A 57,671-nucleotide genomic window follows, 5' to 3' on the forward strand; every position below is an offset into this window, starting at 1 on the left:
CTCAAAGCAATCTCATTGATAGCTATCTTGACAAGCTAGGAGATGCCTAATGGATAAAAAGACACAAGCTCTTGTTGAGCAATATGCGAAAAGTCTCGTAGAAATCGCTATTGAAAAAAACAGTTTAGCTGAACTTCAATCAGAAACAGAAGCTTTGTTGTCTGTTTTTGAAGAGACAAACTTAGCTAAGTTTTTATCAAGTTTAGTCGTTTCACGTGATGAAAAAGTAAAACTTGTTAGGTTACTCCAAGAGTCTAGTTCAGTATACATGAACAATTTTCTTGAGGTAATTTTACAAAACGAACGAGAAGCGTTCCTAAAAGATATTTTAGAAGGTGTTCAAAAAGATTTTGTTATTGCAACTAATCAACACGACATTGTTGTGACAACGGCAGTAGCTTTAACAGATGAACAAAAAGAACATATTCTAGCTTTGGTTGCTGAAAAATTCGGTGTTAAAGCTGGAAAACTCGTTGAAAACATTGACGAATCAATCCTTGGTGGATTTATCATTAATGTTAACAATAAAGTAATCGACACAAGCATTCGTCGTCAATTACAAACATTTAAAATGAATTTGAAATAGAAAGTGGTGTGACTTTTGGCAATTAATGCACAAGAAATTAGCGCTTTAATTAAAAAGCAAATTGAAAACTTCCAGCCAAATTTTGACGTCACAGAAACTGGTGTAGTCACTTATATCGGTGATGGTATTGCCCGTGCTCATGGACTTGATAATGCCATGAGTGGAGAACTTCTCGAATTTTCAAATGGTGCCTTCGGTATGGCTCAAAACCTTGAGTCTAATGACATTGGTATCATTATTCTTGGAGATTTTTCTACAATTCGTGAAGGTGATGAAGTTAAACGTACTGGTAAAATCATGGAAGTGCCAGTAGGTGAAGCTCTTATTGGTCGTGTCGTAAACCCACTTGGTCAACCAGTGGATGGTCTTGGAGATATCAAGACAACTGCAACTCGTCCAGTTGAAACACCTGCACCAGGCGTTATGCAACGTAAATCAGTTTCTGAACCACTCCAAACTGGTCTTAAAGCGATTGATGCTTTGGTCCCAATTGGACGTGGTCAACGTGAGTTAATCATCGGTGACCGTCAAACAGGTAAAACATCTGTTGCGATTGATGCAATTTTGAACCAAAAAGGACAAGATATGATTTGTATCTATGTTGCTATTGGTCAAAAAGAATCAACTGTTCGTACACAAGTTGAAACACTTCGTAAATACGGAGCTCTTGATTATACAATCGTTGTGACAGCCTCAGCTTCACAACCTTCTCCATTACTTTACATCGCTCCTTATGCTGGTGTGGCAATGGCAGAAGAATTTATGTATAATGGAAAACACGTTTTGATTGTTTATGATGATTTATCAAAACAAGCGGTAGCTTATCGTGAACTCTCACTTCTTCTTCGTCGTCCACCAGGACGTGAGGCTTACCCAGGTGATGTTTTCTATCTTCACAGCCGCTTACTTGAACGTTCAGCTAAAGTTTCTGATGCACTTGGTGGTGGTTCTATCACAGCCCTTCCATTTATTGAAACACAAGCTGGTGATATTTCAGCTTACATAGCAACAAACGTGATTTCTATCACTGACGGACAAATCTTCTTGCAAGAAAATCTTTTTAACTCAGGTATTCGTCCTGCGATTGATGCTGGTTCTTCAGTATCACGTGTTGGTGGTTCAGCACAAATCAAAGCAATGAAGAAAGTTGCTGGTACCCTTCGTCTTGACTTAGCTTCTTACCGTGAACTTGAAGCCTTTACACAATTCGGTTCTGATTTGGATGCAGCAACACAAGCTAAACTTAATCGTGGACGTCGTACAGTTGAAGTGCTTAAACAACCTGTTCACAAACCACTTCCTGTTGAAAAACAAGTTGTGATTCTTTATGCACTTACCCATGGTTTCTTGGATGATGTACCAGTTAATGACATTTTAGCATTTGAAGAAGCTTTGTATGATTACTTTGATGCACATTACGAATCAATCTTTGAAACTATCCGTACAACCAAAGATTTACCAGAAGAATCTGTCTTAGATGCAGCTATTAAAGCCTTTAAAGAGCAGTCAGAATTCAAATAAGAGGGAGGTGGCATATGGCAGGCTCTCTTAGTGAAATCAAAGGGAAAATTATTTCAACTCAGAAAACAAGTCATATTACTGGTGCTATGCAAATGGTATCAGCTGCAAAATTGACTAAATCTGAGCAAGCAGCACAAAATTTCCAAATCTATGCTTCAAAAATTCGTCAAATTACTACGGATTTATTGAAATCAGAACTTATTAATGGTTCAACAAATCCAATGTTAGCCGCACGTCCAGTTAAAAAGACAGGTTACATTGTGATTACATCTGATAAAGGACTTGTTGGTGGGTATAATTCTAAAATCTTGAAAGCTATGATGGATCTTATTCAAGAATATCATGCTGAAGATGATAATTATGCTATTATTGCCATCGGTGGTATCGGAGCAGATTTCTTTAAAGCACGTGGTATGAATGTTGTATTTGAATTGCGTGGTTTGGAAGATCAGCCATCATTTGAACAAGTCGGCAATATCATTTCAAAATCTGTTGAAATGTATAAAAACGAATTGTTTGATGAATTATATGTATGTTACAATCACCATGTGAACAGCTTGACAAGTCAAGTTCGTGTCCAACAAATGCTTCCAATTGCTGAATTAGATGCTGATGAAGCGGCAGAAGAAGGGACAACTGGTTTTGAGTTAGAACCAAGTCGTGAATTGATTTTGGAACAACTCTTACCACAATATGCTGAAAGTCTCATTTATGGTGCCATTATTGATGCGAAAACCGCTGAACATGCAGCTGGTATGACAGCTATGCAGACAGCGACTGATAATGCTAAAAACATTATCGCTGACTTAACGACACAATATAACCGTGCTCGTCAAGCAACCATCACAAATGAAATTATTGAAATTGTAGCAGGTGCTAACGCACTAGAATAAAGGTGAGTATTTAATTCGCTCACGAAAACGGGATTGTATTCCTAAAAAATCTAAAAGGAGAAAAACATGAGCTCAGGCAAAATTGCTCAGGTTGTTGGTCCAGTTGTTGACGTTGCGTTTGCAGCTGGGGAAAAATTACCTGAGATTAATAATGCATTGATTGTTTATAAAGATGGCGATAAATCTCAAAAAATCGTTCTCGAAGTTGCTCTTGAACTTGGTGACGGTCTTGTACGTACTATCGCTATGGAATCAACTGATGGGCTTACACGTGGATTAGAAGTTTTTGATACTGGTCGTGCGATTAGTGTGCCAGTTGGTAAAGAAACTTTGGGTCGTGTGTTCAATGTTCTTGGGGAAACTATTGACCTTGATGAACCATTTGCTGAAGACGCACCACGTGAACCAATCCACAAAGAAGCACCAGCTTTTGATGAATTATCAACATCATCAGAAATCCTTGAAACAGGTATCAAAGTTATTGACCTTCTTGCCCCTTACCTAAAAGGTGGTAAAGTCGGACTTTTCGGTGGTGCCGGTGTTGGTAAAACCGTTCTTATCCAAGAATTGATTCATAACATTGCCCAAGAACACGGTGGTATTTCAGTATTTACTGGTGTTGGGGAACGTACACGTGAAGGTAATGACCTTTACTGGGAAATGAAAGAATCTGGCGTTATCGAAAAAACAGCCATGGTCTTTGGTCAAATGAATGAACCACCTGGAGCACGTATGCGTGTTGCCCTTACTGGTTTGACTATCGCTGAATATTTCCGTGATGTTGAGGGACAAGACGTGCTTCTCTTCATTGATAACATCTTCCGTTTTACTCAAGCAGGTTCTGAAGTATCAGCCCTTCTTGGTCGTATGCCGTCAGCCGTTGGTTACCAACCTACATTGGCAACTGAAATGGGTCAATTGCAAGAACGTATCACATCAACTAAAAAAGGTTCTGTTACATCAATCCAAGCCATCTATGTGCCAGCCGATGACTACACTGACCCAGCGCCAGCAACAGCATTCGCTCACTTGGATTCAACAACTAACCTTGAACGTAAGTTGACTCAAATGGGTATTTACCCAGCCGTTGACCCTCTTGCTTCAAGCTCACGTGCCCTTTCACCAGAAATTGTTGGTCAAGAACACTATGAAGTGGCAACAGAAGTACAACATGTCCTTCAACGTTACCGTGAATTGCAAGATATCATTGCAATCCTTGGTATGGATGAATTGTCTGACGAAGAAAAAACATTGGTTGGACGTGCACGTCGTATCCAATTCTTCTTGTCACAAAACTTCAACGTTGCTGAACAATTTACAGGTATGCCTGGTTCATATGTACCAGTTTCTGAAACTGTTCGTGGCTTCAAAGAAATTTTGGAAGGTAAATACGATGATCTTCCAGAAGATGCTTTCCGTAACGTAGGTCCAATCGAGGATGTAGTTGAAAAAGCTAAGAAAATGAATTACTAATGAGGTGATACCATGATATATATGACTGTTCAGGTAGTAACACCAGATGGTATCTGCTATGATCACCATGCTAATTTTATTTCAGTAAAAACACCAGATGGTGAAATGGGGATTTTGCCAGAACACATTAACCTCATTAATCCGCTTACTATCCACGAAATGAAAATTCGTCGTATTGATGATGATAATCACGTGGATTGGGTGGCTATCAACGGTGGTATTATGGAAGTGAAAGACAATCTCGTGACAATTGTTGCAGACTCTGCAGAACGTGAACGTGATATTGATGTTAGCCGTGCAGAACATGCTAAGATTCGTGCAGAACGCAAATTAGAACAAGTTCAAAGTACTCACAATATTGACGAAGTACGCCGTGCACAAGTTGCGCTTCGTCGCGCTTTGAACCGTATCAGTGTTGGTAAGAAATAATCCTAAAAAGTCAGCTTTGCTGGCTTTTTTTGTTGTGAGAAGCAAATTTTGCTATAATAAGGTTATGGAAATTTTAAATAGTACTGTGACCATTTTGTGTCATTTGATGTTCATTGCGATGACACATCAATTGCTTCGTCAGTTGTTTGATTGGTCTAAAATCATTAAAAATTCAGCGGAAAACATTGGACGACTAAAAGTATTTATCTTGTTTTTAAGCATTGCTATTGGTTATCTCGTCAGTCATTTTTTCCTAGAAATCATTACAATGAGTCAAACTCTTTTCTTGAGTTTTCAATAAAAGCAATAATTTGTAAACTATGATATAATTTTAGGTATTATAATATAAGAATGGAGTTCATTTTGGATAAAATTATTATTGAAGGTGGTAATACACGTTTGCAAGGAGAAGTAGTGATTGAAGGAGCTAAAAATGCTGTTCTTCCACTCTTGGCTGCAACGATTTTACCTGAGGAAGGAAAGACAATTTTAACCAATGTTCCAATCCTTTCAGATGTTTTTACGATGAATAATGTTGTCCGTGGGTTGAATATTCAAGTTGATTTTGATGAAGCTAACAATAAAATTGAAGTGGATGCTTCTGGTGATATTTTGGATATTGCTCCTTACGAATATGTTAGTAAGATGCGTGCTTCAATCGTTGTTCTAGGACCAATTTTAGCACGTAATGGACATGCCAAGGTTTCAATGCCTGGTGGTTGTACGATTGGTAGCCGCCCAATTGACCTTCACCTTAAAGGTTTGGAGGCAATGGGAGCTAAGATTACGCAATCTGGTGGTGATATTACGGCAACTGTTGATGGTAAGCTTAAAGGGACAACTATCTACATGGATTTCCCATCTGTTGGGGCAACGCAAAACTTGATGATGGCGGCGACATTAGCAGATGGTGTTACGATTATTGAAAATGTGGCACGTGAGCCAGAAATCGTTGATTTGGCAATGCTACTCAATAAAATGGGAGCTAATGTTAGAGGTGCTGGTACAGAAATTTTGACTATCACTGGTGTTGATAGCCTTCATGGGGCAGAACATGATGTGGTTCAAGACCGTATTGAGGCTGGTACTTTTATGGTGGCAGCAGCCATGACAACAGGAAATGTTCTTATCAAAGATGCTATCTGGGAACATAACCGTCCATTGATTTCAAAATTGATTGAAATGGGGGTTACTGTTGTTGATGAGGAAGATGGTATTCGTGTGATTGCTGATACATCAACATTGCGACCTGTAATGGTTAAAACACTTCCACATCCTGGTTTTCCAACAGATATGCAAGCGCAGTTTACAGCCTTGATGGCAGTCGTAGATGGCAAATCAACGATGATTGAAACTGTTTTTGAGAATCGTTTCCAACATTTGGAAGAAATGCGCCGTATGGGCTTGCAATCGGAAATTTTGCGAGATACGGCTATAATTCACGGTGGTAAAGAACTCCAAGGAGCACCTGTGATGTCAACGGACCTTCGTGCGAGTGCAGCTCTGATTTTGACAGGAATGGTTGCTAAAGGAACAACGACTGTCGGAAAATTGGTTCACCTTGACCGTGGGTATTATAAATTCCATGAAAAATTGGCTAAACTCGGTGCAAATATTAAACGTGTAAGTGAGGCTTAAAAATGACAAGTGGCTGGAAATATGTAACCAAACAACTTGTTTTAATTTTGGTAATTGCTCTTTTGTGTTGTTTATTTTTGGCAATTGGTTTGATGATTGGCTATGGCATCATTGGTGAAGGCAAAAATCCATTTGCAATTTTATCTTTGGATAAATGGCAATCGATTATTGGAAAATTTACTGGAAATTAATAAGGTTTATTTTAGTGATTGTCTTAGGAACAATTATTATTTAGAAGTGGGATAATCGGCTTTATGATTTGAAATAAAGTAACGGTTTTTCCGCTTTTTTGATGAAAGGAAATTATGGCAAAGAAATCAAAATTGTTTAAACAGACAAAATCCCTGATGTCTTTGGTGATTTTGTTAGTTGGTATTGGTACTGGTTGGGTGACGATATCAGATTCGACTGACCCGCTAAATCAAGTCGTTTCGTTAATTACTGGTGACTCCTCTTCTGAAATAACGTCAAATCAATCAAGTTCAGATTTGGCAACGCCAACACAATCTTTAGCAGAGACGGTATTAACAGATAGTGTCAAAGAGCAGTTAGGGGCAAATATAGAATGGAATGGTGCGGGAGCCTATATTATCAATGATAATCAAACATCCCTAAATGCAAAAGTTTCAAGTCAACCTTACGCCAACAACAAAACGAAAACGGTGCAAGGTCAGACTGTTCCAACGGTTGCTAATGCTTTGCTAAGTAAGTCAACTCGTCAATACAAAAGTCGTGAGGAAACAGGAAATGGGTCGACCTCTTGGACGCCTGCGGGTTGGCATCAAGTTCAAGACCTTTCAGGGACTTATAGCCATGCGGTAGACCGTGGGCATTTGCTTGGCTATGCTTTGGTTGGTGGTCTAAAAGGCTTTGATGCGTCAACAAGCAACCCTGACAATGTGGCAACACAGACGGCTTGGGCGAACGAGGCAAATTCGGAAAGTTCAACTGGTCAAAATTACTATGAATCCCTTGTCCGCAAAGCTCTTGACCAGAAAAAACGAGTTCGTTATCGTGTCACCTTGATTTATGACGGTGATAATCTCTTAGCAAGCGGAACGCATTTGGAAGCCAAATCATCTGACGGTAGTCTAGAATTTAACGTCTTTGTTCCAAATGTGCAAAGCGGACTGACATTTGATTATTATTCAGGTCAAGTTAGTGTGAATTGAGTGCTTTGAATAACTTTTTGGTATGCTATAATAGTGTTATTATTTTGTGATTATTGAAAGAAATTGGTATGATTAAAACAGAACGCTTATCCATTCGTTTTATTGCAGAAGATGATTGGAACGCTTTGAAGGATATTTGGGTGGATTTTAGTCAGTCACCGTACGCACAATATGATGCACCGCATACGATTGATGATATTTAGGTAAAAGCTAAAGCTAAACAATGGGCAGAATTTTCACCAAAAGGGGAGCATTTATTCTATGCTGTTTGTTATCAAGATAAAATGATAGGAACCATTGACTTCCATAAGATTGATGCTGGATACGAGTGTGGTTACTGTTTCCATAGTGATTATCATGGAAAAGGTTACGCTAGAGAGAGTTTAGTGGCTGTGCTGTCAACACTTTTAGGTGATGGTAGTGATACTTGCATTGCAAGGACAGTATTAAAAAATCTTCCATCAGTTAAACTTTAAGGACAATTGGGTTTGAGAAAATTGGTGAAGAAAGTGTCTCATTTTATACTGATGCCCAAGGAAACAATATTTCTTTTGATGGTGGCATATTTGCTTATCATTTGGAAAAATAATGTGTCAACAGTCACTAGTTAGAGATTTTTAACTCTAACATAAATCAAGCTAGGGATTTCCTTGTCAAATGGCTAAAAATTTGCTAGAATGGGTTATAAATTGAATAGTGTCTTATGAGACTAGTAACCTTATGGCAGTTTAGCAGGGAATGGAAGCCGTGACTGGAAGCTTCCTAGATGAAAGTTTGGTGAATTCACTCATGTTAAAGACGATAAATTAAGGTCTGCTAGTCAGATAAAAAACGGATGGTACCGCGTGTTAACGCTCCGCTATTGGAGTGTGGCACGCTTTTTTCGTTTAAAAACATTAGGGTTTTACCCAAGGAAGGAATTTTAATGGATTTACAAGCGCAGTTAGAGGAATTAAAATCATCTACGCAAGCTAAATTGGCTGAAATGCGTGGAAACAATGCAAAAGAACTTCAAGAATTACGTGTTCAAGTTCTTGGTAAAAAAGGATCATTGACAGAACTATTGAAAGGTTTGAAAGATCTTTCTAAAGAAATGCGTCCAGTTGTTGGAAAACAAGTCAATGAAGTCCGTGATGTTTTGACAAAAGCTTTCGAAGAACAAGCTAAAATTGTTGAAGCAGCTAAAATTCAAGCACAACTAGAATCAGAAAGTTTGGATGTAACACTTCCAGGACGTCAAGTTAATCTGGGTAACCGTCATGTTTTGACACAAACAAGTGAAGAAATCGAAGATATCTTCCTTGGTATGGGATTCCAAGTTGTTGATGGTTATGAAGTGGAATCTGACTATTATAACTTTGAACGTATGAATTTGCCAAAAGACCATCCAGCGCGTGATATGCAAGATACGTTCTACATTACTGAAGAAATCTTGCTTCGTACACACACAAGTCCTGTGCAAGCACGTACACTTGATAAACATGATTTTTCTAAAGGTCCTTTGAAAATGATTTCACCAGGGCGTGTTTTCCGTCGTGACACAGATGATGCGACTCACAGCCACCAATTCCACCAGATCGAAGGTCTTGTTGTTGGGGAAAACATTTCTATGGGTGACCTAAAAGGAACGCTTGAAATGATTATCAAGAAAATGTTTGGTGAAGACCGTAAAATTCGTCTTCGTCCATCATACTTCCCATTTACTGAACCGTCAGTAGAAGTTGACGTCTCATGCTTCAAATGTGGTGGTAAAGGATGTAACGTATGTAAGAAAACTGGTTGGATTGAAATCCTTGGTGCTGGTATGGTACACCCTCGCGTTTTGGAAATGTCTGGTGTTGATTCTGAAAAATACTCTGGCTTTGCTTTTGGTCTTGGTCAAGAACGTATCGCAATGCTTCGCTATGGTATCAATGATATCCGTGGTTTCTATCAAGGTGATGTCCGTTTCTCAGAACAATTTAAATAAAGCGAGATAACAGAAAAACGATTGGAGGAAAAGATATGTCAGAAATAAAAGTTGAGAAAGTGACATTGGATAAATTAAGTATCTTGCAAGAACTTAGTATTCAGACTTTTCGTGAAACCTTTGCTTTTGATAATGTCGAAGAAGAACTTCAACAGTTTTTCGATGATAGTTACACTTTAGAACAACTCGAAAAAGAGGTGACTGACCCAGAATCTGATGTTCGTTTTGTCTTGGTTGATGGGCGTGAGGTTGGCTTTATGAAAGTCAATTGGGGCGCTGCACAGACCGAACACGAACTAGAAAATGCCTTTGAAATTCAACGCATTTACATTCTTAACGAGTGTCAAGGATTAGGCTTAGGTAAGAAATTATTTGAGCTAGCGCTTGATATGGCAAAAGAAGGAGGCTTTGATTGGGCTTGGTTAGGTGTCTGGGAACATAATGTTAAGGCACAAGGGTTCTATCGAAAATATGGTTTTGAAAAATTTTCAGAACACTCTTTTAAAGTTGGCGATAAAGTAGATACAGATTGGCTTTTGAGAAAAGCCTTGAAAGAATAACAGTAGAAAGGGATAAAGAAGCTTGCCTGTCAAACGTATTTTGACTGCGAAAAGCTTTTAACACATTATTTATGTTAGTAAGTTATAAATGGTTAAAAGAGCTTGTTGATGTTGATGTAACAACACATGAGCTTTCTGAAAAAATGTCAACAACAGGGATTGAAGTCGAAGGTGTTTCAACACCGTCTGAAGGCTTGACAAAACTAGTTGTTGGTCACGTTGTATCTTGTGAAGATGTTCCAGAAACACATTTGCACCTTTGTCAAGTGGATACTGGTGATGAAGAGTTGCGTCAAATTGTCTGCGGTGCTCCAAATGTGACTGCTGGGATCAACGTTATCGTGGCTGTTCCAGGTGCACGTATTGCTGATAACTACAAAATCAAAAAAGGTAAAATCCGTGGCATGGAATCACTTGGGATGATTTGCTCACTCCAAGAACTTGGTTTGCCAGATTCTATTATTCCGAAAGAATTTTCAGACGGTATCCAAATTTTGCCAGAAGATGCTAAACCAGGTGATAGTATTTTCCCATATCTTGATTTAGACGATGAAATCATTGAATTGTCAATCACGCCAAACCGTGCAGATGCTCTTTCTATGCGTGGTGTTGCTCACGAAGTGGCTGCCATTTACGGTAAAGAAGTTCATTTCCCAGAAAAAGAACTTAAAGAAGTTTCTAAAGCAGCAAAAGACGTTATCGACGTTGCTATCGAGTCTGATAAAGTCTTGACTTACAAAGCACGCGTGGTTGAAAATGTGACTGTTAAACCAAGTCCACAATGGTTGCAAAATCTTTTGATGAACGCTGGTATCCGCCCAATCAATAACGTTGTTGACGTGACAAACTATGTCTTGTTGTACTTTGGTCAACCAATGCATGCCTTTGATTTGAATAAATTTGAAGATAACAAAATCATTGCTCGCAATGCGCGTGCTGGTGAGAAATTAGTTACTCTTGACGGCGAAGAACGTGAATTGATTGCTGAAGATCTTGTTATCACAGTTGCTGACAAACCAGTTGCACTTGCAGGTGTTATGGGTGGTCAAGCTACTGAAATTGATGACAATTCTAAAAACGTTGTGCTTGAAGCAGCAGTCTTTGACGGAACATCAATTCGTAAAACAAGCGATCGTTTGAACCTTCGTTCTGAAAGTTCATCACGTTTTGAAAAAGGTATCAACTATGCAACTGTTGCCGAAGCTCTTGATTTTGCAGCTGCAATGCTTAAAGAATTAGCTGACGGTGATGTTCTTGCTGGTCGTGTTGAAGCTGGTTCAGTTCCAACTGAAGATGTTGAAGTATCAACAACACTTGATTATGTTAACGTTCGTTTGGGAACAGAATTGACTTACGCTGACATTGAAGATGTCTTTGCCAAACTTGGCTTTGGTTTGTCAGGAAATGCAGATAAATTTACAGTTTCTGTGCCACGTCGTCGTTGGGATATTGCTATCCAAGCTGATTTGGTTGAAGAAATTGCACGTATTTATGGTTATGATAACCTCCCAACTACACTTCCAGAAGCTGCAGGTACAGCAGGTGAATTGACAGCAACACAAAAATTACGTCGTAAAATGCGTTCAATCGCTGAGGGTGCTGGTTTGACTGAAATCATCTCATACACTTTGACAACACCTGAAAAAGCAACTGAATTTACATTGCAACCAAGCCACTTGACAGAATTGATGTGGCCAATGTCAGTAGAACGCTCAGTTCTTCGCCAAAATGTTGTTTCTGGTATGCTTGATACTGTGGCTTACAACGTTGCTCGTAAAAATAGCAACTTGGCAATCTACGAAATCGGTAAAGTTTTTGAACAAAAAGGTAATCCAAAAGAAGAATTGCCAAACGAAGTCAACATATTTGCCTTTGCGATTTCTGGATTGGTTGCTGAAAAAGATTTCCAAACAAAAGCAACGCCAGTTGATTTCTTCTATGCGAAAGGTATCGTTGAAGCTATCTTTGCTAAACTTGATTTAACAGTTGATTATGTAGCTGAAAAAGGTTTTGCTAGCATGCACCCAGGTCGTACAGCAAGCATTTACTTGGACGGTCAACTAGTTGGTTTTGTTGGACAAGTTCACCCACAAACTGCTAAAAACTACAACGTTCCAGAAACTTACGTAGCTGAATTGAATTTGGATATCATTGAAGCGGCACTTCACGCTGACAAAGCGTTTGTTGAAATCACAAAATTCCCTGCTGTTTCTCGTGACATTGCTTTGCTATTACCAGCAGCAACAACTCATAAAGAAATCTTAGCAGCGATTGAATCAGCTAAAGTGAAACATTTGACTGACATCAAACTCTTTGACGTTTATGCTGGAGCAAATATCGCTGAAGGTATGAAATCAATGGCTTACAGCCTTACATTCCAAAATCCGAATGACAACTTAACTGACGAAGAAGTTGCTAAATACATGGATAAAATCACTAAAGTCCTTGTTGACCAACTCGGCGCAGAAGTTCGTTAATTTCCAAACTCATTAGGCTATTTTGGGTAATATAGATGACTCCCACCATTACGAAAGTAGTGGTGGGATTTTTGATGATTGTTGAGAGCTTATAAACACTTTGAAATCTGGTATAATAGGAGTAACGATTTGCTTAATGAAGGTATGTTATGAAATTACTATACACAGATATTCAGTATGATATGACTGAGATTTTAGTTGGAGAGGCAGTAGCGCAGGCAGATGCTGGTAAGCGTGTTTTTTACATTGCTCCCAATTCTTTATCTTTTGAAAAAGAAAGAGCAGTTTTGGAGTTGTTACCAGAAGAAGCTTCTTTTGCGATTACGGTAACACGTTTTGCTCAAATGGCTCGTTATTTTGTGTTAAATGAAGTGCAGGTCAAGGAAAGCATTGATGACAATGGCTTGGCTATGATTTTTTACCGTGCTTTGTCACATTTTTCAGATACAGATTTGAAAGTTTTTGGGCGTTTGAAGCAGGATACGAATTTTATCAAGCAGTTGGTTGATTTGTACAAAGAATTAAAAACGGCTAACATGACTGTGCTTGATTTGACAGAACTGCATTCAGCGGAGAAACAGGAAGATTTGGTGAAAATCTTTTTAGCGGTTAATGATATTTTGCTTGTCAATCAGTATGATAATCAGAGCAAGATTGCTTATTTTGCAAAGCAGGTTGAGGCAGGACATTTGGATGCTATGCTTGAAAATGTGAGCCTTGTCATTGACGGTTTTACACGCTTTTCAGCAGAAGAAGAGTATCTAGTAAGCTTGCTTGAAGAAAAATGTGCGCAAGTGATTATCGGAACTTACAGTAGTCAAAAGGCGTATAGAGCGGCATTTTCGACGGGAAATGTTTACCAAGCGAGTTTAGATTTCTTGCGTGGTTTAGCAGCTAAATTCCATGTGCAACCGCAGTATGTTGAAAGTTCTCAGAAATATCACGAGGCTTTTTCAAAATTATCGAAATTATTCGAAGCAAAGCACGACTTTACGAGTTCAGATGTGACGCTGACGGCTGATGATAAAAAACATTACGCTATTTGGGATGTCATTAATCAGAAAGAAGAGGTCGAGCATGTGGCGAAAGCTATTCGACATAAGCTTTATCAAGGGTATCGTTACAAGGATATTTTAGTGCTCTTAGGTGATGTGGACAGCTATCGTTTGCAAATTGGCAAGATTTTTGACAAATATGACATTCCTTATTATTTTGGAAAAGCGGAGTCAATGAGTGACCATCCTTTGGTGCATTTTATTGATTCGTTGGAGCGTGTGAAGCGTTATCGTTTTCGTACCGAAGATGTCGTTAATCTGTTAAAAACAGGGCTTTATGGAAATTTCAAGCAAGAAGATTTAGACCTTTTTGAGCAATATTTGATTTATGCTGATATTAAGGGACAAAGCAAATTTGCTAAGGAATTCACGATTGTTTATAAAGGAAAAAAACATTTAGCCTTTGTTAATCGCATGCGCGAGCAAATCATGACGCCTTTACTTGCTTTATTTAAGGCGCAAAAGCAACATGGCTCTAGTTTGCTTGAGAAATTAATGACATTTTTACACGCCATTCATTTACCTGATAATCTAGAAGGCATGGTAGCGACTTTTTCAGAAAATGAACAAGAAAAGCATGAGCAAGTTTGGCGGACATTTACAGGTATTTTAACGCAATTTCAAACGATTTTTGGGCAAGAAAAGTTATCGTTGGATGACTGTTTATCCTTGATTCGCAGCGGAATGTTAGCTGCGCAGTACCGTGTGGTGCCTGCAACGGTTGATGTTGTTTCGGTCAAATCTTATGATTTGGTTGAACCGCACACCAATAAATTTGTCTTTGCTTTGGGCATGACGCAGGCACATTTTCCAAAAATTGCGCAAAATAGTAGTCTGATTTCAGATGAAGAACGTGCCCAAATTAACGAATCAACTGATGATAATCAACGTTTTGATATTGTTAGTCGCGAAAATATCAAGAAAAATCATTTTGCTGCCCTATCGTTGTTCAACTCGGCGACAGAAGAATTGGTGCTTAGTCTGCCACAAATTGCCAACGAAGCCGAAGATACGGAATCTTCTTACTTAACCGAATTGGCTAGCTTTGGTGTGCCAGTTCTTGCTAAAGGTTGTAATCGTTTGTCAACGGATGCCGAGGACATTGGCAATTATAAGGCTTTATTGTCGCGCGTGATTGAAGTCAATCGTTTGGCGATTGAAGAAGAGCGTGAACTTAGCAAGGAAGAGCAAACTTTCTGGTCAGTTGCTGTTCGTTATCTTCGAAAAAAATTGGCAGCAGAAGGTATTGAATTGCCGCTGATTAAGGATAATATGCAAACTAAGACGGTCTCTGCCGACGTGATTGAGGCACGTTTTCCAAGCGATGAGCCGATTTCGTTATCATCATCTGCAGTTACTACCTTCTACAATAATCAGTATAAATATTTTTTGCAATATGTTCTTGGCTTGCAAGAGGTTGAGACGATTCACCCAGATGCCAGAAATCATGGTACCTACCTGCACCGTGTTTTTGAATTGGTCATGAAAGATGATTCAAACCATTCTTTTGATAGCAAACTTGATAAAGCTATTCAAACAACGAATTTGGAAGACGATTTCAAATTTGTTTACAAAGAAGATGAAGAAAGTCGTTATTCTTTGACTGTCTTGGAAGATATTGCTAGAAGTACGGCAACGATTTTACGTGATGATGCTCAGATTCAAGTTGAAAGTGAAGAAGAAACGTTTGACTTAATGATTGCAAATAGCGTTCGTATCAGAGGAATTATTGACCGTGTTGACCGCTTATCAGACGGCAGTCTTGGCATTGTGGATTACAAATCAAGTCGCAATACTTTTGATATTCAGAAATTCTACAATGGTTTAAGTCCGCAATTGGTGACTTACGTGCAAGCTTTGCGTGATAAAAAAGGCTTGAGCGAGTCGGAGCATATTTTTGGCGCTATGTATTTGCATATGCAAGAGCCAAAAGTTGATTTGTCATCGGTGGCTACGACAGAGAAAATTTTAGAAAATTTGGCTAAAGAGTTGACTTATCGTGGTCTATTCTTGGAAGATGAAAAAGCGTATTTAGCCAATGGTCGCTATCATCTGAATGATTCGCTTTACAGTCAAGAAGAACTTGATATTTTGCTAGCTTATAATCAAAACTTATATCTGAAAGCGGCAGAGCAGATTAAGAAGGGGCATTTCTTGATTAATCCTTATAGTGAGGACGGCAAATCAGTTCAAGGAGACCAATTGAAGGCAATCACACGATTTGAGGCTGACCGCCATATGCCTTATGCTCGCAAATGGTATAAATTACCAAGAAAAGATAGACGTCAAGGCTTTTTGAGCCTAATGCAAGAAGAGGAGGAAACAGATGATCTTTAAACCATTTCTAACGTCAGAAGACATTTCTTCTCTACAAATCCAAGAAGCGCAGTCATCCAAAAAACAAAAACGTACGCCAGAACAAATCGAAGCTATTTATAGTTATGGCAATAATATTTTGGTGTCTGCATCGGCTGGTTCTGGGAAAACCTTTGTCATGGTTGAACGCATTATTGATAAAATTTTGCGTGGTGTGACGATTGACCAGCTATTCATTTCAACCTTCACAGTCAAGGCTGCTGGGGAATTAAAAGAGCGTATTGAGAAGAAAATTAGCCAAGCTCTGCAAGAAACGACTGACAATGATTTGAAAAATTATCTCAATGAGCAGATGCTGGGCTTACAGACAGCTGATATTGGAACCATGGATGCTTTTACGCAGAAATTGGTCAATCAATACGGCTACACGCTAGGAATCTCACCAACTTTTCGTATTATGACGGATAAAAGTGAGCAAGATATTTTGAAAAATGAAGTCTTTTTTGACCTTTTTTCTGATTACATGACAGGAAGTGATGCTGAGCTTTTTCGTCAATTAATGCGGAATTTTTCTGGTAATCGTAAGGATAGCACCGCTTTTAGAGGCATTGTTTATAAAATTTATGATTTTAGTCAAGCAACCGATAATCCACAGAAGTGGTTGGCAGAAGTATTTTTAAAAGGTGCTAAAACTTATACCGATTTTTCAGCAATTCCTGACCAAGAAGTCAAGGATTTTCTGACTTGCTTGCATGATACGGCTGACCAGTTGCAAGATGTGACTGATTTAGAAGACTACAAGCAAAAAACAGCCAAAGGAACACTTACCGCCAATTATAAAAAGCATTTGAATATCATCGAGCATTTGCGTGAATGGGCACAGCATTTTGAAACTCTTTATGGTCGTGACGGTCTTGGACGTTTGGCGACAGATGTGGCGAAATTGCTTCCAGCTGGTCCTGCTGTGACAGTTGCAGGAACGAAATATCCCGTCTTTAAAACCTTACAGGAGCGTTTGACTGGTTTGAAACATTTGGAAACCATTTTTAAATACCAGCCAGAGAGCCTTCCGTTGCTAGAGCTATTGCAGAAATTTATGCAAGATTTTTCAGAGCAATATTTGCAAGCGAAAATCCAAGAAAATGCTTTTGAATTTTCGGATATTGCCCATTTTGCCATTCAGATTTTGGAAGAAAACGCTGATATTCGTGAGCTTTATCAGAATAAGTATCACGAAGTTATGGTCGATGAGTACCAAGATAATAACCACACGCAAGAACGCATGTTGGAGTTGTTGTCGAATGGTCATAATCGATTTATGGTGGGGGATATCAAGCAATCCATTTACCGCTTCCGTCAAGCCGACCCACAGATTTTTAACCAAAAATTTAAAGATTTTCAAGAACATCCTGACCATGGAAAATTAATTTTGTTAAAAGAGAATTTCCGTAGTCAGTCAGAAGTTTTAGATGCGACAAACAGTATTTTTACGCATTTAATGGACGAAGCTGTTGGTGAGATTTTGTATGATGACACACATCAATTGGTCGCTGGAAGCCCTGCTCAAAAGGAAAGTTACCCAGAAAATAAAACGCAAGTGCTTATCTACGATATTGATAACAATAGTGACTTGCCAAGTGATGCCGAAGAAGGACAAATTAACCCTAACGAAGTCAAGTTAGTGGCTAAAGAAATCATTCGTTTGCACAATGAGGAACACGTTGCTTTCGAGGATATTACCTTGTTAGTCTCATCACGCACGCGTAACGACGGTATTTTACAAACCTTTGAACACTATGGTATTCCTTTGGTGACTGACGGTGGTGAGCAAAATTACCTTAAATCAGTCGAAGTCATGGTTATGCTTGACACGCTCCGCGCCCTTGATAATCCGCTCAATGACTATGCCTTAGTAGCGCTCATGCGTTCACCGATGTTTTCATTCAATGAAGATGAGCTGGCACGCCTTGCGCTACAAACAACAGAAGATGACCATAGAGCTAATTTGTATCAAAAATTAGAGCATGCTTTAGCTGGCAAAGGAAGTCATAATGAATTGATAACAATCGCTTTACATGATAAATTGGCTGATTTTATGGCTTGTTTTGTTGCTTGGCGTGACTTTGCCAAATGGCATGCGCTTTATGACTTGATTTGGAAAATTTACAACGACAGATTTTACTATGATTACGTGGGCAATTTACCACGTGCTGAGCAACGTCAAGCAAATTTATATGCTTTAGCTCTTCGTGCCCATAATTTTGAACGAACTGGTTTTAAAGGACTCTCACGTTTTATTCGCATGATTGATAAGGTGTTAGAAAGTGAGAATGACCTTGCGGACGTTGAGGTGGCTCTGCCTAAAAATGCGGTGAACTTGATGACTATTCATAAAAGTAAAGGGCTTGAGTTCAAGTATGTTTTCATTTTGAATATTGACAAGAAATTTAGTATTCAGGATTTGATGTCACCCTTGATTTTATCACGTCAAAATGGTGCAGGTATCAAGTATCTAGCTGATATGAAAGAAGAGTTGGAAACGGACGTTTTTCCAACAGTCAAGGTTAGCATGGATACCTTGCCTTACCAGATCAATAAGCGTGAATTGCGCTTAGCTACGCTTTCAGAACAAATGCGATTGTTTTACGTTGCCATGACCCGCGCAGAAAAGAAATTGTATTTGATCGGAAAAGCAAGCTCTGAAAAGTTAGTGGATAAATATAGTGGTAAATCAGAAAACAATCATTTGCCAGTGGCAGAACGTGAGAATTTCATGACTTTTCAAGATTGGGTATTAGCCATTCATGAAGCTTATAGCAAGGAGACCTTGCCTTTTGCAGTTGATTTTGTCACGGACGAAGATTTGACAGATGATAAGATTGGTAAAATTGAAGCCACTTCTGTGATAACGCCAGATGATTTGTCAGATAACCGCCAGTCTGAAAATATCACGGAAGCCTTGGATAGATTGGAAGCTGTCGAAAAGTTAAATGCGAAGTACCATGCAGCCATCAATTTGCCAAGTTTGAGAACGCCAAGTCAGGTCAAAAAACTCTATGAGCCAGTCATGGATACTGATGGTGTTGACATGATGACAAAACCCTATCAAGCACAACCAACATTTGAATTGCCAGATTTTTCGAAGAAAGCCAAAATCGAAGCGACAGCCATTGGTTCGGCAATGCATGAACTTATGCAACGTATTCCTCTATCAAAACAGGTGACGATAGCCGATATTACCGTGGCTTTAGCCCAAGTTTCGGCAGAAGATGAGGTGAAAGCAAGTATTCGTTTGGAAAATGTTCTAGCCTTTTTTGAAAATTCAGAGCTTGGTCAGTTGATTCAGCAACATACAGACAAGATTTATCGCGAAGCACCTTTTGCCATGTTAAAAGAGGACCCTGACAGTAAGGAAAAATTCGTTGTCCGTGGGATTGTCGATGGTTACCTTGTCTTAGATGACCGCATCGTACTCTTTGATTACAAGACTGATAAATACAAAAATAGCGAGGAAATCAAGGAACGCTATCAAGGACAAATGGCTTTATATGCAGAAGCTCTCAGCAAGTCTTATGATAGAAAAAACGTTGATAAATACCTCGTTTTGCTTGGTGGCGAACAGCTAGAAGTTGTTAAACTATAAAACATCATATTGTTTAAAAATAACCCTCTGAGACAAGGAAATCTCAGAGGGTTATTAGTTATAAATAAAATTATTTTTGAATTCAGAGAATATTATTTCCAGAATTTAGCAGCGATATCTTGTCCTTGTTTGATTTTAGCCCATTGTTGTGGAATAGCTAGTTCATTTCCAGAATCACATGAGGCAAAGCCGCATTGGTGAGAAAGAAAAAGACGTTCTTTAGGGATGATGTTGCTTGCTTCTTCTAAAAGTTTTAGAGCGCGTTCTTCATCATCAAGGTCAGTTGTTTTACTTGAAAGTAGCCCAAGAACTACTTCAGCATCTTTATCTTTCAAACTTTCAAGAGCTTTAAGGTCACCAGAGACTTCGCTGTCCCATTCAAGGAAGAAGCGGTCGTAGTGTTGGTCTTTTAAGAATTTTGTGGCGATAGCTTCATAAGTGCCACCAGCAGCAGAACGACTTTCGTAATTTCCACGGCAGTTATGTGTCCAAACTTTTAGCCCAAGTTCATGTCCATAGTCAGCAACTTCGTTGTTAATAGCGATGAATTCATCTGCCAAGTCTGCTAAACCACCATTTCCTTCTGCAAAAAAACTAGCAGGATTAGATTCGTCAAAAAGTTCCCAGAGACAATCGTCAAATTGGATGATTTCTCCACCAGCTTCTTTGTATTCTGTTAAAAATTCCTTGTAAGCGTTAATAAGACCAGCTTTTAGTTCTTCATTTGTCTTGTAAACTTGATTTTCCCCAGCCAATCCGTCAAAAATCGCCAATTCAGTGTAAGCATGCGCAGGTCCCCAAATGGTTAATTTGGTAGCTATATCGCTAGCTTCTTGTTTAACGAGTTTAAAAATATCAAGAAAATGATGATTTTTACCAGAAAGTGGTTCAGTGATACGAATGCCAATGTCTTTGCGTGTTTCGAATTGACCACCGTCATGGTCTTGAAAAGTGTAACCATGGTCAGCAATATAGCGTTCGATACCTTTTAGTCCCCAGACAAAATCAAGGTGCCACATTGATTTTGAATATTCACCGTCAGTGATAATATCAATACCGTTTGCCTTTTCTTCAGCAATTATTTTTTTGATGTCAGCTGTTTCGGTTTCTTGATAGCCGTCAAAAGCATCATAGAAAGGGTAAACAATATCATCACGATGTTCAATCGCTGTTTTATATTCACGTAAGTCTGCTGGTCGCAAAAGCGAACCAACGAGTTGAAATTTTGAATTAGCCATTTCAAATACCTCTTTATCCTTCTGTGTTCATTGTATAAAAGCTTTGCCATTTTGAAAAATAGTTATTTTTATGGGGTTATATATAGTTACAAACTATAACGAAAAAAGTATGTATTTGTCTGAAAATTTGGTAAAATAGGAAAAACTGACAAAAATTTTTGGTGGGGATTAAAGGACATATAACATAAATACAGCGAGGTAAAACCAATGCGTGACAATCACTTACACACACATTTTTCTTATGATTCGGATGCTCGATTCGAAGATTACTTAGAGCATTATGACGGCGACATTGTGACAACAGAGCACTACGATTTATCAAATCCTTATACGAAACAAGATAACATTCCTGATTATGACGTTTATTCTAAGGAAATAGCTGAGCTGAATGCCAAATATGGTAATCGCATCAAGCGTGGCATTGAAATTGGTTATTATGAGCCACGCGAGGCAGATATTACAGCTTTCTTGGCAAATAAAGATTATGATTTGAAACTATTGTCAGTTCACCACAATGGTATTAATGATTATCTAGATGATGAAGTGATTGACATGGATAAAAATGCTATTATTCAAGAATATCTCGACAAATTGGAACATGCTATTGGTCGTGTAGAGGCAGACGTTTTAGCTCATTTTGATTATGGTTTTCGACTTTTTGAGGTTTCTGTGGCAGAATTACAATCCTATGAAGAACAGCTCCGCCGCATTTTCCAAAAAATGATTGATTTTGATTTGGCATTTGAGTTAAATAGTAAATCAATGTACCTCTATCATCACGAGAACCTTTATCGCTATGCTTTAGGCTTGGTAAGAGAATTAGGGGGACATAAGTATTCCATTGGCTCAGACGGGCACAAATTGGAGCATTTTCGCTTAGCTTTTGACAAAATCCAAGCATTGCTAGACGAATGTGATATCAAAGAATGGGAGATTTTGTAAAGAATACAAAAAACGCTATGAGCAATCTAACTCATAGCGTTTTTTATACTTTTTTAGCAATTAGTGAGAAACACGTTTGCGGGCTGCTTTTTTACGGTTTTCTTGAATGAAAGCAGCTTTTTCTTCTTCAGGATCAATAATATTTTTCTTAATCGCAAAAATAGCGCCAGCAACAGTAGCGGCAGTAGCTACAACTCCAGTAGCAAGTCCTTTAGCAAATGCAAATTTTTTAGCCATAATAATTCTCCTCCTTACTGATAAGAACAGCGGGCAAAATCGATAATACACATTATTAGCAACGGAACGCAAGCTTCTTGTCCAGTCGCCTTTGTGTTATAATAATGGTAACGAAAAATGACTTAAAATTCAAGTGAAAACGTTATTTTTATTAAAAAATAGGGCTTAGGACGGATATAAAGACGAGATGTCAGAAAAAATAAAATTAATTGCAGTAGTTGGTCCAACGGCAGTTGGAAAAACAGCTTTGGGAATTGAGTTGGCACAACAATTTAATGGTGAAATCATCAGCGGCGATAGCCAACAAGTTTATCGTCATTTGGACATTGGAACGGCTAAGGCAACTCCTGAAGAACAGGCGGCAGCTCCGCATCATTTAATCGATGTGCGTGATGTTGATGCCAATTATTCTGTTTACGATTTTGTGGTGGAAGCCAGTCAAGCGATTACGGAGATTGCCAGTCGTGGCAAAGTACCTATTATCGTTGGTGGCACAGGCTTGTATTTGCAGAGCTTGCTTGAAGGGTATCACCTAGGCGGCGAGGTTGACCAAGAAAAAGTCTTGGCTTATCGCAAAACCTTGGAACAATTGTCAGATGAGGTTTTATTTGGAAAAATAGCAGAGCTGAGAAAAGAGATTCCAGAGATAAACCGTCGCCGTGCCATTCGTGTCTTGGAACTAGCCAAGTTTGGGCAAAATCTTGAAAACAAAGAAACGAATTACGAGGCGCTTCTCATTGGGTTAAATGATGACCGTCAGGTGCTTTATGACCATATCAATCACCGTGTTGACCTGATGCTTGAAAAGGGTATTTTGGATGAAGCTAAATGGCTTTATGATAATCACCGTAATGCTCAAGCAGCGCGAGCGATTGGTTATAAAGAGCTTTTTCCATATTTTACAGGCGACGCTTCTTTGGAAGACTGTGTCGAAAAACTCAAGCAGAACACGCGCCGTTTCGCCAAGCGACAATTGACGTGGTTCAGAAATCGCATGGCTGTCAATTTTTATACTGTTTCAGAAGCTGATTTTAAAGAAACTGTTATTCAAGACGTTAACGAATTTTTAAAGTAGTGTAACCCTATGTAAGGAGTTTCATTTGTCATAGAAATTATAATGAAATGTCAGAAGAGAGTAACAGGGTCTCTGACACTTTTTAGAACTTTTTATGTTATAATGATAGTTACGGATTAAAGAGAAAGGGGTGAGCAGATGATTGAAACAAGCAAACGTCAGGAGCGTGTTATTTTACTAGGTGTTGAGTTGCCAGAGACGGAAAATTTTGAGATGTCAATGGAAGAATTAGCTTCTCTAGCTAAGACGGCAGGGGCAGAAGTTGTCTCTTCTTATCGTCAAAAGCGTGAAAAATACGACAGTAAGTCTTTGATTGGTTCGGGCAAATTAGCCGAGATTAAAGCGATTGTGGAAGCTGATGAGATTGACACCGTTATTGTCAATGACCGCCTTACTCCTCGGCAAAATGTCAACTTGGAAGTTGAACTTGGTGTCAAAGTGATTGACCGTATGCAGTTAATTCTGGATATTTTTGCCATGCGGGCACGTAGTCATGAGGGAAAATTGCAAGTTCATCTCGCTCAGCTCAAATACATGTTGCCACGTCTTGTTGGACAAGGGGTTATGTTGAGTCGACAAGCTGGTGGTATCGGTAGCCGTGGTCCTGGTGAAAGTCAATTAGAACTTAATCGCCGCTCAATTCGTCATCAAATTTCAGATATTGAACGTCAACTAAAGGTTGTGGAAAAAAATCGTGAAACAGGTCGTGATAAACGCACCGAATCACAAGTGTTTAAAATCGGTTTAATTGGTTACACCAATGCTGGTAAATCAACGATTATGAACATTTTAACCAATGATAAACAGTATGAAGCTGATGAATTGTTTGCAACCTTGGTTGCAACAACCAAACAAATTTATTTACAAAATCAATTTCAGGTGACGCTGACGGATACTGTTGGATTTATCCAAAATTTACCGACAGAGCTGGTTGCTGCGTTTAAGTCAACTTTGGAAGAAAGTCGTAACGTTGACCTTTTGTTGCACGTTATTGATGCCAGCGACCCAAATCATGCGGAGCATGAAAAAGTGGTTTTGAATTTGTTAAAAGAGCTGGACATGCTAGATATTCCGCGCTTAGCTGTTTATAACAAAATGGATGTTGCGGAGCATTTGGTGGCAACAACTTTCCCAAATGTGTGTATTTCTGCGCGTGATAAGGACGCTCGCACACTCTTACGCCGTTTGCTTATCAATGAAATTCGTGAGATTTTTGAGCCATTTAGCATTCGTGTTCACCAAAGTCAGGCTTACAAATTGTATGAGTTAAATAAAATTGCTTTGCTAGACCATTATGACTTTGCTCAAGAATACGAAACTATTACTGGCTACATCAATCCTAAAAATAAATGGAGACTAGAAGAATTTTATGACTGATTATATAAGCTTGGCTTTAAAATACGGTGGTTTTACATCACTCGATAAAGTTTATTTACAAAATACCTTGGAGCAGTTGACGGATGAGCAAAAACTCAGTTTTATCACACCACCACCAAGTGTTATCAATGCTTATTTTGCGGAAATGTATCAAAAACAATCTCCAGAAGCCGCAACAGATTATTATTTTGAATTATCTAAAGAATTGCATTTGTTAAATGCTAACCCATCTTTTGATGAATACAAGCCCTTTATTCGCTTGAATTTATCAGGAAAATCATATGGTTTTACCTATGAAAATGACAAAGAAGTAGCGCGTGTTTTTTCTGAAAAGAATGAGGCACTAGCTGCAGATGTTTTGTTTGAATTGGCACAGCTTTTCCCACAATACAAGGTTTATGTGGAAGAAGGACACGTAAAAATGTCAAAAATTGATTTTGATGAAGAGGTCCTTGAGGACCTAACGCCACAAGAAAGTCTGCTCAGCCATGTTTCAAAATTAAAAGGAAATGTGGTTAAGCTACAAAGTTTTAATCGTGATGAATTAGTAGAATTACTAGCTCACTACAAAGGACAAGTTTATTATACCTTTGACCAACGTGAATTCATCGCTTATGTAAAAGTACAGTAGAGGAAAGGAGATAAAAACTTCGGTTTTTATCATTATAGAATGGAATTACAATTTTTGGGAACAGGAGCAGGTCAGCCATCAAAGTCACGTAATGTGTCAAGTTTGGTTTTGAAGCTACTTGATGAAATCAATGAGGTCTGGATGTTTGACTGTGGCGAAGGCACACAGCGTCAGATTTTAGAAACAACAATCAAACCGCGTAAAGTTAAGCGCATTTTTATCACGCATTTGCATGGAGACCATATTTTTGGTTTGCCTGGATTTTTGGCTAGCCGAGCTTTTCAAGCAAACGAGGAACAAACAGACCTTGATGTTTACGGTCCTATTGGTATTCGTTCGTATATTTTAAATAGCTTGCGCTTGTCAGGAGCACGCTTGCCATATCGCATTCATTTCCATGAATTTGACGAGAATAGCCTTGGTAAGGTTATGGAAACTGATAAATTTGTGGTTTACGCGGAAAAACTTGATCATACGATTTTCTGTATTGGTTATCGTGTGATGCAAAAAGATTTAGAAGGAACGCTTGATGCTGAGGCTCTGAAGGCTGCTGGTGTGCCTTTCGGACCGCTTTTTGGCAAAATCAAGAGTGGGCAAGATGTTATCCTAGAAGACGGAAAAAAAATCATTGCTAAGGATTACATTTCAGCACCGAAAAAAGGAAAAATTATTACTATTTTAGGTGACACACGTAAGACAGATGCTAGTGTTCGTCTTGGTTTAGGAGCTGATATTTTAGTTCACGAATCAACTTATGGCAAAGGTGATGAAAAAATTGCGCGTAAACATGGTCATTCAACGAACATGCAAGCCGCGCAAATTGCCAAAGAGGCGTCAGCTAAAACGCTTTTGCTTAACCACATTAGTCCTCGTTTTCTCGGACGTGAGTGCAAACAAGTCGAAAATGATGCCAAAACAGTCTTTGAAAACACGCACCTTGTTAAAGATTTGGAAGAAATTAGCTTATGAGAATTATAGCCATTACAGGGGCAACAGGTGGTATTGCTCAAGAAATCATCAAACTCATCCCAAAAGACGATTATGTGATTACCTTGGGACGTGATTTAAAGAAATTAAAAATACATTATGGCAATCGTCCAAACACAGCTTGCTTTGCCCTTGATATGTCAAGCGATGTAGCGATTGCTGAAACGGTTGAAAAAATCAATGCTATCCATGGACGCATTGATATTTTTATCAATAATGCTGGGTATGGAGATTTTAGTGATTTCGATACTTATACCACGGCGCAAATTCGTGACATGTTTGATGTTAATACCTTTGCAACAATGACGTTTTCACGTTTAGTGGGGCAAAAGATGAAAAAGGCAGAGAAAGGTCATATTATCAATATTGCTAGCATTGCAGGCTTGATTGCTTCTGCCAAATCTTCTGTTTATTCTGCAACAAAATTTGCTGTGATTGGTTTTTCAAATGCTTTGCGACTAGAATTAGCTGATAGCAATGTTTACGTGACGACTGTCAACCCTGGACCGATTGCAACGAAATTTTTTGATAAAGCAGACCCGTCAGGAGACTATCTTAAAAGTGTTGGGCGGTTTGTTTTACAGCCAGAATACGTTGCAAAACGCACCGTTGCCATTTTTGGCAAGAATAAGCGTGAGCTAAATATGCCTTGGTCGCTTGCGGCAGCTCACAAAGCTTACACACTTTTCCCAAGAATCGCAGATTTTCTAGCTCGAAAAGTATTTAATTACAAATAAAACAAGCGTCGTTTCAACTCTACATAAGAAGTGAGAAGTGAATGATAACAAGTAAATACAATTGGAAAAATATTGAAAAAGAGCCAGATAATGGCTTTTTTGAACTGACAAAAAAAGAAAAGCTAACAGAATTAGCTAGTCAGATTCTTTATAGCCGAGGTGTTGATACGGCAGAAAAAATGAATCAATTTTTATCAACGGATTTGTCACAATTGCATGATCCTTACCTTTTACATGACATGGATAAAGCGGTTGTGCGTATTCGCCAAGCCATTGAGAACTACGAGCAAATTTTGGTTTATGGTGATTATGATGCTGACGGAATGACTAGTGCCAGTATTATGAAAGAAGCCCTTGAAATGTTAGGCGCTGAAGCTCAAGTTTATCTGCCAAATCGTTTCACAGACGGATACGGTCCCAATGAATCGGTCTATAAATATTTCATTGAGCAGCAAAACGTTTCTTTGATTATCACGGTGGACAATGGCGTAGCAGGGCACGAAGCGATTGCCTACGCACAAAGTCAGGGGGTAGATGTTATTGTGACAGACCACCACAGTTTGCCAGTAGAGCTACCAGAAGCATTTGCGATTGTGCACCCAGAACACCCAAAAGCTGATTATCCGTTCAAATATCTGGCTGGCTGTGGCGTTGCTTTCAAAGTCGCTTGTGCTTTGCTAGAATCTATTCCGACAGAAATGCTTGATCTGGTGGCAATTGGAACAATTGCTGATATGGTGAGTTTGACTGATGAAAACCGTATTATGGTTAAAGTCGGACTTGAAATTCTGAAACAAACCGAACGCATTGGTCTGATTGAATTGATGAAAGTCTCAGACGTGGATATGGCAGATGTCAATGAAGAAACGGTTGGTTTCAAAATTGCTCCGCAGCTAAATGCACTTGGTCGCCTAGATGATCCAAATCCTGCTGTCGAATTATTGACTGGCTTTGATGATGAAGAAGCGCATAACATTGCCAAGATGATTAATGCTAAAAACGAAGAACGCAAGGAAATTGTTCAGAAAATCTTCGATGAAGCCATGAGCATGGTTGATTTGGAAAAGCCAGTGCAAGTATTGGCTAAAGAAGGCTGGCACCCAGGCGTTTTAGGAATTGTCGCAGGGCGTATTTCAGAACAAATCGCGCAGCCAGTGATTGTTTTAAATATCGAAGATGGGCTTGCTAAAGGTTCAGCCAGAAGTATTGAGACCATTAATATTTTCCATGCTCTTGATGAGCACCGTGACTTATTTGAAGCCTTTGGTGGACATGCTGGTGCTGCTGGAATGACCTTGGTGACTGAAAATCTTGATAAATTATTACAAGTTTTGTGTGATTATATTGCTGAAAATGATATTGACTTATCACAGAAAAAAGAGCTTGTTATTGATGAGGTTCTGGAGCTATCAGAGATTGACCTTGATACCGTGCAAAGTCTTGAAAAATTGGCACCATTTGGCATGGACAATCCAAAACCAGTTTTTGAAATTAAAGATTTTGTGGTGAAACAAGCACGCACTATGGGGCAAAATGGTGCGCATTTAAAATTAAAAATTGCCCAAGGCACAACGGCAATTGATCTTGTTGCCTTTAATCAAGGACATCTGGCGCAGGAATTTCAACAAGCACAAAATCTTTGCCTTGCAACGACCTTATCGATTAATAAGTGGAATGGTCAAATGACTGTACAATTAATGTTGGAAGATGCGCATGTTGAGGGTGTTCAGTTGATTGATATTCGCTCCAAAACGGCTAGCCTTCCAGAACGTGTTCCAGTATTGGCTGAAGACAGCACGGCAAATGAAGTTGTGGTGTTAGACATTCCTGATAAGGCTGAAGAATTGAAATCACTCTTTGTCGGTCGTCATTTTGAAGCCGTTTATTTTAAAAATCATATTAAACGTGCTTATTATCTGACAGGCTATGGCACGCGTGACCAATTTGCTAAGCTTTATAAAACTATTTATCAATTCCCAGAATTTGATGTCCGCTACAAGTTGAAAGATTTGAGTCAATACCTTAACATCCCTGATATTTTGCTCATTAAAATGATTCAGATTTTTGATGAATTAGATTTTGTAACTATCACAGATGGTGTTATGGTCGTCAACAAAGATGCCCAGAAACGTAGTATTTCAGAAAGCCAAATCTACCAAGACCTCAAACAACAAGTTGAATTTCAAGAGCTAATGGCACTCGGAACCCCACAAGAAATTTACGATTGGCTGACTGATGAAGATGACTAAAAATAATCTCCTTGGAATATTATAGTTCCAAGGAGATTATTAATTTGTTATTTCAAACTAAATCGAATATTAAGTTTTGTTAATAAAAATGTTAGTTTGATATTTATTTTAAGCTTTGTTTAAGGCATAATAGAAAGCGTAACTATTTGGGAAAAGGAGATAAAAAATGGTCAGTGGATTCATCTGATAAAATTACTAACTATGGTTATTCTGGTTTGCAAAAATCAATGTCAGGACATTCCTTCTATTAAAAATAGTGATTCATTAAAAACAGTTACGATAGGCGCAATCTTATGGTGGCTGTTTTTTTATTTTCCTAGGTCTCAAGGCTGATTTTTAATGTGTAAGCCGTTTTATTTAGTTTTGTTTAAGTAAAACGCCGTATGCTACTTACTATAATCTTTAAAAGCAATGAAAGGAAAGAGCGAAGTTCTCTTGGTAAAGTAATATGCCTAATAATTTTGATCGAGCTCCTGGTGGACCTGGTGGTTTTGATGGACCTCGTTCCCTCATCGCCCACCTTAAGGTTATCGAAGAGGCGGATTTGGTCTTGGGAGTATTTTGCTAGCAGGTTCGGCAGCGGCTGCAGCAGGGGCTTTGATTGGTAAAGCTTTACAAAATCAAACGCAAAATACCACTAGAAAGACAAAAGACGTTACTAATGATGATGACGGTTTTGTTTGGTAAATGACTAAAAAAGTAAGAATATCATATCGTTAATTATGTATCATACAAAAAAATTCACCTAGACTCATAAAAGAGCTAGGTGAATCTTTTTTAATTTCGGTTTTTCAAGCCGTCTTTTGGTGTGGTAAATGGGATACTGTCAGAAACTTGGGTGTTTGTGATACCCAATTCTGCCAAGATTTCAAGGAATGGTTTGACATAGGTATCTTCTGGATAATTATGTTTGACATCAATGGTGAATTTACCGCTGGTACAAATCATATTAATTGAAAGTCCGATTGTTCCTGCGCTGTAAAGGTGAATACTATTAATATATTGCTCGTTTTCGTTGAGAATGAATTGTCCAATGTAGCTAATGGTGTAAGTGTTGAGTTGAATATTTTCCATGAAAGCTAATAGTTTTTGTTTCTCTTCAAATGACGGCGCTTCATCTAGTTTATTATAAAGTCCGATGATACCATTAGCCTCTTTGTTAAAGAAATCAATGTCTTTTTGTTGATTGAGATAAGTCCGATAGTTGGTAGTAATTTCCTTAAACGTTTTGCTTGTATCGTTTTTGGTATATGGTAGAATCATTGATTTGACAGTATTTTTAAAGGTATTTTCATAACCAAGTGCTGCACGCATATCGGTGGCAATGTTAGCATTGATTGGTTTGTCAAAATCTGGGAAAAGTTTGGCAATGGCTTGACACCGCGACCGTCGCAAAGAGCATGGTGAAAAGCAAAATAAGCAGAATTTTTATGATAAGTGACTTCTACCAAATGTTCATTAGTGCGCAGGCTGCCAAGTTTTCCAAGGTTTTTGGTGAGATGTGCAACCATGGCGACAGGACTTTGTACGATGTAAAAGTCACCGTCTAGCTCAATCAAACGTGTATTAATGTATAGAAAACGCATTAAGGTATAACGAATCGCTTCGGTCAAATCGCTATCAGAGACACGTTCTTTAAAACGAACCTCAAAAATTTTGCTATCCATGCCTTGGTTCATATCAAGATAAGATTGTCCTGAACGTACCTTATCCAAGCTATCATCAGTGGTTGACCCTGATTGGTTGATAAGATGCTCTTTATGCATACGTCCTAATTGATTGGCAGTTTGTTTTAATTGTTTAAACATATTGACACCTCCTATTTGGCATTATTATAAAATATTATGATAATGAAAAAACCGACAAGTTCTTGCTGAACTGTCGGTTTTTGAGAGTATAAATTTATAAATTAGTTTCTTGCTGATTAAGATTTTTATCTAAACAGTGTAATGATAGAAAAAAGTGCTAGTGGCAAATAAATAATAATGAGTGTTAACCACGAATTTACATCAACTGTTCCGGATGTAATCGTTGGCTGAAAATCGATTAAAGCGTGAATTAGGGTGGGTAGCCAAAGTGAATTAGCAGTTATGCGGACAATAGCAAAGACTAAACCTATCACTGTTGCATAGAACACTTGTTGTAAAACAGCTTGGACTGGTCTATGTATGATATTGACCAAATGCAGTAGCCCAAATATTGCTGAGGAGATTAGTGATGTTAATATTAATTTAAAACGATTATTTTGGAAAAGATTTAAAATGCCGGAGAAAAATAATCTTCGCACTAAAAATTCTTCAAATCTTCCCGCCAATAATGCAACCAGCAGAGAAGGTAGAAAGAGTCCAAACCCGCCCGATAAGACTCCTTGAATATTATCTCCAATATTTAAAGCTACTATTAAAAAGGCAATAAAAAGTAAAATTAAGATTGTTAGCCAAATTTTAGACATTCTTGATAGTTTAATAGACTTGTTAAATAACTTTTCAGATTTGATAAAGTAATAACAAACACCAGCTAAATTAACGCTAAGCAAAAATCTTAGAGAAACGTCAACAACTGTAGCTTCCGTGCTTATATTTTGTAGAAAATTAGAATTTATGATGAACACTATAAAAACGACTGTTCCAACTGTCAATTATAAAATGCCATTACTTTTTTTCATTGAATCTATAATCAAGTTTAGAATCCTCTATTTTAAGTATTGCATAATTAATACAATAATATTGTTGCATACTATTTTAGTCAACAAATTGTATAAAATCAGATAATTAGTTAGCCAAATAATTGAATTAAAAAAGATTAGAATTATAATAAAAATATAAAGAACATTGGATATCAAGACCTTGTTCGTTTTGATATAGATTGCTAGCTTGGTCTTGTTGGCTTTCTTATTAGAAGGAGATAGCTCTATGTGTACAGCTATAACTTATCATACTAAAGATAATTACTTTGGTCGAAATCTTGACTTAGACTTTTCTTATCATGAAGAGGTCACGATTTTCCCTAGAAATTACCCTCTTTCGTTTAAATATGAGACAAAGCAAGATAATCATTTAGCTATTATTGGAATGGCAACAGTTGCAGATGATTATCCTCTGTTTTATGATGCTACAAATGAAAAAGGTTGAGTATGGCAGGATTAAATTTCCCAGAAAACGCTGATTTTAAACCAGCGAAAGAAGGTAAAACAAATGTTGCTTCTTTTGAATTTATTCTTTAGGTATTATCACAATGTGAAACCTTAGCAGAAGTACGTAGCTTATGTCAAAATTTGAACTTAACCAATGATGCTTTTAGTAAAAACTTTCCTGTATCACCTTTACATTGGATGCTTTCAGATAACAAAGAATCGATTGTTGTTGAACCTGTGAAGGGAAAAGTAACTATTTATGATAATCCAACTGGTGTTTTAACTAATAAGCCAACTTTTGATAAACAGTTATTTAATCTTAACAATTTCCATCATTTATCTCCAAAAGTATCTGATAATAAATTTTCAGATGCCTTAAATTTAGATATTTACAGTCGTGGCATGGGAGGATTAGGACTTCCAGGTGATTTGTCATCAATGTCTCGTTTTGTTAAAGTAGCATTTACAAAATTAAATGCAGTAGCTGATAGTTCTGAAGCTAGCAGTGTTAATCAATTCTTCCATATTTTAAAATCTGTTGAACAACAAAAAGGCTTATGTTATGTTGATGAAAGCGATGGATATGAATACACTATTTATAGTTCTTGTATGAACGCTGATAAGGAGATTTATTACTACACAACTTATGAAAATTCACAAGTAACAGCAGTTGATATGCATCAAGAAAATCTTGATAGCAGTCAGTTAATTCGTTACCCTCTTCAAAAAGAATGGAATGTATTTTATCAAAATAAGTAGCAATCAAGGTGATAAGATGACTACATACAAAGATTTGTTAATAGATAATCTTAATCGTGCTTACGAGCGATTCGAGCGTGCTTTTAATGGTGTGACGATAGAGGAAACTGATCGTTTCCCTGTGGCGAATCAAGCGCCGCAGATTAAATCCATGACTTGGCTAGCTTGGCATACCGCACGAGAGCTCGATTTTCAAATTGCCGATTTGGCAGATGAAAAGCCAATCTGGCATATCCAAAATTGGAAAGCAGAATTTCTCTTTACTATAGCTGACGATGTCCAAGATTGGGCGCATAGTTTATCAGAAGCACGCTTAATTCAAAGTGATAATAGGGAAGCTTTATTCGGGTATTTAAAGGCTGCTACAATAGCAGCGATAAATTATGTTGAAACTCTAACAGAATCCAGTTTAGATGATATCGTTGATAACAATTGGACGCCAGCAGTCACACGCGGTGTGCGTCTGGTCTCCATTATCAATGATGCCAGCATGCAGTCTGGTCAAGTTTTTTACAGCCGACGATTGCTTGGCTTAGTAGACTAATAATTTAAGGGAATCTCAAAGGTGAGGTTCCCTTTAGTAGGAGAAATTAAAAAATCTATTATTTATTTCCCCGATTTCTCTAAAATATGCTATAATGAAATGTAAAAACATTTTTTGGCAAAAAGCCCATAGAAGGAAGAAAATGGATTTAAAAAAATATATCGCTACAATTGAAAACTATCCTAAAGAAGGAATCACTTTCCGTGATATTACTCCTTTGATGGCAGATGGAAATGCTTATAGCTATGCTGTTCGCGAAATTGTACAGTATGCTACTGACAAAAAGATTGACATGATCGTCGGTCCAGAGGCACGCGGATTTATCGTCGGTTGCCCTGTTGCCTTTGAACTCGGAATTGGCTTCGCACCAGTTCGTAAACCTGGTAAATTGCCACGTGAAGTAATCTCAGCTGATTACCAAAAAGAATACGGCATTGATACATTATGTATGCACGCTGACGCTATTAAACCTGGACAACGTGTTCTTATCGTTGACGACCTTTTGGCAACAGGTGGTACTGTTAAAGCAACTATCGAAATGGTAGAACGCCTTGGCGGTGTTGTAGCTGGATGTGCTTTCCTTGTTGAATTGGACGGATTGAACGGACGTAAAGCACTTGAAGGTTACGATACAAAAGTTTTAATGAATTTCCCAGGGTAATTATAGCTAAAAACTATAACTGCTTAGAGAAATTATATAATTGAAAACTATATCTCCATATTTTATAATATTACGTAAGACAATATTATAGAATGGAGATATTTTCATGCCAATAAAACTTGATAAAGAACTGCCGGCGTTAGACATTTTACGTAAAGAGAATGTCTTCATTATGGATAATAAACGTGCTAAACATCAAGATATTAGACCAATGGATTTTCTCATTGTCAACTTGATGCCAACAAAAGAAGTAACAGAGACACAGCTTTTACGCCTGTTAGCCAATACGCCTTTGCAGATTAATGTTGAGTTTCTTTATATGACGAGTCATGAGTCTAAAAATACAACTGCTGAACATTTAGAAACTTTTTACAAAACATTTGACGATGTGCGACATAAGTATTACGATGGATTAATCATAACAGGTGCTCCTGTTGAAACTTTGGATTATGAAGAAGTTGATTACTGGAGCGAACTTTGTCAAATCTTTGATTGGTCTAAAACACACGTTTATTCAACTCTTCATCTTTGTTGGGGAGCACAAGCGGGTTTATACTATAAATACGGTATCAAAAAAGTTTTGTTAGACTGTAAGTTATCAGGTATTTTTTCACAAGACGTTGTTAGTCCTGAAAATCCTATCGTACGTGGATTCGACGATAGTTTTATGGCGCCACATTCACGTTATACCGAGGTGCGTCGTGAAGACGTTGAAAAAATTGATGACTTGGAAGTTATTGCGGCTAGTGAAGCTGTTGGCTTGTCTATTGTGGCTAGTAAAGATTTGCGTGAAGTTTATAGTTTTGGACATTTAGAATATGATCGAGAAACCCTTGATAGGGAATATAAACGTGATGTTAAGGTTGGAAAAAATCCTAACATTCCAGAACACTATTATTTGAATGACGACCCCGCCCAAAATGTGCCAATGCACTGGAATTTGGCAGCAACAACATTCTTTAGTAACTGGATTAATTATGCTGTTTATCAGGAAACTCCATATTCATTGGAAGAACTGGAAAAAGACTTTTCATTTTATGGTTACCTATAATCAGACAGGGCTGATTTTCTGACAATAAAACGTGCTAAATCTCTATCTCGGATGACTTGATGGATACGATTAACTTTTAGGAATATTATTATGAGTTTTTTAGAAAATTTTAAATCGGGTAATTTGGTGTTACCAAGCGCTCTTCTTTTTCATTATAAAGATATCTTCAAAAGTTCAGATGACTTTTTGATTTGGCAGTTTATTTATTTGCAAAACACGACCAAAATGGATGACTTGGCGCCTAGTCAAATTGCAACTGCTTTAGACAAAACAGTTGCCGAAGTGAATCGTTCGATTTCTGATTTGACAGCGCAAGGTCTTTTGGATATGAAAACCATTGAGCTTGGTAGTGAAATTGAGGTTATTTTTGATGCAAGTCCAGTCTTAGCACTTTTAGATGACTTGTTAGCTAAACCGGCAGAGACCCAAGAAAACCAAGCTTCAAATCCTATCAAAGAATTGGTTGAAGATTTTGAGCGTGAGTTAGGACGTATGCTTAGTCCATTTGAACTGGAAGATTTGCAAAAAACAATTCGTGAGGACAAGACAGACCCTGATTTGGTTCGGGCAGCCCTTCGTGAAGCTGTTTTTAATGGTAAAACAAATTGGAATTATATTAATGCGATTTTACGTAACTGGCGTCGTGAGGGGATTACAACAATGCGTCAAGTTGAGGAACGTCGTAAAGAGCACGAGGACTCGAAAGCAGGCAAAGTATCCGTATCAGATGATTTTCTAGCTGCTATGGATTTATGGAGTGACTAATGAGAGTAGGACGTGAACGTTTAAAGAAAATCTTAGCTATTATTGGTGAGATGTATCCAGAGGCACGTGGTGAATTGGAGTGGGAGACACCATTTCAATTGCTAATCGCGGTCATTTTATCTGCGCAAACTACAGATAAGGCGGTTAATAAAATCACGCCAAACCTTTGGAAAAAATATCCTGAAATTGCTGATTTAGCCAATGCAAATTTAGAAGATGTTGAAGATTGTCTGAGAACGATTGGTCTTTATAAAAATAAAGCTAAAAATATCGTCAAGACAGCGCGAGCTATTTTACGAAATTTTGATGGCAAGGTTCCAAAGACTCATAAGGAGCTTGAAAGTTTGCCTGGAGTTGGACGTAAGACGGCTAATGTTGTTTTGGCAGAAGTGTATGGTATCCCATCCATCGCTGTGGATACTCATGTGTCTCGTATCGCTAAACGTCTCAATATCTCAGCACCAGATGCTGATGTTACCGAAATTGAGCAAGACTTGATGAAGAAAATTCCAAAGAAAGATTGGATTTTAACACATCATCGCTTGATTTTCTTTGGACGTTATCATTGCTTGGCTAAAAAGCCAAAATGTGACATCTGCCCAGTTCAATCCTACTGTAAGTATTACAAAGATAATGTAAAAAATAATTAAGCAGTTCTTTTTGATATAATTGAAATGAATGATATATTTTAGAAGGAAAATGTATGCAGACAGTATTATCACAACGTTTGGCTGCTGTGGCGGAATTTGTACCGCAGGGGGCACGTTTACTTGATGTTGGAAGTGACCATGCTTACTTACCAATTGTTTTGACAGAAGAGGAAAAAATTTCATTTGCTATTGCAGGTGAAGTGGTTAAAGGACCTTATAAATCAGCACTTCATAATGTTGCAGGAGCTGGTTTAGGTGATAAAATCGCTGTTCGTTTAGCAGACGGTTTAGCGGCTTTTGACGAATCTGATAATGTGACAGCTATCACCATTTGTGGCATGGGTGGTGGTTTGATTGCTGATATTCTCGCAGCTGGCGTTGATAAATTAGCAAGTGTTGAGCGTCTGATTTTACAACCTAATAACCGTGAGGATGAGCTTCGTTCTTGGCTTATGGCAAATCATTTCAAAATTATTGCGGAAAAAATCATAACTGAAAATGATAAATTCTACGAAATCATGGTGGTAGAACATGGGGAAATGACTTTGTCGGATACAGAATTGCGTTTTGGACCATTTTTAAATCAAGAAAAATCAGCAATCTTCAAATTACGTTGGAAACGTGAATTGAAAAAATTAGAGTTTGCTTTGCCACATGTTCCTAAAAATCTTATCGATGACCGTGCAACCATTTCACAAAAAATAGCAGCAATTAAGGAGGCTATCAATGAAAGCAAGTGAGATTATTGCTCGTTATGAGGCGTATTGCCCACGTGAATTATCTATGGAAGGAGATATTTCAGGGCTTCAAATTGGCACCCTTGATAAGGATGTTAATCGTGTGATGATTGCACTTGATGTTCGTGAGACGACAGTTGCAGAAGCAATTGAAAAAGGTGTTGATTTGATTATTGTTAAACACGCTCCGATTTTTAAACCGCTTAAGGACTTGGCTGCAACGGCACAAAATCAGATTTACCTTGACTTGGTGAAGCACGATATTGCCGTTTATGTTAGCCATACCAATATTGATATTGTGCCAGATGGTTTAAATGATTGGTTTTGTGAGCTCTTGGAGATTACGGACACTGACATTTTGACACCAACTGCAGATAGCTATGGGATTGGTCGTATCGGAAAGATTGAGAAGCAGTCTTTTTTTGATTTTGCATTAAAAGTAAAAGAAAAATTCCATTTGGATAGTGTACGCCTAGTTGCTTATGGAAATCAAGAAACTCTCGTTAACCGTGTTGCGATTTGTGGCGGAAGTGGTCAAGGATTTTATCGTGACGCAATGGAAAAAGGGGCACAAGTGTATATCACAGGAGATATTTATTATCACACAGCCCAAGAAATGATTACCAACGGTATGCTTGCGATTGACCCTGGGCATCACATCGAGGTGCTTTTTATCGATAAATTGGTTGAAAAATTCAATGCTTGGAAAGCCGAAAATAATTGGGATGTGACGATTTTAGAAAGTCAAGCTACGACCAATCCTTTCTATCACTTGTAAGGAGAGTTCACATGACAAAAGTTGCTATTATTGGTGCAGGCGTGGTTGGGGCTACAGCAGCCTACTATATTTCAAAATCAGAAGAGGTCGATGTCACTGTCTTTGATTACGGCCTTGGTCAAGCAACAAAAGCTGCCGCTGGTATTATCAGCCCCTGGTTTTCAAAGCGTCGCAATAAGGCTTGGTATCGCATGGCTCGTTTGGGAGCAGACTTTTACCAAATCTTAGTAGAAGATTTAAAACAAGCTGGTCAGTCAACTGATTTTTACCAACAAACTGGCGTTTTTATTCTTAAAAGGGATGAAAGTAAGCTTGAGGAATTATACGATTTAGCCTTGTCACGTAGAGAAGAATCCCCCTTGATTGGTGAGCTTAAAAACTTATCTAAAAATCAAGCTAACACTCTTTTTCCAGACTTAGAGGGATTTGGTGAGCTTTTATATGCTTCTGGTGGGGCTCGTGTTGAGGGAGAAGAATTAACGGCTACTTTGTTAGCTGCCAGTGGAGTTTCTGTGATTTCGGAAAGAGTTGATTTTGAAGTGACAGCCACCGACTACTTAATTCAAGGACAGCATTATGACAAACTTATCTTAGCAACTGGCGCCTGGCTCGGTGAGATTTTAGAGAAGCATGGTTACCGAGTTGATGTTCGTCCGCAAAAAGGGCAACTGCGTGATTACTATTTTGATAATTTGGCGACCGATATTTATCCAGTGGTGATGCCCGAAGGTGAATTGGATATCATCCCTTTTAACAAGGGAAAAATTTCCATGGGAGCTAGTCATGAAAATGACATGGGCTTTGATTTGGCAGTAGACTATGACTTGTTAAATCGAATGGAGCAGGAAGCGCAAGCCTATTTTCTAAGATTTTCAGATGCAACAGAAGCGCGTGAGCGTGTGGGGATTCGTGCCTATACAAGTGACTTCTCACCCTTCTACGGAGAAATCCCAGACTTACCTAATGTTTTTGTAGCCAGCGGATTGGGTTCTACTGGTTTGACGGTTGGTCCTTTAATCGGTCATGAATTAGCTATGCTTATTTTAGGTCAAGAGGGATGGTTGGCAGAAGCAGATTACCCTGTTTGTCACTACATTAGTCCAACTAAAGGATGACAGTCTCCTCAGTTCATGCTATAATAAAAAAGATGAATATATAAGAGGAGACCTTACTATGAAAGGTATTATTTTAGCAGGTGGTTCAGGGACACGTTTGTATCCATTGACTCGCGCTGCCTCAAAACAGCTCATGCCGGTTTATGATAAACCAATGATTTACTATCCCCTATCAGTTTTGATGTTGGCTGGAATCAAGGAAATTTTGATTATTTCAACACCGCAGGACCTTCCACGTTTTGAAGAGCTTCTTGGAGATGGTTCAGAATTTGGTATTTCCTTGTCTTATGCAGTTCAACCAAGTCCAGATGGTTTGGCGCAAGCCTTTATCATTGGGGAGGACTTTATTGGTGATGATAGCGTTGCGCTTATTCTTGGAGATAACATTTATCATGGTCCAGGTCTATCAGCTATGTTGCAACGAGCTGCCGCTAAAGAATCAGGGGCGACTGTCTTTGGTTACCAAGTTAAAGACCCAGAACGCTTTGGTGTGGTTGAATTTGATGACAAGATGAATGCCATCTCAATCGAAGAAAAACCAGAACACCCTAAATCAAATTATGCGGTTACAGGTTTGTATTTCTATGACAATGATGTTGTTGAGATTGCTAAAAACACCAAACCAAGCCCTCGTGGGGAACTTGAAATCACAGATGTTAACAAGGCTTATCTTGACCGTGGAAACTTGTCAGTTGAAGTTATGGGGCGAGGTTTTGCTTGGCTAGATACTGGGACTCACGAAAGCTTGCTTGAAGCAGCTCAATACATTGAAACTGTTCAACGCATGCAAAATGTTCAGGTAGCTAACCTTGAAGAAATTGCTTACCGCATGGGTTACATCACCAAAGAAGAAGTGCACGACTTAGCACAATCATTGAAGAAAAATGAGTACGGACAATACTTGCTCCGTTTGATTGGAGAAGCCTAATGACAGAACAATTTTTTGAAAAAGAATTAGCTGCGCGTCCAGTTGAAGGTATTCCTGGAATGCTCGAATTTGATATTCCAGTTCATGGAGACAATCGTGGCTGGTTCAAAGAAAACTTCCAAAAAGCAAAAATGGTGCCACTTGGTTTTCCAGAAAGTTTCTTTGCAGAAGGAAAGCTCCAAAACAATGTGAGCTTCTCACGTAAAAATGTACTTCGTGGCCTACATGCAGAACCATGGGACAAATACATTTCAGTCGCTGATGGCGGTAAAGTGCTAGGCTCTTGGGTTGACCTCCGTGAAGGTGAGTCATTTGGTAACACTTACCAAACAGTCATTGATGCCTCAAAAGGTATTTTCGTGCCACGTGGTGTCGCAAATGGTTTCCAAGTACTATCAGATACTGTTTCCTACAGCTACCTTGTCAACGACTACTGGGCACTTGAATTGAAGCCTAAGTATGCCTTTGTCAATTATGCTGACCCCACACTTGGCATCAAATGGGAAAATCTTGAAGAAGCAGAAGTTTCAGAAGCAGACAAGAACCATCCGCTGCTTAAGGATGTCAAACCATTGAAAGTAGAAGATTTGTAATCTGAACTGCGAATACTAAAAAACATCATAAGGAAGTAACATGACAGACTATAAAAATATTATCGTCACAGGTGGGGCTGGCTTTATCGGTTCTAACTTTGTGCACTATGTTTACAACAATCATCCAGATGTTCACGTCACTGTCTTGGACAAATTGACTTACGCTGGTAACCGTGCCAACATCGAAGAAATTCTTGGCGACCGTGTTGAGCTTGTTGTGGGTGACATTGCTGACGCTGAATTGGTAGACAAATTAGCTGCTAAAGCTGATGCTATCGTTCACTACGCGGCTGAAAGCCATAATGATAACTCATTGCAAGACCCAAGTCCATTCATCTACACAAACTTTATCGGAACTTACACTTTGTTGGAAGCTGCTCGTAAATACGACATTCGTTTCCATCATGTGTCAACTGACGAAGTTTACGGTGACCTTCCACTTCGCGAAGATTTGCCAGGACATGGTGAAGGACCAGGTGAAAAATTCACTGCTGAAACAAAATACAATCCAAGTTCACCTTATTCATCAACAAAAGCTGCATCAGATTTGATTGTTAAAGCTTGGGTACGTTCATTTGGCGTTAAAGCAACTATTTCTAACTGCTCTAACAACTATGGACCATACCAACACATCGAAAAATTCATTCCTCGTCAAATCACAAACATTTTGTCAGGAATTAAACCAAAACTTTATGGAGAAGGTAAAAATGTCCGTGACTGGATTCATACCAACGACCACTCAACAGGTGTTTGGGCAATCTTGACTAAAGGTCGCATTGGGGAAACTTACCTTATCGGTGCCGATGGTGAGAAGAATAACAAAGAAGTGCTTGAACTCATTCTTGAAAAAATGGGTCAACCAAAAGACGCTTATGACCATGTAACAGACCGTGCAGGTCACGACCTTCGTTACGCTATTGATTCAACGAAACTTCGTGAAGAACTTGGTTGGAAACCTCAATTCACAAACTTTGAAGAAGGACTTGAAGCAACAATCAAATGGTACACAGATAACCAAGATTGGTGGAAAGCTGAAAAAGAAGCTGTTGAAGCTAACTACGCTAAAACACAAAAAGTTCTTGATAAATAATCATAAAAGCCTATCGTATCAAAGGTTACAGCTTGTGCGATTGGCTTTTTTTGTGGTTTTGGGGTATTTTCGGGAGCAAAGTAAAGGGAGAAAAGTGGTATAATAAATTTAATTTTTTCGGTAAAGAGGAACAGTGATGAAAGATGATGTCAAATTAGCTCATGAAATTGCTAAAAGAGCACATCACGGTCAAGTTGACAAAGCTGGTGTGCCGTATATTTTACACCCTGAGACGGTGGCATCGCTTGTCACGAAAGATGATGAAAAAATCGTTGCCTATTTACACGACGTGATAGAAGACACTTCTTATCGGCTGAGTGATTTAGAAGAAGCAGGTTTCTCGTCTGAAATCATAAAAGCAGTTGATTTATTGACTAGAAAAGATGGACAATCGTACAATCAATATCTTAAACTTGTTAAAACAAATGAATTAGCACGTGTTGTCAAATTGGCGGATTTAAAGCACAATTCAGATTTATCAAGGCTGGCTCAGGTCACTCGAAACGACATCAAACGTCTGAAAAAATACCAAGATGCCATTATATTTTTAAGCACTTAGATAGCTCTATGTGCTTTTTACCCCCTTAAAAATAGGAAATGCCGTCTAAGTTAACCCTTGATTCAAGAATTGTCCTTAGTTTTCTGGTACAATAAAATAAAACAAGAAAGAAGAGAGAAATGACAAAATTAGCAACGATTTGTTATATTGATAATGGTGAAGCGCTTTTGCTTTTACATCGCAATAAAAAACCAAATGATGTTCACGAAGGAAAATGGATTTCTGTTGGTGGTAAGCTAGAAGCGGGCGAGACACCAGATGAATGTGCGAAACGTGAGATTTTCGAGGAAACGCATTTTACTGTTAAAGAAATGGATTTCAAGGGAGTGATTACGTTCCCAGAATTCACACCAGGGCATGATTGGTACACTTATGTTTTCAAGGTAACCAATTTTGAGGGAGAATTAATTTCTGATGAAGAGTCACGTGAAGGAACTTTAGAGTGGGTGCCTTACGACCAAGTTCTATCAAAACCGACTTGGGAGGGTGACTACGAAATTTTTAAATGGATTTTGGATGATGTGCCATTCTTTTCAGCCAAATTTACTTATGATGACGAACAGCGCTTGATTGATAAAAACGTGATATTTTATGATAAATGAGCGTATCATTCTAAAAAATGGTGATTTTAATAGAAAATGCTATAATGGAAATTAGTTTAATCATTGATTGCAAACAGTAGTGAGGAGTTTTCATGAATTATCATCAAGAGAAGAAATTTACAGATTCTTGGTTTTTTAAATGGTTTTTAAATAATCAAGCAGTTGTCGCTGTTTTGATTACTTTTCTTGTGTTTTTAACCCTTTATCTCTTTACCAAGATTTCATTTTTATTTACGCCGATTATATCTTTTATAGCTATTATTATGTTGCCTTTGGTGATTTCGGCAATTCTCTATTATTTAATCAAACCCTTGGTTGATTTTATTGAGAAACGTAGCGTTAGTCGGACAACTTCTATTTTTATTGTGTTTGCGATTATCATTGCTTTGTTAATCTGGGCTGTGGCAAGATTTATCCCAATGATTCAAGAGCAGTTAATGTCTTTCGTTAAGAATTTACCAAGTTATGTTAGAAGCATTAATGTTGAAGCCAATAAATTTTTAGAGAGCCCCTGGCTAGCCAATTATCAAGAAGAATTGGAAAAAATGCTGTCAAATGTGAGCACGAAAGCGATTGATTATGCGGAAAGCTTTTCAAAAAATGCGATTGACTGGGCATCAAATTTTGCCAGTGCGATTGCTCGTGTAACTGTAGCAATCATTATGTCGCCTTTTATCTTATTTTATTTCTTGCGTGATAGTGGCAAGATGAAAGAAGGCTTATTAAAAAGACTTCCGACACGGATGCGTCGCCCAATTTTGCGTGTTCTCGGTGATATTAATAAACAATTAGCTGGTTATGTTCAAGGACAAGTAACGGTTGCTATTGTTGTTGGTATTATGTTTACGATTTTCTTTAATATTATTGGTTTGCGTTATGCGGCTACTTTTGGGATTATCGCTGGTTTTCTTAATATGATTCCTTATCTTGGAAGCTTTCTTGCCATAGTTCCAGTCGTTATCATGGGAGTTGTCCAAGGTCCGATTATGCTCATTAAAGTTTTGATAACATTTGTTGTTGAGCAGACAATCGAGGGACGTTTTGTTTCACCTTTGGTTCTGGGAAGTAAATTGAGCATTCACCCGATTACTATCATGTTTATTTTGCTAACATCTGGATCAATGTTTGGTGTTTGGGGCGTTTTCCTGGGGATTCCAGTTTACGCTTCAATCAAAGTTGTTGTTAAAGAAATTTTTGGATGGTACAAACGTATTAGTGGTTTGTATGAGGAAGAAGTACTTGTTATAGAAGGGGAAGAAAAAGCTAAAGATGTTGAATAGTGAAAAAATAGTGGCTTCGATTCAAAATCAAGATTTGGAGCATGCTGATAAATATTTGAAACGCGCCTTAAAAGAAGATGATGCTGAGACGCTCTTGGAATTGGCAGAATATCTTGAAAGCATTGGTTTTTTGCCACAAGCAAGGGAAATTTATTTGCAGGAGCGTGAGAGTTATCCTGAAGTAAATATTAACCTAGCGCAGATTGCAATTGAAGATGGTGATATTGAGGGAGCTTTCTTTTATTTGGATACCATTTCACCAGAAAGCGAAGCATATTTATCAGCTTTGCTTGTCATGGCTGATATTTACGATATGGAAGGTTTGACAGATGTTGCGCGTGAGAAATTATTGTTAGCTAGTGAAATCAGCGATGAACCCTTGGTTGTTTTTGGTTTGGCTGAAATTGAGTTAGAATTAGGTAATTTTAATCAAGCAATCAAAGAATACGCTAAGTTGGATAACCGTGAAATCCTTGAATTAACGGGGATTTCTACTTATCAACGTATCGGTCGTGCTTATGCTAGTCTTGGGAAATTTGAGGCAGCGATTGAATTTCTTGAAAAAGCGATTGAAATTGAATACGACGACGGAACAATTTTTGAATTAGCCACTATTTTGTATGGCCAAGGGGAGTATCAAAAGGCAAATGTTTACTTTAAGCAGTTGGATACGATGAATCCTGATTTTGAGGGCTATGAATATGTCTATGCCCAATCTCTCCATGAGGAAAATAAAACAGAAGAAGCGCTTCGCCTAGTTCAAAAAGGTTTGATCAAAAACGAATTTGATACCAATTTGTTGCTAGCTGCGTCACAATTGTCATATGAATTGCATGATTCTAAGCAAGCTGAAAGCTATCTTTTGAAAGCAAAAGATGTTGCGGTTGATGATGAAGATGTCTTGATGCGTTTGACCAACTTGTATTTGGAAGAAGAGCGTTATGAAGATGTTGTTGCTTTGTCACGTGATAATATCGATAACGTCCTAACAAAATGGAATATCGCTAAAGCTTACCAAGCCTTGGAAGCTGATAAAAAAGCGCTCAAGATTTATGATGAATTGGCGACAGATTTAGCGGATAATCCAGAATTCTTGCAAGATTATGCTTATATTTTACGTGAATTTGGGCAAAAGGAACGTGCTCATCAAGTTGCAGAACGTTATTTACAATTGGTTCCAGATGATGTGAATATGGTGGAATTTTTAAATGAAAATGAATTTTAGAAATCTCTTGGTCAGTAATCTCATTACGGTCATCATTATTTTTGTTTTGTTAAGTATTTTTGACCATAGTGGCGACCCATTGCGCAATATCATTATTGTATTTGTCGGATTTATCGTGATGACCATTTATGATTTTGTTAGAACAAGACGAAAAAAGTAATCAGTTCAGTAGAAGTTGAGACAAAGGTGCTCAACTTCTTTATTTTGTGTAGTTATCATTTACAAGATAAATTTTTTGATTTTTCTATTGAGATATCGAGAAAAATAGATATGATAGAATCATGGAAAATGTAGAAATCTTTAAAGCCTTAGCCAATGACTATCGATTACAAATCCTTTTTTGGTTGAAAAATCCGGAAAAATATTTTGTCCATGAGGAAAATGTGGATATGAGAGAAGTAGGCGTTTGTGTTGGTGAAATTCAAAAACAATTAGGGCTAACACAGTCAACGACATCCCACTATCTTTCAATGCTTCAAAAAGCTAATCTGTTGGTTGCTACCAGAATCGGAAAATGGACTTATTATCGTCGTAACGAAGTAACGCTTAAACACCTTCGTGACTTCATCGATAAAGAGTTGTAAAAAAAGAAAATTTTTTTGAAATAACATATCGAAAAATCTAAATATATCGTTTTAAAATTTTCAATAATTTTCTACAATACAGAAAAAGGGGTCATTTTATGTCAAATCAATTAACCGACAAAGTCGTTTTGCGTCATGGCACAGTTTTAAATAATCGCATGGCGATGTCACCGATGCAAACTCATTCAGGGAAACGTGGTGGCTTTGTTTCAGATGATACGCTTTGCTATTACAATGCACGTTCAAAAGCAGCAGGGCTTTTAATTACAGAGTTTCATTATGTTAGTCCAAATGGTGGTCCAGCTTATGTGCCTGGCTATCCTGAACAATTAGGGGCTTATTCTGATGAGCATTTAGACGGTTTGCGTCAAGTAGCTCAAGCTTTGAAAAAGGATGGCAATAATGCAATTCTCCAAGTTCATCACGGCGGTCGCGCAGCTATTGGGCAAGCGATTAGCGGGCAAGATGTCGTTGCACCAAGTCAGGTTGATTTTAGTTTCCTAGATTATCCTATTCGTGAATTAACAGCAGACGAAATTGATGATATTATCAAAGATTTTGGCAAAGCCACTCGACGTGCGATTAAAGCTGGGTTTGACGGCGTTGAAATTCATGGAGCCAATCATTACCTTATCCAACAATTCTTCTCAAAATTATCAAATTTCCGTACCGATAAATGGGGTAGTAGTCTTGAAAAGAGAACGGCGTTTCCACTAGCTGTTGTTGCTGAGGTTATGGACGTTGTTGCTAAAGAAGCACCACAAGACTTTATCGTTGGTTATCGTATTAGTCCAGAAGAAATTCATGGTGATGCGATTGGTTATACTTACCAAGAATCTGTTCAACTTATCGCAGAAGTGGTGAAATATCAATTGGATTACATTCACCTATCGCTTTGGGATGGTTATTCTTCAAGACCGCAAGGCGTTGATAAGACATATGCAGAATTGTTCAGAGAAGTTCTTGACGATGAGACAAAATTAATGTTGGTTGGTGGTGTTTTTGGAGAAGAAGCTGCGCGTGATGCGATTGAAAACTATGGTGATTTAATTGCTGTTGGACGTGGTACTTTGGTTGACCCATTATTTGCTCAAAAAATCATGTTGGGTCAAGGAGATACGATTTTAAGTGAAGTGAGTCCTGAAACACTTGATTATATCAAATGGACACCAGGTTTATTTGAAGCATTTTCGCGTCAAGATTCTCTTGGTTTGCCAAAAATTCCTGGGGCAGAAAGTATCTATCATCTTCATACAGGACGTTTTGATATGTACTCTAAAAAATAATCAAAGAAGAATGAAGTAATGCAGTCAACTACCATTCTTTCTGAAATGGTTTAGATAATATAAACAGTGATAAGCGAATCGGTTATGTTATCAGAGGCGATTCGTTTTTGTGGTATGATGACAGATTGTCTAAAATTGGCTTGATATTTTTATTTTAAAGCAGAACCATTTTCAGATTATTTAAAATTATTTCAAAGAAAGATAAAGAAAAAATTCACAAACAATTTTTCACAAACTTTCTGTAAGACTATGGTATAATTGAATCATATTTGTGAAAAAACAAAAATTTGTGATTTAGATTGGACTGATTCTTACACCAAATCCAGCTATGATTTTGATGCTTTTCGACAGTAAAATGAATGAGTCATCTAAAGACATATAGGAGATAAAATGACAAACAATAATAAACAATATGGGGCTGATTTAGTAGTAGATAGCCTCATTAATCATGACATTGATTATGTCTTTGGTATTCCTGGTGCTAAAATTGACCGTGTGTTTGACACGCTCGAGGATAAGGGACCAAAATTGATTGTTGCTCGTCATGAGCAAAATGCCGCTTTTATGGCGCAAGGAATTGGACGTATTACAGGTACGCCTGGTGTTGTGATTACAACAAGTGGTCCTGGGGTTTCAAACTTGGCGACAGGTCTGATAACCGCAACGGATGAAGGTGACCCTGTTTTGGCGATTTCAGGACAAGTTAAACGTTCTGATTTGTTGAAACGTTCTCACCAATCTATGAAAAATGTGGCAATGATGGAGCCAGTCACAAAATATGCAGTAGAAGTTCATGACCCAAACACACTTTCTGAAACAATCGCTAATGCTTATCGTGTAGCAAAATCAGGAAAACGCGGTGCTAGTTTTGTGTCTATTCCACAAGATGTGACTGATAGTTTGGTTTCGGTCAAAGCGATTAAGCCACTAACCGACCCAAAACTTGGTTCTGCATCAGTTGATGATGTTAATTATCTAGCACAAGCGATTCGTAACGCTGACTTGCCAGTTCTTCTTTTGGGAAATGGTGCTTCAACACGTGCTGTTACCAATGCTATTCGCAAGTTGCTAGAAGCGGTTAAATTGCCAGTTGTTGAAACATTCCAAGGTGCAGGCATTGTCTCACGTGAATTGGAAGAAGATACTTTCTTTGGACGTGTTGGGCTTTTCCGCAATCAGCCAGGTGACATGTTGCTTAAAAAAGCTGACCTTGTTATTGCTATCGGTTATGACCCAATCGAGTATGAAGCCCGAAATTGGAATGCTGAAATTTCAGCTCGTATTATTGTTATCGACGTTGCGCAAGCTGAAATCGATACTTATTTCCAACCAGAACGTGAATTGATTGGTGACATTGCGGATACGATTGACTTGCTCTTGCCTGCCGTTAATGGTTATGTTTTGCCAAAAGCATCAGTAGATTATTTGAAAAATCTGAAGAAAAATGTTGTTGAAGATGTCAAATTTGACCGTAATTCCAAGGAAGGTTTGGTTCACCCACTTGATGTTATTGATGTCTTACAAGAAAATACAACAGATGATATGACTGTCACTGTTGACGTTGGTAGTCACTACATTTGGATGGCGCGTTATTTCAAATCATATGAAGCTCGTCACTTGCTTTTCTCAAATGGAATGCAAACCCTCGGTGTTGCACTTCCTTGGGCAATCTCAGCAGCGCTTGTACGTCCAAATACGAAAGTTATTTCAGTTTCTGGTGACGGTGGCTTCCTCTTTTCAGCGCAAGAATTGGAAACTGCCGTACGCCTTAATTTACCAATCATTCACATCATTTGGAATGATGGTAAATACAACATGGTTGAATTCCAAGAAGAAATGAAATACGGTCGTTCATCAGGCGTTGATTTTGGTCCAGTTGATTTTGTTAAATATGCAGAAAGTTTTGGTGCAAAAGGTTATCGTGTTGACAGCAAAGTTTCATTTGAAGAAACACTTAAGAAAGCTTTGGAAGAAGCAAGCAATGGTCCAATTTTGATTGATATTCCAATTGACTACAAAGATAATATCAAACTTGGCGAAACAATCCTGCCAGACGAATTCTATTAACTTGATTTTTTAACCATATGGCAATAAAATAATACTAGAAGATACTATTTAATTTTGATGACGAAAGTGAAGGAGAATATGTCAGAAGCAATTAAACTTTTTCAATATAATACATTAAGTGCCCTTATGTCTGGACTTTACGGTGGGACATTAACTATTGGTGAGCTTTTAGAGCACGGTGATTTGGGAATTGGGACACTTGATTCTATTGATGGAGAGTTGATTATTCTTGATGGTAAAGCTTATCAAGCCAAAGGTTCTGAAGGGAAAGCAGAAGTAGTGGAAGTTTCTGATGGTGTCAAAGTGCCTTATGCAGCGGTAGTGCCTCACCAAGCTGAAGTGATTTTCAAGCAACGCTTTGCAATGACTGACAAGGAATTGGAAAAACGCATTGAATCTTATTATGACGGTGTTAATCTATTCCGTTCGATTAAGATTAAAGGAACATTTGCAAAAATGCATGTGCGTATGATTCCAAAATCAGCGCCTGATATCAAGTTTGCGGATGTCGCAACGCACCAACCAGAATACACACGTGAAAACATTTCAGGTACGATTGTTGGGATTTGGACACCAAAGATGTTCCATGGTGTGAGTGTTGCAGGTTATCATTTGCATTTTATTTCTGATGATTTCACATTTGGTGGTCATGTGATGGATTTTATTATTTCAGAAGGTGTTGTTGAAGTTGGGCCAGTTGATCAACTAGATCAGCGTTTTCCGGTTCAGGATCGTAAATACCTTTTTGCAAAATTTAATATGGATGAATTGAAAGAAGATATTGAAAAAAGCGAATAAAACCGATTATTTGGCATAAGTTATAAAAATTATTGCCCTTGTTTGATTTCAGGATTATTTGCGAGTTTTGCTCCCAACAAAACGATACTTACTGTTGCGAACTTGAGGAATTCCTTGGCTTCCTTCAACTGTCTGCTGGACTATTGAACCTACCGATGGCTCAAAACATCTAGTGGACGGTTTGAGGTTTGAGACTAGAAATCAAAAAGCGAGACATCTAAGAAAGTATCAAAAAATTTTTTTGAATCTAGAGCGTACTGTTTGACAGTACGCTTTTTATAATCTAAGGAGTTGATTTTTAGTTATATTTGTCCTAAAATAGAAAACGTTATACATGTGAATTTTGTATCAAAATTGATAGAATTTTAAGAATTGTATGACTATTTTTTTAAAACAGGAGAATGTATGGATATTTTTCGAAAGACCCCTATGACGCAAAAGAGGAGTTTTTTGCAACGACGATTGGGGCTAGCTGAGCTTATCTTTTTAGGGGTGGGCTCGATTGTTGGAACTGGTATTTTCACGATAACAGGAGTAGGTGCTGCCCAATATGCAGGTCCTGCTATTACGATATCAATCCTTATCGCTGCTCTTTGTGTGACGATATCGGCTTTATTTTTTGCTGAATTTTCATCACGATTACCTCACTCAGGTGGCGTTTATCGCTATTTATATACTGTTTTTGGGGAATATCCTGCTTGGATTGCTGGCTGGTTTATGATTATCGAATTTGCAGGTGCAATTTCAACAGCGGCTTCTGGTTGGGGAGAGTATCTGAAAGCTTTCTTGAAAACGTTTGGTATTAGTTTGCCGACAGCGTTAAGTGGTCCATTCAATCCTAAAAACGGAACTTATATTGATATTATTCCAGTTATTTTATTATTCTTTGTGACTGCCCTTGTTTTGTTGGGAGTTCAAACGGTGTTAAGGTTTAATTCGATTTTGGTTATTTTCAAATTAGCCGTTTTACTCATCTTTATTGCCTTAGGGCTGACAGCTATTAATGTTGATAATTGGAGTGATTTTGCCCCATATGGTTTTGGTCAAATTTATGGCGGAAAAGTTGGGATTATGGCAGGAGCTTCTTTGATGTTCTTTGCGTTTCTGGGATTTGAATCCATTTCAATGGCAGCAGATGAAACAAAGGAACCGCAAAAGAAAATTCCACAAGGCATTTTTATCTCAATCGGCTTGGTGACTTTGTTGTATGTTGCGGTAACCTTGATTTTAACAGGAACTGTTCACTATTCAAAATTGAACATTACGGATGTTGTTCCATATGTGTTGCGTAGTATTGGTTTTCCATTTATCGGAAATTTTGTATCAATTGTTGTTATCATGACACTTGTTACCGTCTGCATTTCCATGATGTACGCTTTAACACGTATGATTTATAATATTAGTTGTGACGGTCTTTTGCCTGAACAATTTCAAGAATTAACACCGAAGAGTAAAGTTCCAAAGAAAGCAACGATTTTTGTTGGTTTGATAACCATGTTCTTTTCAGGTGTGTTGCAATTAGAAATTTTAGCCATGTTGGTTAATATTGTAACCTTGGCTTATCTGATTTTGTTAGCTCTGGGAGTGATTAAACTTCGCAAAGATTTTGGGGAACCAAAAGAGGAAGAATTTAGAACACCTTGGGTGCCATTTTTACCGCGGTTATCGATTGTTATTTGCCTATCATTGATGACACAATGCAAAGCGATTACTTGGTATGGTTTCATTGCATCCTTTATTCTTGGAAGTCTCATCTACTTTGGATATGGCTACAGACATTCTAAGTTAAGTGAAGATAGTAAAAAATAAGAAAACTCACTTTAAATCAACCGAAAGGAAGATTTAAAGTGAGTTTTTGTTTATTTTGTCATGCGCAAACTGTTGATTTTTTCTTCGGTCGGAGTGACACGAAGCGTTTTTTGACCAGTATAAGTTACAAAACCAGGTTTGCTACCAGTTGGTTTGTGAAGCTTTTTAGCTTCAATCATATCAACCTGAACAAGGTTGGACAGACGTGCTTTTGAGTAGTAGGCAGCTAATTCAGCAGCGTCAGTTTTGACTTCGTCGCTTGGATTGAGATTATCCTTGATAAGAACGTGGCTACCAGGAATATCCTTAGCATGGAACCAAAGTTCTCCTTTTTTTGCCATTTTGAAAGTCAATTCATCATTTTGCAGGTTGTTGCGTCCAACCATGATAATTGTTTTGCCATCTGAAGCCAAGTATTGTTCTGGTTTTTTGCGTTTGTGGCGTTTATCTCGCGTGCGACGTTTGACAAAGCCAGTTTCGACTAATTCCTCGCGAATATCCTCGATATCAGAAATTGACGCATGATTCAATGCTGTTTCAACGCTTTCGAGGTAAGCAATCGTATCCTTGGTTTCTTGAATAAGCCCTGTCAAGTGCTTCACAGCTTCTTTCAATTTTTGGTATTTTTTGAAATAACGCTGCGCATTTTGACTAGGTGTCAGGCTTTTATCGAGCGCAATGATGATTTTTTCGTTGGTGTAGTAGTTGTCTAATTCGACTTGGTCTTGATTGTTTGGCACTAGCGTGAGATAGGTCGTTAAAAGTTCTCCTTTTTGGCGGAATTCTTCCGCATTTTCCGTCGCTAATAATTCTTTTTCTTGCTTGCCAAGTTTTTTGATATTTTTATCCAACTCTGTTTGAACACGGTGAATCAAATCGCTTGATTGCTGATTGACACGGTCGCGTTCAGCCTTATCTTGATAAAAAACATCCAAGAGTTCAGAAAGACTGTCAAATTGCTTATCGCTCTTGTCAAATAGCACAGCAGCAAATGATTTATCGGTCATATTTGGTTGACATGGTCTAGCAAAGAAAGCACGGAATTGTTTCAATTTGTCATTGCTGAGTTGAGCAGCCAAATTTTCCGCGGTATCACGTCCCAAGCCTTGGAAAAGTTTTTGCAGATTGCGCGGTGCCAAATCTTCTGTCTGCAAAAGTTCAAATAATTTTTCATCTGAAACAGTGAAAGGATTTTTAGCCTCTGTTTTTGGCGGTGCAAGATAAGTTGAGCCAGGCAAGATAGTGCGGTAGCTATTTTGTGAGAAACCAATATGCTTGATTGACTCGATAATCTTGTTTTCAGCTTTATCAATCAAAATAATATTGCTGTGTTTGCCCATGATTTCAACCACCAAGGTGACTTTGATGTTATCACCGATTTCATTTTTATTAGAAAATGCGATTTCTAATATACGGTCATTTTCAACCTGTGTAATACTTTCAATGACTGCCCCTTGAAGGTATTTTCGCATAATCATGGTAAAGGTATTTGGGGTTTGTGGATTTTGAAAATCAGCTGTCGTGATTTGCACACGTCCGAAAACAGGGTGAGCAGAAAGCAAGAGCTTATAATTCTTACGATTGTTGCGAATGGTTAAAACCAACTCACGTTCAAAAGGTTGATTGACCTTTTGAATACGTCCGTAAAGTAGCTCTTCTTGTAATTCTTTTGTTAAATGGTGTAGAAAAAAACCATCAAATGACATGATTAAAGTTGCCGCAAGATTAGTCAATCAAAAATGCTAAGAAATCTTACGACGTCTCCTTTCTAATTTCATGTGTTCAATCCCTTTATTATAGCATATCCTTGGCGAAAACTGGGATTTTAGTCATGGGAAAGTTGCTGATGTTATTTTTTTAGTTTTTGGATAATGGGAATGAGGTCTTGGTAGTAGGTGTTGTCCATTTTTATAATGGCGTAAGTTTTGATAAAGACGTCTCTGAATTTTTGAGAGCTGATGACAATATTGTCATTAGTTAGCATACGGTCGGCAATGTCTTGGCTAACGATAGTAATCCCAGTACCTGATAAGACCTCATGTTCAATGAGCGATAAATTGTCAATGGAAAGGTGGTTTTGTGTAGGAAGTTGGTTGATTTTGATAAATTCCTTCAAAAAATTATGATAACTACTAGCCATATGATAGAGCAAAAACAGGGTTTCTTGACCGTTATCAAAGGCTTCAATCAATTCTTTTTGACCGACAATGGTCAATTTATCAGCACGAAGTTGGATTTTAAGCACGCCTTTTTGGGTATAACTGCCAGACATTATTCCGAGGTCTATTTGGTCGTTTAAAAGAGCTTCAAAAATACTTCGTGAATTGCTGTAAGTCTGAACGCTTAGTTTATGGTGTTCAGGAAGATTTTTTTGAATGGTTGACAAAAAAGTCTTGAGATAGGAAATATCAGAACCAAGCACAATGGTTTGCTCAAAATCGGACGTTAATTTATCAAGAAGGTCATTATAAGCAAGTAGGGTTTGATTAGCAAAGTGATAAATTTCTTTCCCTTTGTTTGTTAACGCTATTTTTTTATTTTTACGTAAGAAAATATCACATAAATTGCTACTAATTTCTTTAACACGTTTGGAAACAGCTGGTTGACTGATATTATTAAGCTTCGCTGCTTCTGAAAAACTTTGTGTTTCATAAATGTCTTTGATTAATTTGAAGTCAAAAATGGATAATTTATAACTAGATTTCATATTTTAAATTATATCATAAAGAAAAGTTATATTCAATCACTTGTTGAAATGACTTTTTTGCGAAAAAATGTTAGAAAAAAGACAAAAAACAGCTTATATGTTAGAAAATCTAACATATAACATTGAAAAAACATTCTGAAAATTATAAAATATTGACATCAATTGAGAAAGAGGTCGTTGGCATGGTTGTTTTAGAGGAAGAACTAGCAAATTTCGATTTAAATGCAAAATACATGATTGAACTGAAGGCAATCAAAAAAAGTTATGGCAAGCAGGAGGTTTTAAAAAATATCAATCTTTCTGTTAAAAAAGGTGAGGTCGTTGTGTTGATTGGCCCATCAGGAAGTGGCAAATCAACGCTTATTCGTACTATTAATAAATTGGAACATATTAATGGCGGAAAAATGGCTGTCATGGGAAAAAATATTTATGACATGAATATGAATGATAATCTCTTGCGAGAACGTGTTAATATGGTTTTCCAACATTTTAATCTCTTTAATAATATGACCATTGCACGAAATATCAGTATTGGTCCTGAAAAACTCCATCGAAAAAGCGGTGAAAAACTGCAAGAAAAGGTGAGTGGCTTGCTAGATTTAGTGGGTTTATCAGATAAATGGGATGCTTATCCTGAAAATCTCTCAGGTGGACAAAAGCAACGTGTGGCGATTGCCAGAGCGTTAGCCATGGAGCCTGATATTATTTTATTTGATGAACCGACATCAGCTCTTGACCCTGAAATGGTTGGTGAGGTTTTACAAGTCATGAAAGCTATTGCTAAGAGCGGAACAACAATGATTATTGTGACACATGAAATTGGTTTTGCAAAGGAAGTGGCTGACCGAATTGTCTTTCTTGAAAATGGAGAATTAATTGCTGATATGTTGCCTGAAGAGGTTAATAGTTCTTACCCAAATCAGCGTGTCGCAAATTTCCTAAAGCAAATTTTGTAAGTGTTAGGAGAGGTTATGGTTATTGATTTTCTACAAAATTATGGGAGTTTTATTTTAGATGGTGCCCTGATGACGGTGTTTTTATCAGTCGTTTCAATGATTTTAGCACTTGTCTTGGGAGGTGTTGTTACTGCGGCACGAATGAGTGATAATCTGTTGATTCGCGGGCTAACGAAGCTATACATTGAAGTGGTTCGTGGTCTTCCAATGCTGGTTATTTTGTCACTGTTCTTTTACGGCCTACCTGAACTTGGTTTCAATGTTCCAGACGGTTCGCTCTTTGGCGTTGATTTAGACCGTCTGATTTCAGCTCTGATTGGTTTAACCGTTGGAGAATCGGTTTTTGTTGCTGAAATTTATCGCTCAGGGATTCAAGCTGTTGATTCAGGGCAGTTTGAAGGTGCTCGAAGTATTGGTTTTAATAAATTTCAGACTTATCGTTATGTGATTATTCCACAGGCATTTAAAAATATTCTCCCAACCTTGGGAAATGAATTTGCCAATAATATCAAATCAAGTTCGCAAGCGTCGGTTATCGGGGTGGCAGATTTGATGTTCACAGCAAGCACGATTCAAGGGATTTCTTACAAACCTTTCCAAGCTGTTATCGCGGTTGGTATTGTTTATCTGCTCTTTACCTTTTCAACAACGCGCATTGTTGCCCATTACGAAAAGAAAATGAGCCACAGCACCGAAGAACCACTAACCATATCGGAAAAAATTCGTCAGATGATGCAAACTATCAAGGCAAGCTGGAAAAAATTGACCTTAACCACCGCAATCATTGCTGCTATTGTCGGTATTTTCGCTTTGAATCATGGCGGAGCTTCAAAAACGGTTTCTAGTGTTGAGAAAATCAAAGAATCTGGACAACTTGTTGTTGCGACGAATATCGGCTACGCTCCATATGAATTTTACGATTTGACATCAGGACATAAAAAGGCGGTTGGGGTTGACATTGCCTTTGCCCAACAATTAGCGGATAAATTGCAGGTGAAATTAGTCGTTAAAAATATGAATTTTGATTCTATTTTGGGAACCATTACCTCTGGAAATGCGGATATTGCCATTGCGGGAATGACAAAAACAAAAGAACGTGAAAAATCCGTTGATTTTACTGAAAATTATGTGAAGCAAACCAACAAAGTGGTTGTTCGAAAAGAGGTCGCCAGTCAATACACGTCAATTGAAAGTTTGGCGTCAACAACAATTGCTGTGCAAAAATCAACAACACAAGCTGATGTGGTTGAGGATGATATTAAACCTCAACAAATCGTTGCCTTATCAAGCTTACCAGATGTTTTCTTAAATTTACTCCAAGGGAAAGTCGATGCGGTTGTTGCTGATGACACGGTTGCTGACCAATACATCGCAAGCAATGACAATCTAACATATGCCGATATTGAATTGCCGGGGACAACCGAAACAGCCATGGCATTAACCAAAGGAAATAGTTCTTTGAAAGAATATGTTGACCAATTAATTGAGCAAGACAAAAAAGACGGCACCTTTGATAAATGGATGGCAGAATATAGTGAATTAGCACAAAAAAATACAACAGAAGAATAGAAAGAGGAATGTTTATGTCAGTTGTAGATGGGACAAGTCGCTTGCGTAAGGTGCTAACTATGTAAACCTGAATTTTTAGTGAGTGCAGCACCAATTAATGTGATTTCAGAACAATAAAGGAGTATCATCATGAAATTTGAAACCATAGAAGCCTATAATCTGCCAGAACGTATCGAAGCCATTTCAAAATATTTAGTCTCTATTCTTTCGGTTAATGGAA

Annotated in this window: 54 protein-coding genes and 2 pseudogenes (2 of these 56 running past the window's edge); 50 read left to right on the forward strand and 6 right to left on the reverse strand. The window is 38.0% G+C overall.

Features of this window, described 5'->3' with window-relative positions; genetic code table 11:
• The 17 genes and pseudogenes from atpF to addA all read left to right on the forward strand — a co-directional run.
• Positions 1–50 carry the 3' portion of a F0F1 ATP synthase subunit B gene (gene atpF, locus SMA_RS03755; RefSeq protein ID WP_014294298.1) on the forward strand. The gene continues 448 nt to the left of window position 1, outside the view, so the window shows 50 of its 498 coding nt (coding positions 449–498); its start codon lies off the left edge, out of view; the stop codon is at positions 48–50.
• On the forward strand, positions 50–586 hold the full coding sequence (locus tag SMA_RS03760; RefSeq protein WP_014294299.1) for a F0F1 ATP synthase subunit delta: 537 nt from the start codon (positions 50–52) through the stop codon (positions 584–586). Before atpF ends, SMA_RS03760 begins: the two co-directional genes overlap by 1 nt.
• 15 nt (positions 587–601) lie before the next feature.
• A complete protein-coding gene (atpA, locus tag SMA_RS03765) occupies positions 602–2,107 on the forward strand; it encodes a F0F1 ATP synthase subunit alpha (RefSeq protein WP_014294300.1) in 1,506 nt (501 codons plus the stop codon).
• Between the two features lie 14 nt (positions 2,108–2,121).
• On the forward strand, positions 2,122–3,000 hold the full coding sequence (locus tag SMA_RS03770) for a F0F1 ATP synthase subunit gamma (protein ID WP_014294301.1): 879 nt from the start codon (positions 2,122–2,124) through the stop codon (positions 2,998–3,000).
• Positions 3,001–3,066: 66 nt separating this feature from the next.
• Positions 3,067–4,473, forward strand: coding sequence for a F0F1 ATP synthase subunit beta (gene atpD / locus SMA_RS03775; RefSeq protein WP_014294302.1), 1,407 nt, complete (start codon positions 3,067–3,069; stop codon positions 4,471–4,473).
• A gap of 12 nt (positions 4,474–4,485) precedes the next feature.
• Entirely contained in the window at positions 4,486–4,902 is a 417-nt protein-coding gene (locus SMA_RS03780) for a F0F1 ATP synthase subunit epsilon (RefSeq protein WP_014294303.1), read from the forward strand.
• 64 nt (positions 4,903–4,966) lie between these two features.
• Positions 4,967–5,203 (forward strand): DUF1146 family protein, encoded by a 237-nt coding sequence (locus SMA_RS03785; RefSeq protein WP_014294304.1) that lies wholly within the window; start codon positions 4,967–4,969, stop codon positions 5,201–5,203.
• A gap of 62 nt (positions 5,204–5,265) precedes the next feature.
• Positions 5,266–6,540: a UDP-N-acetylglucosamine 1-carboxyvinyltransferase gene (gene murA, locus SMA_RS03790; protein WP_044563015.1), complete on the forward strand. Its 1,275-nt coding sequence runs from the start codon at positions 5,266–5,268 to the stop codon at positions 6,538–6,540.
• A 2-nt stretch (positions 6,541–6,542) separates the two neighbouring features.
• Complete coding sequence (locus SMA_RS03795) at positions 6,543–6,731, forward strand: DNA-directed RNA polymerase subunit beta (protein ID WP_009853912.1); 189 nt, start codon at positions 6,543–6,545, stop codon at positions 6,729–6,731.
• A 114-nt stretch (positions 6,732–6,845) separates the two neighbouring features.
• Positions 6,846–7,712, forward strand: a complete 867-nt coding sequence (locus SMA_RS03800) for a DNA/RNA non-specific endonuclease (protein ID WP_014294306.1) — start codon at positions 6,846–6,848, stop codon at positions 7,710–7,712.
• Between the two features lie 68 nt (positions 7,713–7,780).
• Positions 7,781–7,915, forward strand: coding sequence for a hypothetical protein (locus SMA_RS11970; protein WP_257235419.1), 135 nt, complete (start codon positions 7,781–7,783; stop codon positions 7,913–7,915).
• Between the two features lie 27 nt (positions 7,916–7,942).
• Positions 7,943–8,188 (forward strand): annotated as a pseudogene (locus SMA_RS12360) (GNAT family N-acetyltransferase); the annotation flags it as partial.
• Between the two features lie 449 nt (positions 8,189–8,637).
• Positions 8,638–9,681 carry a phenylalanine--tRNA ligase subunit alpha gene (pheS, locus tag SMA_RS03810; RefSeq protein ID WP_013642932.1) on the forward strand — a complete coding sequence of 348 codons (1,044 nt, stop codon included), beginning with the start codon at positions 8,638–8,640 and terminating at the stop codon, positions 9,679–9,681.
• 35 nt (positions 9,682–9,716) lie between these two features.
• The gene (locus tag SMA_RS03815) at positions 9,717–10,241 is read left to right on the forward strand and encodes a GNAT family N-acetyltransferase (protein ID WP_014294308.1); all 525 of its coding nucleotides are present in this window, start codon (positions 9,717–9,719) and stop codon (positions 10,239–10,241) included.
• A gap of 71 nt (positions 10,242–10,312) precedes the next feature.
• Positions 10,313–12,718 carry a phenylalanine--tRNA ligase subunit beta gene (pheT, locus tag SMA_RS03820; RefSeq protein WP_014294309.1) on the forward strand — a complete coding sequence of 802 codons (2,406 nt, stop codon included), beginning with the start codon at positions 10,313–10,315 and terminating at the stop codon, positions 12,716–12,718.
• A gap of 149 nt (positions 12,719–12,867) precedes the next feature.
• Entirely contained in the window at positions 12,868–16,110 is a 3,243-nt protein-coding gene (gene rexB, locus SMA_RS03825) for an ATP-dependent nuclease subunit B (protein WP_014294310.1), read from the forward strand.
• Positions 16,100–19,732, forward strand: a complete 3,633-nt coding sequence (addA, locus tag SMA_RS03830) for a helicase-exonuclease AddAB subunit AddA (protein ID WP_014294311.1) — start codon at positions 16,100–16,102, stop codon at positions 19,730–19,732. The genes rexB and addA overlap by 11 nt, the downstream gene beginning before the upstream one ends.
• Before the next feature lie 92 nt (positions 19,733–19,824).
• Here addA and SMA_RS03835 read toward each other — a convergent pair whose 3' ends face one another.
• Entirely contained in the window at positions 19,825–20,970 is a 1,146-nt protein-coding gene (locus tag SMA_RS03835; RefSeq protein ID WP_014294312.1) for a cobalamin-independent methionine synthase II family protein, read from the reverse strand.
• 207 nt (positions 20,971–21,177) lie between these two features.
• On the opposite strand from SMA_RS03835, the gene SMA_RS03840 reads away from it, so the two are divergent.
• Positions 21,178–21,912, forward strand: a complete 735-nt coding sequence (locus SMA_RS03840; RefSeq protein WP_014294313.1) for a PHP domain-containing protein — start codon at positions 21,178–21,180, stop codon at positions 21,910–21,912.
• A 60-nt stretch (positions 21,913–21,972) separates the two neighbouring features.
• Here the strand turns inward: SMA_RS03840 and SMA_RS10860 are convergent, their stop codons facing one another.
• On the reverse strand, positions 21,973–22,149 hold the full coding sequence (locus SMA_RS10860; protein WP_014294314.1) for a DUF3042 family protein: 177 nt from the start codon (positions 22,147–22,149) through the stop codon (positions 21,973–21,975).
• A 187-nt stretch (positions 22,150–22,336) separates the two neighbouring features.
• On the opposite strand from SMA_RS10860, the gene miaA reads away from it, so the two are divergent.
• The 7 genes from miaA (at position 22,337) to SMA_RS11975 (ending at position 29,892) form a co-directional block, all read left to right on the forward strand.
• Entirely contained in the window at positions 22,337–23,224 is an 888-nt protein-coding gene (gene miaA, locus SMA_RS03845) for a tRNA (adenosine(37)-N6)-dimethylallyltransferase MiaA (protein WP_014294315.1), read from the forward strand.
• A gap of 138 nt (positions 23,225–23,362) precedes the next feature.
• Positions 23,363–24,601, forward strand: a complete 1,239-nt coding sequence (hflX, locus tag SMA_RS03850; protein ID WP_014294316.1) for a GTPase HflX — start codon at positions 23,363–23,365, stop codon at positions 24,599–24,601.
• Entirely contained in the window at positions 24,594–25,232 is a 639-nt protein-coding gene (locus SMA_RS03855) for a cystathionine beta-lyase (protein WP_014294317.1), read from the forward strand. The genes hflX and SMA_RS03855 overlap by 8 nt, the downstream gene beginning before the upstream one ends.
• Positions 25,233–25,271: 39 nt before the next feature.
• Positions 25,272–26,201, forward strand: coding sequence for a ribonuclease Z (rnz, locus tag SMA_RS03860; protein ID WP_014294318.1), 930 nt, complete (start codon positions 25,272–25,274; stop codon positions 26,199–26,201).
• Positions 26,198–26,956, forward strand: coding sequence for an SDR family NAD(P)-dependent oxidoreductase (locus SMA_RS03865; protein ID WP_014294319.1), 759 nt, complete (start codon positions 26,198–26,200; stop codon positions 26,954–26,956). The genes rnz and SMA_RS03865 overlap by 4 nt, the downstream gene beginning before the upstream one ends.
• A gap of 41 nt (positions 26,957–26,997) precedes the next feature.
• Positions 26,998–29,205, forward strand: coding sequence for a single-stranded-DNA-specific exonuclease RecJ (gene recJ, locus SMA_RS03870; RefSeq protein ID WP_014294320.1), 2,208 nt, complete (start codon positions 26,998–27,000; stop codon positions 29,203–29,205).
• Between the two features lie 561 nt (positions 29,206–29,766).
• Positions 29,767–29,892: a hypothetical protein gene (locus tag SMA_RS11975; RefSeq protein ID WP_014294322.1), complete on the forward strand. Its 126-nt coding sequence runs from the start codon at positions 29,767–29,769 to the stop codon at positions 29,890–29,892.
• 90 nt (positions 29,893–29,982) lie between these two features.
• On the opposite strand, the gene SMA_RS11980 is transcribed toward SMA_RS11975, so the two are convergent.
• Together SMA_RS11980 and SMA_RS03885 are read right to left on the reverse strand one after the other, a co-directional pair.
• Entirely contained in the window at positions 29,983–30,600 is a 618-nt protein-coding gene (locus SMA_RS11980; protein WP_014294323.1) for a hypothetical protein, read from the reverse strand.
• A gap of 538 nt (positions 30,601–31,138) precedes the next feature.
• Positions 31,139–31,843, reverse strand: a complete 705-nt coding sequence (locus SMA_RS03885; protein WP_014294325.1) for a CPBP family intramembrane glutamic endopeptidase — start codon at positions 31,841–31,843, stop codon at positions 31,139–31,141.
• 274 nt (positions 31,844–32,117) lie between these two features.
• On the opposite strand from SMA_RS03885, the pseudogene bsh reads away from it, so the two are divergent.
• The 22 genes and pseudogenes from bsh (at position 32,118) to SMA_RS03995 (ending at position 52,219) form a co-directional block, all read left to right on the forward strand.
• Positions 32,118–33,097 (forward strand): annotated as a pseudogene (gene bsh, locus SMA_RS03890) (choloylglycine hydrolase).
• Between the two features lie 16 nt (positions 33,098–33,113).
• Positions 33,114–33,641: a hypothetical protein gene (locus tag SMA_RS03895; RefSeq protein WP_014294326.1), complete on the forward strand. Its 528-nt coding sequence runs from the start codon at positions 33,114–33,116 to the stop codon at positions 33,639–33,641.
• 142 nt (positions 33,642–33,783) lie between these two features.
• Positions 33,784–34,302, forward strand: a complete 519-nt coding sequence (locus tag SMA_RS03900) for an adenine phosphoribosyltransferase (protein WP_014294327.1) — start codon at positions 33,784–33,786, stop codon at positions 34,300–34,302.
• Positions 34,303–34,408: 106 nt separating this feature from the next.
• Positions 34,409–35,353 carry a homoserine O-acetyltransferase MetA gene (gene metA, locus SMA_RS03905; protein ID WP_014294328.1) on the forward strand — a complete coding sequence of 315 codons (945 nt, stop codon included), beginning with the start codon at positions 34,409–34,411 and terminating at the stop codon, positions 35,351–35,353.
• 90 nt (positions 35,354–35,443) lie between these two features.
• Positions 35,444–36,118 (forward strand): DnaD domain-containing protein, encoded by a 675-nt coding sequence (locus tag SMA_RS03910; RefSeq protein WP_014294329.1) that lies wholly within the window; start codon positions 35,444–35,446, stop codon positions 36,116–36,118.
• The gene (gene nth / locus SMA_RS03915; protein WP_014294330.1) at positions 36,118–36,768 is read left to right on the forward strand and encodes an endonuclease III; all 651 of its coding nucleotides are present in this window, start codon (positions 36,118–36,120) and stop codon (positions 36,766–36,768) included. Before SMA_RS03910 ends, nth begins: the two co-directional genes overlap by 1 nt.
• Before the next feature lie 53 nt (positions 36,769–36,821).
• The gene (locus SMA_RS03920) at positions 36,822–37,508 is read left to right on the forward strand and encodes a tRNA (adenine(22)-N(1))-methyltransferase (protein ID WP_014294331.1); all 687 of its coding nucleotides are present in this window, start codon (positions 36,822–36,824) and stop codon (positions 37,506–37,508) included.
• Entirely contained in the window at positions 37,495–38,283 is a 789-nt protein-coding gene (locus tag SMA_RS03925; protein WP_014294332.1) for a Nif3-like dinuclear metal center hexameric protein, read from the forward strand. Before SMA_RS03920 ends, SMA_RS03925 begins: the two co-directional genes overlap by 14 nt.
• Positions 38,284–38,294: 11 nt before the next feature.
• The gene (locus SMA_RS03930) at positions 38,295–39,398 is read left to right on the forward strand and encodes an NAD(P)/FAD-dependent oxidoreductase (RefSeq protein WP_014294333.1); all 1,104 of its coding nucleotides are present in this window, start codon (positions 38,295–38,297) and stop codon (positions 39,396–39,398) included.
• Positions 39,399–39,456: 58 nt separating this feature from the next.
• Positions 39,457–40,326 (forward strand): glucose-1-phosphate thymidylyltransferase RfbA, encoded by an 870-nt coding sequence (gene rfbA, locus SMA_RS03935; protein ID WP_014294334.1) that lies wholly within the window; start codon positions 39,457–39,459, stop codon positions 40,324–40,326.
• The gene (locus SMA_RS03940; RefSeq protein ID WP_014294335.1) at positions 40,326–40,919 is read left to right on the forward strand and encodes a dTDP-4-dehydrorhamnose 3,5-epimerase family protein; all 594 of its coding nucleotides are present in this window, start codon (positions 40,326–40,328) and stop codon (positions 40,917–40,919) included. The genes rfbA and SMA_RS03940 overlap by 1 nt, the downstream gene beginning before the upstream one ends.
• Before the next feature lie 40 nt (positions 40,920–40,959).
• The gene (rfbB, locus tag SMA_RS03945) at positions 40,960–42,009 is read left to right on the forward strand and encodes a dTDP-glucose 4,6-dehydratase (RefSeq protein ID WP_014294336.1); all 1,050 of its coding nucleotides are present in this window, start codon (positions 40,960–40,962) and stop codon (positions 42,007–42,009) included.
• Positions 42,010–42,145: 136 nt separating this feature from the next.
• Positions 42,146–42,568, forward strand: coding sequence for an HD domain-containing protein (locus SMA_RS03950; RefSeq protein ID WP_014294337.1), 423 nt, complete (start codon positions 42,146–42,148; stop codon positions 42,566–42,568).
• A 119-nt stretch (positions 42,569–42,687) separates the two neighbouring features.
• On the forward strand, positions 42,688–43,170 hold the full coding sequence (locus SMA_RS03955) for an NUDIX hydrolase (RefSeq protein WP_014294338.1): 483 nt from the start codon (positions 42,688–42,690) through the stop codon (positions 43,168–43,170).
• Positions 43,171–43,262: 92 nt separating this feature from the next.
• Complete coding sequence (locus tag SMA_RS03960; protein ID WP_014294339.1) at positions 43,263–44,450, forward strand: AI-2E family transporter; 1,188 nt, start codon at positions 43,263–43,265, stop codon at positions 44,448–44,450.
• A complete protein-coding gene (locus SMA_RS03965) occupies positions 44,440–45,675 on the forward strand; it encodes a tetratricopeptide repeat protein (protein WP_014294340.1) in 1,236 nt (411 codons plus the stop codon). The genes SMA_RS03960 and SMA_RS03965 overlap by 11 nt, the downstream gene beginning before the upstream one ends.
• Complete coding sequence (locus SMA_RS03970; RefSeq protein WP_009853950.1) at positions 45,659–45,835, forward strand: hypothetical protein; 177 nt, start codon at positions 45,659–45,661, stop codon at positions 45,833–45,835. Before SMA_RS03965 ends, SMA_RS03970 begins: the two co-directional genes overlap by 17 nt.
• Positions 45,836–45,956: 121 nt before the next feature.
• Positions 45,957–46,259, forward strand: a complete 303-nt coding sequence (locus SMA_RS03975; RefSeq protein WP_014294341.1) for an ArsR/SmtB family transcription factor — start codon at positions 45,957–45,959, stop codon at positions 46,257–46,259.
• 98 nt (positions 46,260–46,357) lie between these two features.
• A complete protein-coding gene (locus SMA_RS03980) occupies positions 46,358–47,545 on the forward strand; it encodes an NADH-dependent flavin oxidoreductase (protein WP_014294342.1) in 1,188 nt (395 codons plus the stop codon).
• 390 nt (positions 47,546–47,935) lie between these two features.
• Positions 47,936–49,612, forward strand: a complete 1,677-nt coding sequence (gene alsS / locus SMA_RS03985) for an acetolactate synthase AlsS (RefSeq protein WP_014294343.1) — start codon at positions 47,936–47,938, stop codon at positions 49,610–49,612.
• Positions 49,613–49,690: 78 nt separating this feature from the next.
• Positions 49,691–50,410, forward strand: coding sequence for an acetolactate decarboxylase (gene budA, locus SMA_RS03990; RefSeq protein ID WP_014294344.1), 720 nt, complete (start codon positions 49,691–49,693; stop codon positions 50,408–50,410).
• A 405-nt stretch (positions 50,411–50,815) separates the two neighbouring features.
• A complete protein-coding gene (locus tag SMA_RS03995; RefSeq protein WP_014294345.1) occupies positions 50,816–52,219 on the forward strand; it encodes an APC family permease in 1,404 nt (467 codons plus the stop codon).
• Positions 52,220–52,269: 50 nt separating this feature from the next.
• Here SMA_RS03995 and SMA_RS04000 read toward each other — a convergent pair whose 3' ends face one another.
• The gene (locus SMA_RS04000) at positions 52,270–53,925 is read right to left on the reverse strand and encodes an Rqc2 family fibronectin-binding protein (RefSeq protein ID WP_014294346.1); all 1,656 of its coding nucleotides are present in this window, start codon (positions 53,923–53,925) and stop codon (positions 52,270–52,272) included.
• A gap of 143 nt (positions 53,926–54,068) precedes the next feature.
• Complete coding sequence (locus SMA_RS04005; RefSeq protein WP_014294347.1) at positions 54,069–54,926, reverse strand: LysR family transcriptional regulator; 858 nt, start codon at positions 54,924–54,926, stop codon at positions 54,069–54,071.
• Between the two features lie 182 nt (positions 54,927–55,108).
• Between SMA_RS04005 and SMA_RS04010 the strand changes: the two genes are divergently transcribed.
• From SMA_RS04010 to SMA_RS04020, 3 genes are all read left to right on the forward strand, one after another.
• Complete coding sequence (locus tag SMA_RS04010; protein ID WP_014294348.1) at positions 55,109–55,882, forward strand: amino acid ABC transporter ATP-binding protein; 774 nt, start codon at positions 55,109–55,111, stop codon at positions 55,880–55,882.
• Positions 55,883–55,897: 15 nt separating this feature from the next.
• Positions 55,898–57,451 (forward strand): ABC transporter permease subunit, encoded by a 1,554-nt coding sequence (locus SMA_RS04015; protein ID WP_014294349.1) that lies wholly within the window; start codon positions 55,898–55,900, stop codon positions 57,449–57,451.
• A gap of 129 nt (positions 57,452–57,580) precedes the next feature.
• A protein-coding gene (locus SMA_RS04020) for a zinc-binding metallopeptidase family protein (RefSeq protein ID WP_014294350.1) crosses the window boundary here: on the forward strand, positions 57,581–57,671 show its beginning. It continues 1,547 nt past the right edge of the window; only the first 91 of its 1,638 coding nucleotides appear in the window; its start codon is at positions 57,581–57,583; the stop codon falls past the right edge of the window.

It is taken from the genome of Streptococcus macedonicus ACA-DC 198 (assembly GCA_000283635.1).
Lineage (GTDB): Bacteria > Bacillota > Bacilli > Lactobacillales > Streptococcaceae > Streptococcus > Streptococcus macedonicus.

Bases quoted from the DNA above. Each gene is read 5' to 3' on its own strand.
- SMA_RS03960 (WP_014294339.1), top strand. From the start codon at position 43,263: ATGAATTATCATCAAGAGAAGAAATTTACAGATTCTTGGTTTTTTAAA.
- SMA_RS03780 (WP_014294303.1), top strand. From the start codon at position 4,486: ATGATATATATGACTGTTCAGGTAGTAACACCAGATGGTATCTGCTAT.
- SMA_RS03910 (WP_014294329.1), top strand. From the start codon at position 35,444: ATGAGTTTTTTAGAAAATTTTAAATCGGGTAATTTGGTGTTACCAAGC.
- hflX (WP_014294316.1), top strand. From the start codon at position 23,363: ATGATTGAAACAAGCAAACGTCAGGAGCGTGTTATTTTACTAGGTGTT.
- SMA_RS03785 (WP_014294304.1), top strand. From the start codon at position 4,967: ATGGAAATTTTAAATAGTACTGTGACCATTTTGTGTCATTTGATGTTC.
- miaA (WP_014294315.1), top strand. From the start codon at position 22,337: ATGTCAGAAAAAATAAAATTAATTGCAGTAGTTGGTCCAACGGCAGTT.
- metA (WP_014294328.1), top strand. From the start codon at position 34,409: ATGCCAATAAAACTTGATAAAGAACTGCCGGCGTTAGACATTTTACGT.
- SMA_RS03930 (WP_014294333.1), top strand. From the start codon at position 38,295: ATGACAAAAGTTGCTATTATTGGTGCAGGCGTGGTTGGGGCTACAGCA.
- SMA_RS03855 (WP_014294317.1), top strand. From the start codon at position 24,594: ATGACTGATTATATAAGCTTGGCTTTAAAATACGGTGGTTTTACATCA.
- SMA_RS03840 (WP_014294313.1), top strand. From the start codon at position 21,178: ATGCGTGACAATCACTTACACACACATTTTTCTTATGATTCGGATGCT.
- pheS (WP_013642932.1), top strand. From the start codon at position 8,638: ATGGATTTACAAGCGCAGTTAGAGGAATTAAAATCATCTACGCAAGCT.
- SMA_RS04015 (WP_014294349.1), top strand. From the start codon at position 55,898: ATGGTTATTGATTTTCTACAAAATTATGGGAGTTTTATTTTAGATGGT.
- addA (WP_014294311.1), top strand. From the start codon at position 16,100: ATGATCTTTAAACCATTTCTAACGTCAGAAGACATTTCTTCTCTACAA.
- SMA_RS03770 (WP_014294301.1), top strand. From the start codon at position 2,122: ATGGCAGGCTCTCTTAGTGAAATCAAAGGGAAAATTATTTCAACTCAG.
- SMA_RS03800 (WP_014294306.1), top strand. From the start codon at position 6,846: ATGGCAAAGAAATCAAAATTGTTTAAACAGACAAAATCCCTGATGTCT.
- SMA_RS03900 (WP_014294327.1), top strand. From the start codon at position 33,784: ATGGATTTAAAAAAATATATCGCTACAATTGAAAACTATCCTAAAGAA.
- rfbB (WP_014294336.1), top strand. From the start codon at position 40,960: ATGACAGACTATAAAAATATTATCGTCACAGGTGGGGCTGGCTTTATC.
- SMA_RS03920 (WP_014294331.1), top strand. From the start codon at position 36,822: ATGCAGACAGTATTATCACAACGTTTGGCTGCTGTGGCGGAATTTGTA.
- SMA_RS03925 (WP_014294332.1), top strand. From the start codon at position 37,495: ATGAAAGCAAGTGAGATTATTGCTCGTTATGAGGCGTATTGCCCACGT.
- SMA_RS04005 (WP_014294347.1), bottom strand. From the start codon at position 54,926: ATGAAATCTAGTTATAAATTATCCATTTTTGACTTCAAATTAATCAAA.
- nth (WP_014294330.1), top strand. From the start codon at position 36,118: ATGAGAGTAGGACGTGAACGTTTAAAGAAAATCTTAGCTATTATTGGT.
- rexB (WP_014294310.1), top strand. From the start codon at position 12,868: ATGAAATTACTATACACAGATATTCAGTATGATATGACTGAGATTTTA.
- alsS (WP_014294343.1), top strand. From the start codon at position 47,936: ATGACAAACAATAATAAACAATATGGGGCTGATTTAGTAGTAGATAGC.
- SMA_RS04010 (WP_014294348.1), top strand. From the start codon at position 55,109: ATGGTTGTTTTAGAGGAAGAACTAGCAAATTTCGATTTAAATGCAAAA.
- SMA_RS04000 (WP_014294346.1), bottom strand. From the start codon at position 53,925: ATGTCATTTGATGGTTTTTTTCTACACCATTTAACAAAAGAATTACAA.
- SMA_RS03980 (WP_014294342.1), top strand. From the start codon at position 46,358: ATGTCAAATCAATTAACCGACAAAGTCGTTTTGCGTCATGGCACAGTT.
- rfbA (WP_014294334.1), top strand. From the start codon at position 39,457: ATGAAAGGTATTATTTTAGCAGGTGGTTCAGGGACACGTTTGTATCCA.
- SMA_RS11970 (WP_257235419.1), top strand. From the start codon at position 7,781: ATGATTAAAACAGAACGCTTATCCATTCGTTTTATTGCAGAAGATGAT.
- SMA_RS03815 (WP_014294308.1), top strand. From the start codon at position 9,717: ATGTCAGAAATAAAAGTTGAGAAAGTGACATTGGATAAATTAAGTATC.
- SMA_RS03795 (WP_009853912.1), top strand. From the start codon at position 6,543: ATGACAAGTGGCTGGAAATATGTAACCAAACAACTTGTTTTAATTTTG.
- rnz (WP_014294318.1), top strand. From the start codon at position 25,272: ATGGAATTACAATTTTTGGGAACAGGAGCAGGTCAGCCATCAAAGTCA.
- SMA_RS03975 (WP_014294341.1), top strand. From the start codon at position 45,957: ATGGAAAATGTAGAAATCTTTAAAGCCTTAGCCAATGACTATCGATTA.
- SMA_RS03835 (WP_014294312.1), bottom strand. From the start codon at position 20,970: ATGGCTAATTCAAAATTTCAACTCGTTGGTTCGCTTTTGCGACCAGCA.
- SMA_RS03965 (WP_014294340.1), top strand. From the start codon at position 44,440: ATGTTGAATAGTGAAAAAATAGTGGCTTCGATTCAAAATCAAGATTTG.
- SMA_RS10860 (WP_014294314.1), bottom strand. From the start codon at position 22,149: ATGGCTAAAAAATTTGCATTTGCTAAAGGACTTGCTACTGGAGTTGTA.
- pheT (WP_014294309.1), top strand. From the start codon at position 10,313: ATGTTAGTAAGTTATAAATGGTTAAAAGAGCTTGTTGATGTTGATGTA.
- SMA_RS03970 (WP_009853950.1), top strand. From the start codon at position 45,659: ATGAAAATGAATTTTAGAAATCTCTTGGTCAGTAATCTCATTACGGTC.
- SMA_RS03995 (WP_014294345.1), top strand. From the start codon at position 50,816: ATGGATATTTTTCGAAAGACCCCTATGACGCAAAAGAGGAGTTTTTTG.
- atpD (WP_014294302.1), top strand. From the start codon at position 3,067: ATGAGCTCAGGCAAAATTGCTCAGGTTGTTGGTCCAGTTGTTGACGTT.
- SMA_RS03955 (WP_014294338.1), top strand. From the start codon at position 42,688: ATGACAAAATTAGCAACGATTTGTTATATTGATAATGGTGAAGCGCTT.
- SMA_RS03760 (WP_014294299.1), top strand. From the start codon at position 50: ATGGATAAAAAGACACAAGCTCTTGTTGAGCAATATGCGAAAAGTCTC.
- recJ (WP_014294320.1), top strand. From the start codon at position 26,998: ATGATAACAAGTAAATACAATTGGAAAAATATTGAAAAAGAGCCAGAT.
- budA (WP_014294344.1), top strand. From the start codon at position 49,691: ATGTCAGAAGCAATTAAACTTTTTCAATATAATACATTAAGTGCCCTT.
- SMA_RS03940 (WP_014294335.1), top strand. From the start codon at position 40,326: ATGACAGAACAATTTTTTGAAAAAGAATTAGCTGCGCGTCCAGTTGAA.
- SMA_RS03895 (WP_014294326.1), top strand. From the start codon at position 33,114: ATGACTACATACAAAGATTTGTTAATAGATAATCTTAATCGTGCTTAC.
- SMA_RS03865 (WP_014294319.1), top strand. From the start codon at position 26,198: ATGAGAATTATAGCCATTACAGGGGCAACAGGTGGTATTGCTCAAGAA.
- SMA_RS03950 (WP_014294337.1), top strand. From the start codon at position 42,146: ATGAAAGATGATGTCAAATTAGCTCATGAAATTGCTAAAAGAGCACAT.